Raw genomic sequence first — 56,068 nt, forward strand, 5'->3', positions numbered from 1 at the left:
CAACATCAACGACGGCGTCGGCTCCACGCACCTCGACCACCTCCGCCGGGCGGTCCTCGACAACGGCGCCGATCTCGGCATCGCGCACGACGGCGACGCCGACCGCTGCCTGGCGGTCGACGCGACCGGCGAGATCGTCGACGGCGATCGGATGATGGCGATCCTGGCGGTCTCGCTCAAGGAGCGCGGGATGCTGGCCGGCGACGCGCTCGTGGCCACCGTGATGTCGAATCTCGGCCTCCGGGTGGCCATGGAGCACCACGGCATCCGCCTCGTGCAGACCAAGGTCGGCGACCGCTACGTCCTCGAGGAGCTCGACGCGCAGAAGCTCAGTCTCGGCGGCGAGCAGTCGGGGCACATCATCTTCCGCGATCACGCGACGACCGGCGACGGCATCCTCACCGGACTGCAACTGGCCGCCGAGGTCGTGCGCAGCGGCACGCCGCTCGCCGAACTGGCGAAGGTGATGACCGTGTTCCCGCAGGTGCTGGTCAACGTGCGCGGCGTCGACCGCGAGCGCCTCGACGCCGACGAGGAGATCGCGACCGCTGTGGCCGCTGCCGAGGAGCGCCTCGGCGCGACCGGCCGGGTCCTGCTGCGCCCGTCGGGCACGGAGCCGCTGGTGCGGGTCATGGTCGAGGCCGAGCATCAGGACGAGGCCGCGGCGATCGCCGACGAGCTCGCGGGGCTCGTGCGCGACCGACTCGCGACGACGACCGAGACGACGGAGGAGGGCTGATCATGCCGCTCGAGGGGGAGTACGCGCCGAGCGCGTCGGAGTGGGCGCGCGTCCAGGCCGAGGCCTACGAGGCGAGCGGCGGGGCCGAGTCGGCGGAGCTCCGCGGACGGCCGATCATCGTCCTGACGAGCGTCGGCGCGAAGTCCGGGAAGCTGCGCAAGACGGCGCTCATGCGCGTCGAGCACGAGGGCGTCTACGCGGTCGTCGCCTCGAAGGGCGGCGCCCCGGAGCACCCCGCCTGGTACGCGAACCTCGTCAAGAACCCGCACGTCGAGCTGCAGGACGGCGCCGAGAAGCACGACTACCTCGCGCACGAGGCCGACGGCGACGAGTACGCGGTCTGGTGGGAGCGCGCGGTCGAGGCCTGGCCGGACTACGCCGCGTACCAGCGGAAGACCGCGCGCCGCATCCCCGTCTTCGTCCTCGAGCGCCCGCCGACCGCCTGAGAGCGCTCGGAGCGGGCGCTGAGGACCCTCCAAGGCGTCGTCCCTAGCTTCTCGCCGTGCCCTCCCCGTTCCGACGCATTCCGATCGTCGCCGTCGCCGTGGCGCTCGGCCTCGTCCTGACCGCCGGCGCCGGCATCGTCGCCCTCGGAGCGGGGGCCGGAACGCAGCGGGTCGTGGCGATCGGCGACTCGATCATGGACGGCCATGGGCTGACCGAGCGGCAGTCGTGGCCGGAGGTGCTGGGCCGCGATCGCTCGTGGGACCTGACCGACCTCGCGGCCGACGGCGACGGTTTCGTGCAGAAGGGGAACGACGGCGCGACCGTCGCCGACCAGGTGCGCGACGCCATCCGGCTCCGGCCGTCGATCGTGCTCCTCGCCGGCAGCAGCAACGACGTCGGGCAGCCCGAGGCGAAGGTGGCGGCGGCGATCGCGGAGGCGATGCAGACGCTCCGCGCGGCGCTGCCGTCGGTCGAGATCGTCGCGGTCAGCCCGGTCTGGAACGAGACGACGTGGCCGCCGCAGCTGCGGCAGATCGCGAAGGCCGTCCGCGAGCAGGTGGAGGAGGTCGGCGGGACGGTGCTGTCGTTCCCGGACCCGCTCCGGGGGCATCCCGAGTACATGCAGTCGGACGACGTCCACCCCACCGCCGCCGGACAGCTCGCGATCGCGACCGCCGTCGAGCAGCGCTGGGACGCGGAGGGCCTCGACTAGACCTTGCGCAGGAGCACCGACGACACCGAGTGGTCGGCGTCCTTCCGCAGCACGAGCGACGCACGGCCCCGGGTCGGCAGGATGTTCTGCTCGAGGTTCGGCCCGTTGATGGCCGCCCAGATGGCGCGGGCCCGGGCGACGGCCTCGTCCTCGGTCAGATCGGCATACCGGTGGAAATAGCTGTCGGGATCGGCGAACGCACCGCGCTGGAGACGCAGGAAGCGCTCCACGTACCACCGCTCGATGTCGGCGGTGCGTGCGTCCACGTAGACGGTGAAGTCGAAGAGGTCGGAGACCGCGAGCCGCCCGCCGCTCGCCGGCTGCAGCACGTTGAGGCCCTCGACGATCAGCACGTCCGGCCGGCGGACGACGACGTGCTCGCCCGCGACGATGTCGTAGACCAGGTGCGAGTACACCGGCGCCGCGACCTCGGCGGCGCCGCTCTTCACCTCGCTGACGAACCGGACGAGCGCGCGCCGGTCGTAGCTCTCCGGGAACCCCTTCCGCTGCATGAGCCCCCGCCGCTCGAGCTCGGCGTTCGGGAGGAGGAAGCCGTCGGTCGTCACGAGCTCGACGTTCGGCGTGTCGGGGAATCGGGCGAGGAGCTCGCGCAGCAGCCGCGCCGTCGTCGACTTGCCGACCGCCACCGAGCCGGCGATGCCGATCACGAAGGGCGTGCCGCCGACGTCCTGCCGGAGGAATTCGCTCGATGCGCGACGGAGCCCGCGGGTCGCGCCGACGTAGATGTTGAGGAGCCGGCTGAGCGGCACATACACCTCGCCGACCGTGCGCAGGTCGAGCTGGTCGCCGAGCCCGCGGAGCCGTGCGAGATCGGCTTCGTCGAGGGGCGGTGCGGCGCTCGACGCGAGCTCCGCCCAGTCGCGTCGCGCGATCTCGACGAAGGGCGTCGTGCCGGAGGCGCCGGGATCGGACATCCGCACCAGGCTAGTGCCGACGGGCGCACCCGGTCGTCCGGGCGACCGACGGCGGCGGCCTCCTAGGATCGAGCGCATGTGCGGAATCGTGGGGTACGTGGGCCCGGGCAGCAGCGCCGAGGTGCTGCTGGGCGGTCTGAAGCGGCTCGAGTACCGCGGCTACGACTCCGCCGGGGTGTCGATCCTCGGCGACGACGGGGAGCTGCGCACCCGCAAGAAGGCCGGCAAGCTCGGCGTGCTGGTCGACGACCTCGCCACCGGCTCCCTGGTCGACGGCCACACCGGCATCGGTCACACCCGCTGGGCGACGCACGGCGGCCCGACCGACGCGAACGCGCACCCGCACCTCGGCGACGAGGGGCGGCTCGCGCTCATCCACAACGGCATCATCGAGAACTTCGCCGAACTGAAGGCCGAGCTGGCGGGCGAGACCTTCACGAGCGAGACCGACACCGAGGTCGCGGCGCTGCTCGTCGGGCGCGCCTATCGCGAGACCGGCGACCTGACCGCCGCCATGCGCCGGACCGTCGCCCGCCTCGAGGGGGCGTTCACGCTCCTCGCCATGCACCGCGACGCCCCCGGCGTCGTCGTCGGCGCCCGCCGCAACTCGCCCCTCGTGATCGGCCTGGGCGAGGGGGAGAACTTCCTCGGCTCGGACGTCGCCGCGTTCGTCGAGCACACCCGGCGCGCCATGGAGATCGGGCAGGACCAGATCGTCACGATCCGCCCGGACGCGGTCGAGGTCACCGACTTCGCCGGCAATGCGGTCGAGGCGCGGGAGTTCGAGGTCCAGTGGGACGCGACCGCCGCCGAGAAGGGCGGCTGGTCGAGTTTCATGCGCAAGGAGATCTCGGAGGAGCCTGCGGCCGTCGCCAGCACCCTGCTCGGCCGGGTGCACGACGGGCGCGTGACGCTGCCGGAGCTCGACGGGGCCGACGAGCTGCTCCGCGGGATCGATCGCATCATCGTGCTCGCCTGCGGGACCGCGGCCTACGCGGGCGAGGTCGGCCGGTACGCGATCGAGGCCTGGGCGCGGATCCCGGTCGACGTCGAGCTCTCGCACGAGTTCGGCTACCGGGACCCGGTCGTCGACGAGCGCACGCTCGTGGTGTCGGTGAGCCAGTCCGGCGAGACGATGGACACCCTGCTCGCCGTCCGCTCGGCCCAGGAGCGCGGCGCCCGCACGCTGGCCATCTGCAATACGCAGGGCTCGACGATCCCGCGCGAGTCGGACGCGATCCTCTACACCCACGCCGGCCCGGAGGTCGCCGTCGCCTCGACGAAGGCGTTCGTCGCGCAGATCACCGCCCTGTACCTGCTCGGGCTGCACCTCGCGCAGCTGCGCGGCACGCTCGAGCCGGGCGCCATCGCGGCGCTCCTCGACGAGCTGCAGGACGTGCCCGACAAGCTCGACCAGGTGGTGGAGTCGACCCCGGCCCGGATCGCCGAGTTCGCGCACTGGATGGCCGACACCCAGTCGGTGCTCTTCCTCGGCCGGCACGTCGGATACCCGATCGCCCTCGAGGGGGCGCTGAAGCTCAAGGAGCTCGCGTACATCCACGCCGAGGGCTTCGCGGCCGGCGAGCTGAAGCACGGGCCGATCGCGCTCATCGAGCCCGGCCAGATCGTGTTCGTGCTCGTGCCGAGCCCGCGCAACGAGGGATCGCTGCACAAGAAAGTGGTCTCCAACATCCAGGAGATCCGTGCGCGCGGCGCCCGGGTCATCGCGGTGGCCGAGATCGGCGACGTCGCCGTCGCGCCGTTCGCGGACGAGGTCATCCGGATCCCGTTCGCGGCCCCGATGTTCGAGCCGATCCTCGCGGTCGTGCCGCTGCACGTCTTCGCGATGGAGCTGGCCACGGCGAAGGGTCTCGACGTCGACCAGCCGCGCAACCTGGCCAAGTCGGTCACGGTCGAGTAGCCGTGGCCGTCATGGGGATCGGCGTCGACGTCGTCGACCTCGCCCGCTTCGAGCGCGCCCTCAGCCGCACCCCCGTGCTGCGCGAACGCTTGTTCGCCGAGAGCGAACGCGACAAACCGCTGCGCTCGCTCGCGGGCCGGTTCGCCGCCAAGGAGGCCGTCATCAAGGCGCTCGGCGAGTCCACCGGGGTGGGCTGGCACGACATGGTGGTCGCGAGCGACGAGCACGGGAACCCGGGTGTGGCCCTCTCCGGCGCGGCGGCGGCGCTCGCCGAGCAGCGCGGGATCGTCCGCTGGCACCTGTCGATGTCGCACGACGCCGGCGTCGCGGTGGCGATGGTCGTCGCGGAGTCGGCGCCGTGATGCGCGAGGCCCGGATCCACCTCGACGCGATCCGCGGGAACGTGGCGCGCATCCGCGACCTCGTCGCGCCGGCCCGCGTGCTCGCCGTGGTGAAGGCCGACGGCTACGGCCACGGCGCGGAGCTCGCGGCGCGCGCGGCGCTCGAGGGCGGCGCCGATCAGCTGGGCGTCGCGGACCTCGACGAGGCGCTCGCCCTGCGCTCGGTCGGGATCGATGCGCCGATCCTCGCGTGGCTGCACGGCGTCGACGTCGACTTCGCCGCGGCGATCGACGCCGGCATCGAGCTGGGGATCTCGTCGGCCGCGCAGCGCGAGCGCGCGGCCGGCGGCGTCGTGCATCTCAAGATCGACACCGGTCTGAGCCGCAACGGCGTCCCGCCGGCGGAGTGGGCCGATGTCTGCGCGCGGGCGGCGGAACTCGAGCGCACGGGCATCGTCCGGGTCCGCGGCGTCTGGTCCCACCTCGCGAACGCCGGGCCCGTTGAGACCGATCGTCAGCGCGCCAGGTTCGAGGACGCCGTCGCCGCGGCGCGGGACGCCGGACTCCGCCCCGAGGTGCGCCACCTCGCGTCGAGCGAGGCCGCGCTCGCGTCGCCGGAGCTCCGCTACGACCTCGTGCGCATCGGGATCGCGATGTACGGGCTCCCGCCCGCGGAGGGCGTCGACGTCGCGGAGCTCGGACTCCGCCCCGCGATGGAGCTCGCCGCGACGGTCGCCGCCGTGCGGCGTGTGCCGGCGGGCGAGGGCGTCTCCTACGGCTTCGCCCACCGGACCGAGCGGCCCACCACCCTCGCGCTCGTCCCGCTCGGCTACGCCGACGGGCTCCCGCGGGCGGCCACCGGCCGGGCGGAGGTCGCGATCGGCGGCCGCCGGCATCCGGTGGTCGGCCGGATCGCGATGGATCAGTGCGTCGTCGACGTCGGCGACGCCCCGGTCGCGGTCGGCGACCGCGTCGTGGCGTTCGGCGACCCGGCCACGGGCGCCCCCTCCGCGGAGGACTGGGCGCGCGCCGCCGGCACGATCGGCTACGAGATCGTCACCCGCATCGGCCCGCGCGTGCCGAGGGCGCCGGCATGAGCGTCGAGCTGACGATCGCCGACCCCGAGGCGATGGAGGCGCTCGGCGAGCGCATCGCGCGCGAGCTCCGCGCCGGCGATCTCGTGCTGCTCGAGGGCGGCCTCGGCGCAGGCAAGACGACCTTCACCCGCGGCATCGGCCGCGGGCTCGGCGCGCGCGGGGCCGTTACGAGCCCGACGTTCATCCTCGCGCGGGAGCATCCGACGACCGCCGGCCCGCCGCTGGTGCACGTCGACGCCTATCGACTGGGCAGCGCCGCCGAGCTCGACGACCTCGACCTCGACTACGAGAACGCGGTGGTGGTCGTCGAGTGGCCCGCGGAGCGCGTCGAGGCCGACACGTGGCTCCGGCTGCGCATCGTGCGGCCCCCCGCGGGCGACCCGGACACGGAGTCCGAACCGCGTCACGTCGCGATCGACGCCGCGGGCGAGCGCTGGGCCCCCGTGCTCGCGGCGCTCGCGGCCGAGGCGTAGCCCGCTCGGGGCGGCCTGCGGAGCCGATCGCGCGGCCTCTACCATCGGAGGGTGCTGCTCGCGATCGACACCTCCGCCGGCAGCAGCGTCGCCGTCGTCGATCTCGAGGGCGGGATCCTCGCCCAGGAGGACGAGGAGTCCACGCGACGCCACGCCGAGGTCGTCGGCACCCTCATCCTCCGCGCCCTGGAGCGCGCGGGGGTCGCGCCGCGCGACCTGAGCGGCGTCGCCGCCGGCATGGGCCCGGGGCCGTTCACCGGTCTCCGGGTCGGCATTGCCGCCGCGCGCGCCTTCGCGCTCGGCATCGGCCGGCCGGTCGTGCCGATCGCCTCGCACGACGCGCTCGCGCTCGACGCCGCCGAGCCGATCGCGGTGGTGACCGACGCCCGACGGCGCGAGCTCGCCTGGTCGGCCTACGCCGCCTCCGACGAGCTGGGGCTGCCGGTGCGCGTCGCCGGTCCGGCCCTTGCCGCGGCGGACGCGATCGACGCCGCGATCGTCGGATTCCGCCGCGTCGACGCCGCGACGATCCCCGCCGGCCCGCTCGGCATGCTCGCCGAGCGGCGGTACGCGGCGGGGCGTCCGTTCGGCCCGAGCGAGCCGCTCTACCTCCGCGCCCCGGATGTCACCGTGCCGAAGGGGGTCGTCGTCCCGTGACCGCGCTCCGGCGCGCCGAGGCGGACGACCTCGACGCGATCATGGCGATCGAGCGCGCGACGTTCCCCGAGGACGCGTGGTCGACGTCGTCGATGCGCGCCGAGCTCGCCGGGCCGCACGGGCACTACCTCGTCGCGGTCGACGACGAGGGAGCGATCGTCGGGTACGCGGGGCTGCTCGCCCCGTCCGGATCGCGGCAGGGCGACATCCAGACGATCACGGTCGCCGAGGCGGCGCGCGGGCGCGGCATCGGGCGGGCGCTCATGGAGGCGCTGCTCGCCGAGGCCGACCACCGCGGCGTCGATGAGGTCTTCCTCGAGGTCCGCGCCGGCAACGCCATCGCGCAGCACCTCTACGCCTCCCTCGGATTCGAGCGCATCGCCGTGCGCCCGCACTACTACCAGCCCGACAACGAGGACGCGTGGGTCATGAGGAGGACGGCATGAGCGACGGACCGCTGATCCTCGGGATCGAGACCAGCTGCGACGAGACCGGTGTCGGCATCGTGCGAGGCACGACGCTCCTCGCCAACGCGATCGCGTCGTCGATGGACGAGCAAGCCCGGTACGGCGGCGTGGTCCCGGAGATCGCCGCGCGGGCGCATCTCGAGGCGATGCAGCCCACGCTCGACGCGGCGCTGGCGGAGGCCGGGGTCGCCCTCGGCGACGTCGACGCGATCGCCGTGACGAGCGGGCCCGGGCTCGCAGGGGCGCTCATGGTCGGAGTCGGCGCCGCGAAGGCGCTCGCGATCGCGCTCGGCAAGCCGCTCTACGCGGTCAACCATCTCGTGGGACACGTGGGCGTCGACCTGCTCCGGCCCGCCGAGGAGGGCGGCGGGGAGCTGGAGCTCCCGACCGTCGCGCTCCTCGTCTCCGGCGGGCACACCTCGCTCCTGCTCGTCCGCGACCTGCTCGACGACGTGGAGCTCCTGGGCGAGACGGTCGACGACGCCGCGGGCGAGGCGTTCGACAAGGTCGCCCGGCTGCTCGGGCTCCCGTACCCCGGCGGACCGCAGATCGACCGCGCGGCGGCGAGCGGCGATCCGACGGCCATCGCGTTCCCGCGCGGGCTCACCGCCGCGAAGGATCAGGCCGCGCACCGTTTCGACTTCTCCTTCTCGGGGCTGAAGACGGCGGTCGCGCGCCACGTCGAGCAGTGCCGCGCCCGCGGCGAGGAGGTGCCGGTGGCCGACGTCGCGGCCTCGTTCCGCGAGGCGGTCGTCGACGTCCTGACGGCGAAGGCGATCGCGGCGTGCCGGGAGCTCGGCGTCCCGCGGCTCATGCTCGGCGGCGGCGTCGTCGCCAACGCGCGGCTGCGGGAGGTCGCGGCCGAGCGCGCCGCGGCGGCGGGGATCGCGCTCCGGATCCCGCCGTTCGCCCTCTGCACCGACAACGGCGCGATGATCGCGGCCGTCGGCGCGCAGCTCGTCGCGGCCGGCCGCGCCCCGTCGTCGTGGGACGTCGGGGCGGACTCGACGCTGCCGGCCACCGTCGTCCAAGCCTGAGCAGGGCTCGACGCCGTCGGCCCCGTGGTGCAGGCTGGGGGCATGAGCGACCCGACGACGCCCGTTCCGCCGCCCTCCGACGACGCCCCGGCGTCGGTGCCGCCGGCCTCCCCGCCGACACCGCCGCCGGCTCCCGCCGCGCCGGCCCAGCCGGCCCCGGGCCAGTCCGCACCCGGCCAGCCGGTCTACGGTCAGCCGGTCTACGGCCAACCCGCCGCGGGTCAGCCCGCCTATGGTCAGCCGGCCTACGGTCAGCCCGCGTACGGGCAGCCCTACGGCTATGCCGCCGGCCCCCGCACCAACGTCCTCGCGATCGTGTCGCTCGTGCTGTCGCTGGCGGGTCTCGTCACCGGCATCACCGCGGTCGGCGGCATCATCTGCGGGCACATCGCGATGGCCCAGATCAAGCGCACCGGGGAGAACGGCCGCGGCCTCGCCCTCGGCGGCGTGATCGCGGGGTACATCATCGCGGGGCTCGGGATCCTGTTGATCATCGCGTACGTCATCTTCCTGGTCGCGATCATCGGGGCGGGCGTCGCGTCGTCGAGCTACGGAACGAGCTCCTAGCACACCTCGGCTCCGCCCGCCAGAGTCGTTGACCCTGGCCCGCGACGCTGCCAGTATGGGGGCGCCCTCGGGCTCAACAAATTCTCAACGAAGGAGCACATCGCACCCATGAGCGACGCACCCCCTCCGGCCCCGGCCCCGTCCTACAGCCCGGCCGCCGCCTCCGACAAGTGGAACGTCCTCGCGATCGTCGGGTTCGTCGGGACCTTCATCATCCCGCTGGCGGGCCTGATCATCAGCGCGATCGCGCTCAACCAGATCAAGACGACCGGGGAGCGCGGCCGCGGCCTCGCCCTTGCCGGACTGATCCTCAGCATCATCTACTTCGTCATCCTGATCATCGTGATCATCGCGGCCGTGGTGGTGGGCGCCAGCTCGCCCAGCTACAGCGGCTGACCGACGAACATCGCCCGAGGGGCGCCGCGGCTCCGGCGGCGGCGCCCCTCTGCGCGTCCCGTTGACCTGTATTCAGCCCGCTGCCAGGATGGGGGCGCTATCCAGCACTCTTCGACGTTAGGAGCACACTCATCATGAGTGACGCCACGCCCACCCCGCCGACGCCCGAGCAGCCCGCCCAGCCGGCGACGCCGCCGGCCGCCGGAGCGGTCCCGCCGCCGGCCGCCGGCCAGGTCCCGCCGGCCGCTCCCACCTACTCGGCCCCGGCCTACACGCCCGGCGCGCCGGTCAAGCAGACCCTCAGCCTCGTCGGCTTCATCGTCGGCCTCGTCGCGTTCGTGTTCTCGTGGGCCTTCATCTTCGGCCTGCTGGTCGCCGTCGCGGGCCTCATCATCTCGATCCTCGCCCGCAGCCGCGAGCCGCAGGCGCCGAACTGGATGAAGCTGGTCGGTCTGATCGCCAGCATCGTCGCACTGGTCATCGGCGTGATCGTGCTGATCTTCTGGATCGCGGTGTTCGTCGCGGCCGCCAATTCGGCGTCCACGTACTGAACCGCCTCGCGAAGGGGTCGGGCGGGAGCCCGGCCCCTTCCGTCGTCTCTACAGCCGGTCGGCGAGGATCGCGACCCGCGCCCCGGCGACGCGCGTCAGCACCAGCACGGCGCTCTCGCCGCCCGACAGCGCCAGCCTCGACCGGAACACCGCGGGGTCGACGTCGACCCCGCGCTTCTTGATCTCGAGAGCGCCGATCCCGCGGGCGGCCAACTCCCGGCGCAGGGTCTTCACATCGAGCGGGAAGCGTTCGCGTACCCGGAACGCGGCGCCGAACGGCGTCGACGGCTCCCGATCCGTCGTGATCCAGGCGATCGTCCGGTCGAGCATCCGCCCGTCGAGCCGCCGGGCCAGATCGCCGATGAGCCGGGCGCGGATGACGGCTCCATCCGGCTCGACGAGGTACGCGCCGAGCTCCCCGACCTCCGCGTCGTCCGCATCGGTCGCGGCCGTGAGCTCCGCGGCCCCCTGCGCCCCGAGCACGAGCGCTGCCCGTCCGATCCCCGGGCGCTGCAGCCCGCCCGCCCAGACCGCGGCCTCCACGACCTCCCGGTCGACCGACACCCACTGCCATTCCGCATCGGGGGGCAGGAGGGCGTGGTCGATCGCCGGCCCGAGCTTCACCCCGAGCGGCACCCGGTCGGCCAGGGCGAACGCCCAGTCGAGCGGGGGCGACCACGCGGAGGGGTCGAGCCGCCGCACGCCCTGCGACCGGCGGGCCGGATCGAGCCACACCGCGCCGACGCCGGCCAGATCCGTCCCCCGGGCGTCACCCTGCTCCACCCGGACCGCGGGGAACGGAGCGAGGTTGTAGGCGGCGACCGCGGCGGTCACCTCGTCGCGCTCGACCGCGAGCACGCCGAGGTCGATGCCGGCGAAGCCGAGCGCGTCGGCGCCGATGCCGCAGCCGAGGTCGGCGATCACGTCGATCCCCGCCTCGCGCATGCGGCCCGCGTGGATCGCGGCGACGCGCAGTCGGGTCGCCTGCTCGAGGCCGTCCGGGGTGAAGAGCATCCGCTCGGCGAAGTCGCCGAACTTGGCGCGCGCCCGGGACCGGAGGCGCGCCTGCTCGAGCACGGCGGCGACGAGCGCCGGCGGATGCCCCGCCGCCCGCAACCGGGACACGATCCGGACGACGTCGCCGGAGGCGTCGATCGGGCCGACCTCATCGAGCAGACGCAGACCGTCCGGGGTGAGCAGCGCGCGCAGCTCCCCAGCGTCCATGGGGGCGACGATACCGGCTGGCACTCGCGTTGTCGGAGTGCCAGCGACGCGCTAAGGTTGTCCTGGCACTCCCGGTGGGAGTGTGCCAATTCCCTAGAACTTCAGAAAGAGGTCTCACGTGTCGGTCTCCATCAAGCCGCTCGAGGATCGCATCGTCATCAAGCAGGTCGAGGCGGAGCAGGTCACGGCGTCGGGTCTCGTGATCCCGGACACCGCCAAGGAGAAGCCGCAGGAGGGCGAGGTCATCGCCGTCGGCCCGGGTCGCATCGACGACAACGGCAACCGCGTCCCGCTCGACGTCCAGGTCGGCGACAAGGTCCTGTACTCGAAGTACGGCGGCACCGAGGTCAAGTTCGGCGGCGACGACCTGCTCGTCCTCTCGGCGCGCGACGTGCTCGCGATCGTCGGCTGACGAACACCGTTCCGCCCGAAGGCCCTGCCGCGCCCGCGGCGGGGCCTTCGGCGTCCCCGGGCGCGGGCGTCGCGCTCGCCCTCGCCGCGTACGGGCTCTGGGGCGTCTTCCCCCTCTACTTCCTGCTGCTGCAGCCGGCGAACGCATTCGAGGTCGTCGCATTCCGGGTGCTGCTCACGCTCGTCTTCTGCGCGATCGTGCTCACGATCGTCGCGGGCTGGCGTCGCGTCCTGGCCGTCGTCCGCGCACCGCGCACCCTGCTCCTGATCGGGCTCGGCGGCGCGTTCATCTTCGTCAACTGGCTGGTCTACGTCATCGCGGTCGACGTGGGAGCGGTCGTCGACGCCGCGCTCGGCTACTTCATCAATCCGGTCGTCACGGTGCTGCTCGGCGTGCTGGTGCTGCGCGAGCGGCTCCGCCCCGCGCAGTGGGCGGCGGTCGGGGTGGCCGCTGTCGCCATCCTCGTCATCGCGATCGGCGGGGCGACCGTGCCGTGGATCGCGCTCGTCCTGGCCGGTTCCTTCGGGCTCTACGGCCTCGTCAAGAAACGGGTGGGGGCGCGGGTCGACGCCCTGACCGGACTGGCGGTCGAGACCGCGTGGGTCGCGCCGGTCGCGGTCGTCGTGCTCCTCGTGGTCGGCGCGACCGGGGGCATCGCGCTCGGCCATCACGGGCCGGTGCAGGCCGTGGCGGAGCTGCTCGCCGGCGTCGTCACCGCGATCCCGCTCCTCCTCTTCGCGAGCGCCGCGCGCCGGCTGCCGCTCGTCGCCATCGGGCTCACCCAGTTCGTCACGCCGATCCTGCAATTCGCGATCGGCGTCCTCGTGCTCCACGAGGTCATGCCCCCGAGCCGGTGGATCGGGTTCGGCCTGGTCTGGCTGGCTCTCCTCGTGCTGACGGTCGACCTGGTCGTCGCGAACCGGCGGCGCGGCCCGCGCGGTCTCCCGGCCTCCGCCGAGTCGACCTGAGCCCGGGGTAGGGTCGCGGCAGACCCGTCAGTCCGACCCGGAAGGATGACGATGCCGCGCGTCCCCCGCGCTCGCGGCGCCGTGGTCGGTGCGCTCGTGCTCGCCGGCCTCCTCGCCGCCTGCACCGCCGCCCCCGCGCCGTCCGCGACCCCGACCGCGACGCCCTCCGCGTCCCTGACGCCGACCGGCGACCCGGCCTTCACGGTCGGCACCCTCCTCCCCACGAGCGGAGCGGCCGCGTACCTCGCGCCGCCGATGGCAGCCGGTGCGGCGCTCGCCGTCGCCGACATCAACGCGGCCGGCGGCGTCAACGGCGCCCCGGTCGTGCTCGCCGCGGCCGACTCCGGCGACGCGTCCACCGGCACGGCGGAGGCCTCCTACGCGGCGCTCGTCGCCAAGAAGGCGGACGTGGTCATCGGTCCCGCCTCGTCGGCGCTCGCGCAGCGGCTCCTCGCACCGGCGCAGAAGGCGGGCGTGCCGCTCGTCTCGCCGGCGGCGGGCTATCCGCAGCTCGACGGGCAGCAGGACTTCTTCCGCACGATCCCCGCCTTCGGGCACGAGGGGGCGGCGCTCGGCGCGTACCTGCCGACGAAGGGCGCGAAGAAGGTGGTCCTCGTGGCCACCGAGGAGGCACTCGGCGCGTCGATCGCCGGGCCGCTCGGCACCGCGCTCGCGGCGCACGGGGGCTCCCTCGCCGCGACCGTCCGCGTCCCGCTGTCGGGCGCCGACGTCACCGCGACGGTCGCCGCAGCCAAGGCGGCCGCGCCCGACGCGGTCGTGCTCGTGACCCCCGACAACGGCGACCTGACCAAGGCGCTCATCTCGGGGCTGTCGGGCGCCGGGCTCGGCGGCGGGAGGCTGTGGCTCACCGGCCAGAACCTGGCCGACTACTCGCAGGCGCTGCCCGCCGGCCTCCTCACCGGCGTCAACGGGATCCTCGAGGGCGCTGACGCCGACGCCGCCCTGCAGGCCCGGCTCAAGGGCGTCACGGCCGATCTCGGCTCCTTCCAGTACGCGCCCGAGGCGTACGACGCCGTGATCCTCGCGGCGCTCGCCGCCCAGAGCGCCCGCGCGAACAGCGGGTCGGCGGTCGACCGCGGACTCGTGGCGGCCTCCGCCGGTGGCATCAAATGCGGCAGCTGGGCCGAGTGCGTCGAGGCGCTCCGGACGACGTCCGACGTCGACTACGACGGCCTGAGCGGGACCCTCAACCTCGACGCCACGGGCGGCCCGACCTCCGGCAGCTACGGGATCTACGCCTACTCCGGCGATAACACGTTCGCGCGCACCGCCACGATCCGCGCCTGATCGGGAATCGGCGCGGTACCCGCGCGGTTTAGAGTGAGACACCGGTCTCCACCGTCGCAGCCGGCCCCTTTCGCTCCCTCGACCCGGAGGATCCGGCATGGACCAGCACGACCCCTTCGCCTTCGTCGGCCTCACCTACGACGACGTCATGCTGCTGCCGGGCCACACCGACGTGATCCCGAGCGAGGCGGACACCTCGTCCCGACTCACGCGGCGCGTCGCGCTGCACTCGCCGCTCGTCTCGAGCGCGATGGATACCGTGACCGAGTCGCGCATGGCCGTCGCGATGGCCCGCCAGGGCGGCATCGGCGTCCTCCACCGGAACCTGTCGATCGAGGACCAGGCCGCGCACGTCGACAAGGTCAAGCGCTCCGAGTCCGGCATGATCACGAATCCGGTCACCACGACCCCGGACGCCACCGTCGCCGAGGTCGACGAGCTCTGCGGCCGCTTCCGCGTCTCCGGGCTGCCGGTCGTCGAGGGCGACGGCACGCTGGTCGGCATCATCACCAACCGCGACATGCGCTTCGTCTCGCAGTTCGAGGCCGGATCGACGCGCGTCAGGGACGTCATGACGAAGGCCCCGCTCATCACCGCCCCGGTCGGCATCGACCCGGACGACGCGATCGCGATCTTCGCGCAGCACAAGATCGAGAAGCTCCCGCTCGTCACCCCGGACGGCAAGCTCGGCGGCCTCATCACGGTCAAGGACTTCGACAAGAGCGAGAAGTACCCGAACGCGACGAAGGACGACGCCGGCCGCCTCCGGGTCGGCGCCGCGATCGGCTTCTTCGGCGACGCCTGGGACCGCGCGGGCGCGCTCCGCGACGCAGGGGTCGACGTCATCGTCGTCGACACGGCGAACGGCGATTCGAAGGGCGTGCTCGACATCATCGCCCGGCTGAAGGCCGACCCGGCCTTCGCGCACATCGACGTCATCGGCGGCAACGTCGCGACCCGCTCGGGCGCGCAGGCGCTCGTCGACGCCGGCGCCGACGCGATCAAGGTCGGCGTCGGACCGGGATCGATCTGCACCACCCGCGTCGTCGCGGGCGTCGGCGTGCCGCAGGTCACCGCCGTATACGAGGCGTCCCTCGCGGCGCGGCCGGCGGGCGTCCCCGTGATCGCCGACGGCGGCCTCCAGTACTCGGGCGACATCGCGAAGGCCCTCGTCGCGGGTGCCGACACCGTCATGCTCGGGTCGCTCCTCGCCGGCACCGACGAGGCTCCGGGGGACCTCGTCTACGTCAACGGCAAGCAGTTCAAGAACTACCGCGGCATGGGGTCGCTCGGCGCGCTGAGCGACCGCGGCAAGAAGACCTCCTACTCGCGCGATCGCTACTTCCAGGCCGACGTGCCCTCCGACGCGCAGCTGATCCCCGAGGGCATCGAGGGTCGCGTGCCCTATCGCGGCGCGCTCGGCGCGACGGTGTACCAGCTGGTCGGCGGCCTCCGGCAGTCGATGTTCTACGTGGGTGCCCGCACCATCCCCGAGCTGCAGGCGAACGGCCGCTTCGTGCGGATCACACCCGCCGGGCTCAAGGAGTCGCACCCGCACGACATCCAGATGACCGTCGAGGCACCGAACTACTCGCGCTGACCGCTCCTGCGATAGCCTGGTCGGCTTCGCTCCCGCGGGGCGGGAGGAACCGGTCCGGCCATGGGCTTCATCGACGTCAGCGGCGTCTCGCTCACGCTGCCCGACGGGCGGCCGCTGCTCGACGACGTGTCGTTCCGCGTCGGCGAGGGCACGACGAGCGCGCTCATCGGCGCGAACGGGGCGGGCAAGTCGACGCTGCTGCGGATCATCCGCGGCGAGACCGCGCCGGACTCCGGGGTCGTCGCGATCGGCGGCGGCCTCGGCGTCATGGACCAGTTCGTCGGGCACCTGCGCGACGCCTCGACCGTGCGCGATCTGCTGATCTCGGTGGCGCGCCCCGCCGTCCGCGACGCCGCCCGGGGGCTCGACGCCGCCGAGGTCGCGCTCATCGAGCACGACGCGATCGAGACCCAGATGGCGTACGCCACGGCGCTCGCCGACTACGCGGATGCGGGCGGCTACGAGCAGGAGACCCTCTGGGACCTCTGCACGACCGCCGCGCTCGGCATCCCGTTCGAGCGGGCGCAGTACCGCGAGGTCACCACGCTCTCGGGCGGCGAGCAGAAGCGGCTGGCGCTGGAGGCTCTCCTCCGCGGACCGGACGAGGTCCTGCTGCTCGACGAGCCGGACAACTACCTCGACGTGCCGGGCAAGCGCTGGCTGGAGGAGTCGCTGCGCGCGACGCCGAAGACCGTCCTGCTCGTGAGTCACGACCGCGAGCTGCTCGCGCGCGCCGCGGACCGGATCCTCACCCTCGAGGTCGGCCTGGGCGGCAACGCCGTGTGGACCCACGGCGGCTTCGACGGCTACCACGACGCCCGCCGGGATCGGATGGACCGGCTCGACGAGCTGCGCCGCCGGTGGGACGAGGAGCACGCCAAGCTCAAGGCGCTCGTCCTCATGTACAAGACGAAGGCGGCCTACAACGACGGCCTCGCCTCGCGGTATCAGGCCGCGCAGACGCGGCTCCGCAAGTTCGAGGAGGCGGGGCCGCCCGAGAAGCGCCCCGTCGAGCAGCCCGTCGCGATGCGGCTGACCGGCGCGCGCACCGGCCGGCGGGCGCTCGTCGCCGAGGGTCTCGGCCTGACCGGACTCATGGAGCCCTTCGACCTCGAGGTCTGGTTCGGCGAGCGCGTGGCGGTGCTCGGCTCCAACGGATCGGGCAAGTCGCACTTCCTGCGGCTGCTGGCCGCCGGCGGCACGGATCCCGACCGACTCGCGGGGCACGTCACGACCATCGGGCGCACCCTCGATCCGGTGCCGCACACCGGCACCGCGAAGCTCGGCGCGCGCGTCGTGCCGGGTTGGTTCGCACAGGCGCACGAGCATCCCGAGCTGCTCGGCCGGACGCTGCTCGAGATCCTCGCGCGCGGCGACGACGAGCGCGACGGACGCGGCCGCGAGGACGCCAGCCGGGCCCTGCATCGCTACGGGCTCGTCGACCAGGCGGAGCAGGTGTTCGAATCGCTCTCGGGCGGGCAGCAGGCGCGGCTCCAGATCCTGCTGCTCGAGCTGAGCGGCTGCACCATGCTGCTGCTCGACGAGCCGACCGACAACCTCGACCTGATGTCGGCGGAGGCGCTGCAGGAGGCGCTCGACCGCTTCGAGGGGACCGTGCTCGCCGTCACGCACGACCGGTGGTTCGCGCGCTCGTTCGACCGGTTCCTCGTCTTCGGCGCGGACGGGAACGTGTACGAGGCCGACGAGCCGGTATGGGACGAGGGGCGCGTGGTCCGCGCCCGCTGAGCCGTCGGCTGCGCCGGATAGGCTCGATCCCGTGAGCGACATCGAGATCGGTCGGGCCAAGCGGGCGAAGCGCGCGTACACGTTCGACGACATCGCGATCGTCCCGAGCCGCCGCACCCGCGACCCGCAGGACGTCAGCGTCAGCTGGACGATCGACGCGTTCACCTTCGAGACGCCCGTGATCGCCGCGCCCATGGACTCGGTGGTGAGCCCCGCGACCGCGATCGCGATCGGCCGGCTCGGCGGCCTCGGCGTCCTCGACCTCGAGGGCGTGTGGACCCGCTACGAGGACCCGGAGCCGGTCCTCGCCGAGATCCGCGGGCTCTCGGACGCCGAGGCGACCGCGAGCCTCCAGCAGATCTACGCCGAGCCGATCAAGCCGGAGCTCATCACCCAGCGTCTCGCCGAGATCCGCGCCGCGGGCGTGCCGGTCGCGGGGGCGCTCAGCCCGCAGCGGACCGCGGAGTTCAGCGACATCGTCGTCGGCGCCGGCGTCGACCTGTTCGTCATCCGCGGCACGACGGTCAGCGCGGAGCACGTCAGCCGGACCACCGAGCCGCTCAACCTCAAGAAGTTCATCTACGAGCTCGACGTCCCGGTCATCGTCGGCGGCGCGGCCACCTACACCGCGGCCCTGCACCTCATGCGCACCGGCGCCGCGGGCGTGCTCGTCGGCTTCGGCGGGGGAGCGGCGTCCACCACCCGAACGGCGCTCGGCATCCACGCCCCCATGGCGACGGCCGTCGCGGAGGTCGCCGGCGCGCGCCGCGACTACCTCGACGAGTCGGGCGGCCGCTACGTGCATGTCATCGCCGACGGCGGACTCGGCACAAGCGGCGACCTCGTCAAGGCGATCTCGATGGGCGCCGACGCGGTCATGCTCGGCTCGATCCTCGCGCGCGCCGAGGAGGCGCCCGGCGGCGGCTGGCACTGGGGCGCCGAGGCCCACCACGAGGAGCTCCCGCGCGGGCACCGCGTCGAGGTCGGCACGGTGGCGCCGCTCGCGAAAGTGCTGTTCGGCCCGTCCAGCTCGGCCGACGGACGCACCAACGTCATCGGAGCGCTCCGCCGCTCGATGGCGACGACCGGCTACTCCGACCTCAAGGAGTTCCAGCGAGTCGACGTCGTCGTCGCTCCGTACACGCGGGGCTGAGCAGACGCCGCGGTTCCCGGGCACCTCGATGCAGGATCGTGACCGAGACGCGCCTCCAGTGCTCGTGCACTCCAACTAGCGTTGCGTCGTGCGACCGAATCGAGCGAAGCTCCTGATCGTGCCCGCGGCGATCACCATCGCGGCCCTGTCTGCGTGCGCTGCGCAATCGGACCCAAGTGAAGCGCGGCATTCGTCCATCCGGACCGTTCCCTCCACCCCGGCGGAACCGTCGCTGCCCAAGCCCCCGGCCTCTCAGACGCCGGGACCATGCGAGGAGCTCGTTCCCGCCAGCTCGGTCCAGAGGTTGATCGGTGACGTCGCTCTCGACGCGGATGCCGGAATCGACCGTCCACTCGGCCTCCTGGCCGAAGAGGCCCAGAGCGGCTTCTCGAGCTGCGGGTGGGGGGATGCGCTCACGCTTCACCCGCATGAGGCGGGGTTCGAGCTCACTTTTCAGAGGCATGCCGCGGTCGTCGTTGCGCAACTCCCCGGCGGCGGGATCGACTACGACGGAGGTGTTCCAGCGGGGATCGGCGCCGACGCATCGTCGTCGGTCTGCACGACCGGCAGCGGAACCGACACCTGCAACATCCGATTCCAGGTCGGCGACTATCTCGTGGGTGTGTGGGCTCAGCGTCCAGACTCAGCTGGCGGGCTCACTGCGTTCACGATGGGCGTGCAGGAGGTGCTCCGGGCTCTGGTCAGCAGACTCCGATCGACAACCACTCCGCCTGCCTGGCAGCGTCCGGCGCCGTCGTGGCCCGCCGAGACGGACTGCGCGCGGATCGGTGATCGCGGCGCGGTTGCAGCCGCTGCGGGCTGGACTGACCTGAAGGCGGGCGACCAGTACAACAGCCCGCAGGACCTCAGCCTCGGTGGCGCGTTGGAGTGCCTGTGGCTGCCAAGCGAATCGCATGAGGACGGCACTCGGCCGGAGCTGGCGGTCGCCGATTACGTACAGGGCGGCGCATGGATCTGGAGTACCTTCGCCGGTCAGAAGGGATTCACGCCGGAGACGGTCCCGGGCGCAGATCACGCCGGGATGATCTGCGACGGTTCGCCGGGAGGTTGTCAGGTCGCGGCCGTCATCGGCGGGAACGTCGTCTCCGTCGTGCAGTCCTCCGACATGGGCATCGGCAACGGTTCGGGCCTGGGGCAGCAGCTCCTGCTGATCCTCGCGGCGGCTCTCCGCGGTGTCGTGTGAGGCACGGGCCTAGCCGCTCTCGCCTGCGGCGAACCCCGAACCTCTCAGGGACGGGCTCGGTAGACTCGATCCCATGGTCGATGTCCGCCGTGTGAAGCTCCCCGGGGTGGGGATCCTCCACACCTTCGTGACCGACGACGGCGGCAAGGTCGGCGTGATCACCCACCGTTCCGGCTCGAGCGACCTCATCTCGTTCGCCGACGCCGACGACAAGGACCACGCTCGCAAGGTGTCGCTCCGGCTGGACGAGGACGAGGCGCACACCCTCGCGGAACTGCTCGGCGGCACCCGGATCACCGAGTCGCTGAGCGGGCTCGACCAGATCCCGGGTCTCTCCATCGACTGGTTCCACGTCGACTACGACGACCACATCGCCGGGCAGCCGCTCGGCGACATGACCGCGCGCGGACTCGCCGGTGTCACGGTCGTCGCGGTCGTGCGGGGCGAGGTCGCGAACCCGGCCCCCGACTCCCAGTTCAAGGTCTTCCCGGGCGACACGCTCGTGCTGGCCGGCGCTCCCGAGAAGGTCGCGAAGGCGTTCCACTTCTACCGCGCCGGCGAGTTCGCCAAGTCCGAGGCCGTCGCTCCGCCGGGTCGCTGATGCTGCTCGCCGCCCAGGCCGACGCGTCCGACCACATCGGCCAGGAGCTCCTGGTCCTGGGCGCGCTGTTCGTCATCGCCTACGTGCTCGGGCGGTTGGGCAAGCTCATCGGGCTGCCCGCGATCCCGATCTACATGCTCGTCGGGCTCATCGCGAGCCCGAACTTCCACTTCTTCCCGCTCGAGGTGCCGTCCGCGAACGTGCACCTCATCGCGGTGTTCGGGCTCATCTTCCTGCTGTTCAACCTCGGTCTCGAGTTCGACCAGGACGCGTTCTTCGGTAACTTCAGGAGCCTGATCATCTCCGGCGGCAGCCGCATCGTGATCAACTTCGGGATCGGGTTCCTGTTCGGCCTCTGGGTCGGCTGGGGCACGCGCGAGGCCCTCATCATCGCGGGGATGACGGCCACTAGCTCGAGCGCCATCATCACCAAGCTGCTCATCGAACTGCGCCGTCTCGCCAACAACGAGACGCCCACGATCCTCGGCATCGCCGTCGTCGAGGACGTCTTCATCGCGATCTACCTCGCGATCGTGACGGTGATCCTGAACGGCAAGACGGACGTCTGGGGCATCGTGGGCGAGCTCGCGATCTCGTTCGGGTTCCTCATCGCGATGTTCGCCCTCGCCCGCTGGGGCGGCAAGGTCGTCTCGCGGCTCGTCGGCACGCGCGACGACGAGCTCTTCACCATCCTGTTCTTCGGGCTCGCCGTCGCGTTCGGCGGCATCGGCGAGCTCCTCGGCGTCTCGGACGCGATCGGGGCGTTCCTCATCGGCCTCGTCCTCGGGGCGACGCGCTTCCGCGCCCGGATCGAGCAGCTGGCGCTGCCGCTGCGAGACGTGTTCGCGGCGTTCTTCTTCCTCGAGTTCGGGCTCGCGCTCGACCCGACGCTGTTCGGCGGGGTCCTCGTCCCGGTGATCCTCGCCGTCGTGCTGACGCTCGTGCTCAACACGGCCGGGGGCCAGCTCATCGCCTGGCTCAACAAGCTCACGCCCGCCGAGGGGCTCAATGTGAGCGCGATGCTGCAGAACCGCGGCGAGTTCGCGCTCATCCTCGCGACGCTCGCGGCGGGGGCCGGGCTCGATCCGCGGCTCACCCCGTTCGCCGGCCTCTACGTGCTCATCATGGCGGTCGTCGGACCGGTGCTGGCCGTCAACTCGGAGCGCATCGGCGGACTGTTCGGACGGCGCCGTCGGCGGATCGCGACCGCCGGTCCGGTCGACGTGGAGCGGGAGGCGGAGCTGGCGCTCGCCGAGGCCGCGATGTCGAACGACGACGCGGCTCCGGCCTTCGAGGTCTCGGCCGGGGAGCTGCGCCCGCGGGATCCGCGGTCGGTCGACCCCGACGAGCTGGACCCGAACGACCCCGAGCACCGGCTCGCGGAGCAGGCCCGCGCGCAGGCCGACGACGGATCCCGTCCGCGCGATCCGGAGTACTGATGACGACCGCCCGACCCCGTCTCGATGAGCCGATGACCTTCGGCCGCGTCGCGCGCCGCCCGCGGTGGATCGCCGCCCTGATCCTCGCCCTCGCGCTCGCGGCGGGATTCGCCTGGCTCGGCCAGTGGCAGCTCGGCCGCAGCATCGCGTCCGCACCGACCACCGGGCCGGACACCGAGAAGGTGGTGCCCCTCACCTCCTTCGCGAAGCCCGGCGTCTCGTTCCGCGACGACCAGATCGGCCGGATGGCGTCCGTCGATGCGACGCTCGTGCCGGGCGACACGGTGCTCCTGAGCGACCGGCTGAACGGCGGCGTCACCGGCTGGTGGGTCGTCGGGCACGCGGTGACCGCCAACGGGACCGACCTCGCGGTCGCGCTCGGCTGGGCGCCCACCCGCTCGGCGGCCCGCGCTGCGGAGCCCACGGCGACGATCCCCACCCCGCTCATCGGGCGCTACCTGCCGAGCGAGTCGCCCGACCAGCCGACCGTCGAGAAGGGCGTCCAGTCGGCCTCCTCCGTCCCCGCCTTCATCAACCAGTGGCAGCACTACAGCGGTGAGGTGTATCCGGGATACCTCGTGGCCCGCACCCCGTCCGCCGGGCTCGATCGGATCGACTCGCCGAAGCCGATCCCGCCGGATGCGCTCAACTGGCTGAACCTGTTCTACGCGATCGAGTGGGCCGTCTTCGCCGGCTTCGCGATCTACCTCTGGTACCGGCTCGTGCAGGACGTGGTCGAGAAGGAGAACGGCGACGACGACCCGACCGAGCCCTCAGACTCCGACCAATAGAATCGGGGCATGGCCGCCGGACCCCGCCCCGAGGACATCCCGCGCATCCGCATCGTCCTCCGCATCTTCCGGGTCTCGGCCATCGTCACCGGTGTGTTCCTGCTCGGGCTGTGCGTGATGATGGTGCTCCGCTACGGATTCCACGTCGACATCGAGCTGGGCGGGTCGCAGGGCTTCATCGCCTTGCAGCAGCCCAAGCTCATCGAGGCGGTGAATCTGTCGACCTTCGAGCTCATCGCGCACGGCTGGTTGTACGTGCTCTACCTCGGCCTCGACTTCCTGCTCTGGCGGATGCTGCGCTTTTCGTTCGGGCGATTCCTCTTCTTCGCGCTCGGCGGCGTCATCCCCTTCCTCTCCTTCTACTTCGAGTTCAAGATCCCGGCCTACGTCAATGCGCGCCTGGCCGAGACCGAGGCGCGGGCGACGCCCGCGGAGGTGGCCGCGTGAGCGATCCGACCGTCCCGCCGGAGGAGGCCGCCGAGCGCGTGCACCGCCCGGTGCTCGTCGTCGACTTCGGCGCGCAGTACGCGCAGCTCATCGCCCGGCGCGTGCGCGAGGCCGGGGTCTACAGCGAGATCGTGCCGCACACCATCTCCGCCGAGGAGGTCGCGGCGAAGGACCCGGCCGGCATCGTGCTGAGCGGCGGGCCGTCGAGCGTCTACGAGGAGGGCTCGCCCGACCTCGACCCCGGCATCCTGCAGCTCGGCGTGCCGACGCTCGGCATCTGCTACGGCTTCCAGGTCATGGCGCAGCAGCTCGGCGGCGAGGTCGCGAAGACGGGCCGCCGCGAGTACGGCTCCACGCGGGTGCACGTCGCGCACCCGGAGGGCTTCCTCGCCGAGCAGCCCGTCGAGCAGACGGCGTGGATGTCGCACGGCGACTCCGTGGTGAAGGCGCCGGACGGCTTCGAGGTGCTCGCCTCGACGACCGACACCCCCGTCGCCGCGTTCGGCAGCGACGAGCGCCGGCTCTACGGCGTCCAGTGGCATCCGGAGGTGCGGCACTCCGCGCACGGGCAGGCCGTCATCGAGCGGTTCCTGCACGACTCCGCGGGCATCGCGCCGGACTGGAACAGCGGCAGCGTCATCGCCGAGCAGGTGGCGCGGATCCGCACCCAGGTCGGCACCGGCAAGGTCATCTGCGGCCTGTCCGGCGGCGTGGACTCCGCGGTCGCGGCGGCGCTCGTGCACGAGGCGGTCGGCGACCAGCTGGTCTGCGTGTTCGTCGACCACGGACTCCTCCGGGCGGGGGAGCGCGAGCAGGTCGAGCGCGACTACGTGGCCGCGACCGGCGTGCGACTCGTGACCGTGGACGCGGCGGACCGGTTCCTCGACGCGCTCGACGGGGTCAGCGATCCCGAGACCAAGCGCAAGATCATCGGCCGCGAGTTCATCCGCGTGTTCGAGCAGGCGCAGGCCGACCTCGTCGCAGAGGCGGCGAGCGAGGGCGACCCGATCCGCTTCCTCGTGCAGGGCACCCTCTACCCCGACGTCGTCGAGTCGGGCGGCGGCTCCGGCACTGCGAACATCAAGTCGCATCACAACGTGGGCGGCCTGCCGGAGGACCTGCAGTTCGAGCTCGTCGAGCCGCTGCGCACGCTCTTCAAGGACGAGGTCCGCGCGATCGGCCGCGAGCTCGGGCTGCCCGAGGTGATCGTCGGGCGTCAGCCGTTCCCGCGGCCGGGTCTCGGCATCCGGATCGTCGGCGAGGTGACCCGCGAGCGGCTCGACCTCCTGCGCGAGGCCGACCTCATCGTCCGCGACGAACTCAGCGCCGCGGGCCTCGACGGCGAGATCTGGCAGTGCCCGGTCGTGCTGCTCGCCGACGTCCGCTCGGTCGGCGTCATGGGCGACGGCCGCACCTACGGCCACCCGATCGTGCTGCGGCCGGTGTCGTCGGAGGATGCGATGACCGCCGACTGGACCCGCCTGCCCTACGATCTGCTGGCCCGCATCTCGAATCGGATCACCAACGAGGTCGCCGGGGTGAACCGGGTCGTGCTCGACGTCACGTCGAAGCCGCCGGGCACCATCGAGTGGGAATAGCGGTCAGCTGCTCCCGCGCACCGTGACCTCGTACGGGATCGCGATGCTGCGCGACGGCCCGTCGTCGCCGTCGATCCGACGAACGAGCGCGTCGAGGGCGGCCTCGGCGATCGCTCTCTTGTCGGGCGTCACCGTCGACATCGCGGGTCGGGTGTAGCGCGCCTCGTCGGAGCCGTTGAATCCCATGACGGCGATCTGCTCCGGTATGGCGACGCCGGCGTCGCCGAGGACGCTCATGGCGCCGACAGCGAGCAGGTCCGAGAAGCAGAAGAGCGCGTCCGGCAGCTCGTCACGGGCGAGGATGCGTCGGGCGGCGGCGGCGCCCGCCGCGCGGGAGAAGGCGTCGACGTACTCGACCGCGGTCTCGACGCCGGCGGAGGCGTCGGCGATCGCTGCCTCGAACCCGGCGAGTCGCAGCGCGCTCGAGGAGTGCTGTTCGCGCTGCGCGCCGACGGCGACGAGGCGCCGTCGACCTCGCGCGAGCAGGTGCTCGGTCGCCGCGCGCGCCGCCGCGAGATTGTCGATCGCGACGTGGTCGAAGCCGGGGTGCCGCTCCTCGCCGAGCAGGACGACGGGGCGCTCGGTGCGCGTGGTGCGGAGAAGATCCTCGTCCCGCAGTGCGAGCGGGCTGATGACGAGGCCGTCGAAGAACGCCTTGCGATCGGCCCGCGCGAGGAGCTCGAGCTCCCGGTCGCGCTCGCCGTCGCTCTGCTCGATCAGCAGGCTGTAGCCGCGCACGCGGGCCGCGTCGGTGAGGCAGCGCGCGAGTTCCGCGAAGTAGGGGGCGTCGACGCCCGGGAGGACGGCCACCAGGATGCCGGTGCGTCCCGATCGCAGCATCCGCCCGATCTCGCTCGGCCGGTATCCGACCCGGGCGACGGCCTCCAGCACCCGCTGTCGCGTCGCCTCGGAGACCGCAGCGGCACCGTTCATCACGTTCGTGACCGTGCGCGGCGAGACCCCCGCCAGCTGGGCCACGTCGTCGCGGGTCGCCATCGTGTCTCCCTTGCCTCGTGGCAACCCTATCCGCTATGGTCGCGGTGTTCCCGTACTTTGCCACGTGGTAAATATCCGCGCATCGAAGGAGCTGCGATGACCGACACCCCCACCTCCGCCCCGACTCGGGCCCCGGGACGCGACCGCCTGACGCCGCAGGCCCGACGCTCCGTGCTCGCGAGCTTCGTCGGATCGACCTTCGAGTGGTACGACTTCGGGCTCTACGGCACGACCGCGGCGCTCGTCTTCAACCGGGTGTTCTTCCCGACGACGGATCCCGCGGTGGGAACCCTGCTCGCCCTGGTCACCACGGCGGTCGGGTACTTCACCCGCCCGATCGGCGGCATCATCTTCGGGCACTTCGGCGATCGCGTCGGCCGCAAGAGGCTGCTCGTCATCACCATGCTCGGGATGGGCATCCCGACGCTCGTCATCGGCATGATCCCGTCGTACGCGACGATCGGCGTCGCCGCGCCGATCCTGCTGCTGCTCATGCGCCTCCTGCAGGGCATCGGCCTCGGCGGCGAGTACGCCGGCGCCGCGCTCGCCACCATCGAGTCGGTCCCGGGCGCCCGGCGCGGCTTCTTCGGATCGATCCCGCAACTCGGCAACCCGGTCGGCGGCGTCCTGGGCTCGCTCCTGGTGCTCGCCTGCACCTTCTTCGCGGGCGACGAGGTCTTCGCCGCCTGGCTCTGGCGGGTCCCGTTCCTGCTGAGCGCGATCCTTCTGGCGTACGCCCTCGTGGTGCGGCTGCGCCTCGTCGAGACCGGCGACTTCCGCAAGCTCGCGGAGGAGAAGAAGGTCGTCAAGGCGCCGCTGGTCGCGGTCGTGCGTCACCACTGGGCGCCGCTCCTGCTCGGGATGGGTGCTCGCGCCGCCGACGCGATCACCGGCAACGTGGCGGGCGGTGTCACGATCGCCTACATCGTGACCTACCTCAAGCAGACCGACAGCGTGAGCCTCGTCGTCAACATCGTCCCCTCGATCATCGCGATCCCCCTCATGCTCGGGGTGGGGGCGCTGAGCGACCGGTCGGGCCGCCGCCGCACGTACGTCATCGCGCTGCTGATCCTCGCCGTCACGGTGTTCCCGATGTTCGCGCTGCTCGACACCAGGATCGTGTTCCTCATGATCGTCGGCATCACGATCTTCCGGCTCGCCAACAGCGCGCAGTTCGCGGTGCAGAGCGCGTTCCTCGCCGACATCTTCCCGACGGAGGTGCGCTACACCGCGATCTCTCTCGTGTACCAGGTGACGTCGATCATCGGCGGCCTCACGCCGCCCCTCGCGCTCGCGATCCTCATCGCGACCGGCGGGAGCCCGTGGCTGCTGTGCATCGTCGTCGCGGTGGTCGTGGCGCTCAGCGCCCTCTGCGCCGGCCTCATGCGCTCCCGGGTCCGGCCCGAGACGCAGCAGATCGCCGGGCCGATCGAGGGGCTCGCATGACGGCTCCCGACATCGTCCTCATCGTCACCGACCAGCACCGGGCCGACGCGAGCCGGCGGGCGGGCTTCCCGCTCGACACCACGCCGTTCCTCGACGCGCTCGCCGCCGACGGGGTGTGGTTCGACCGGGCGTACACGACCGCGCCGCTCTGCTCGCCGGCGCGCACCAGTCTCCTCACGGGACGTTGGCCGAGCGCGCACCGGGTCACCCAGAACCCGGCGCGCGAGCTCGCGGTGTTCGGCACCGACCTCGTCGAGGTCGCCCACGACGCCGGGTACGCGACCGCTCTCATCGGCAAGAACCACACCTACCTCACCCCCGACCGCGTCGACGCCTTCGTCGAGTACTCGCACGACGGTCGCGAGCCGGCTGCGACCGAGGGCGAGGAGGCCGCGTTCGACGCGTGGCTCGGCGGACTGCGGCACCGCACCCCGTCGGAGGCGGCGCCGTTCCCGGTCGAGCTGCAAAACCCGCATCGGATCGTGGACGACGCGCTCGCGTGGGTCGGGCGGCAGCCGGGAGACCGTCCGATGCTGCTGATCGTCTCGTTCCCGGAGCCGCACAACCCCTATCAGGTGCCGGAACCGTACTTCTCGATGTTCCCGCCGGAGACCCTGCCCCCCACGCTCGCCGGCCCGGAGGTGCTCGGCGAGCTGCCCTTCGCCTACCGGTACCTGCACGAGATCGGCGAGGACGCGTACCCCGACTACGACGCCGAGGTCGCGCGGGCGCGATCGAGCTACTACGGGATGCTGCGGCTCATCGACGACGAGGTGCGCCGCCTGGTCGACGGGCTCGCGCCGCGCCACGCGGAGCGGCCGCGGATCGTCGTCGCCACGGCCGATCACGGCGACTACGCCGGCGACTACGGTCTCGTCCGGAAGGGAGCCGAGATCGGCGACGTGCTCGCCCGGATCCCCCTGATCGTCCAGGGCGACGACGTCCGGCAGATGCCGGAGGGCGCGCACCCCGCGCACGTCTCCCTCGCCGACCTCATGCCCACGCTCTGCGAGGCGATCGGCACGCCGATCCCCGCGGGCGTGCAGGGTCGGAGCATCTGGCCGCTGCTCACGGGAGCCCCGTACCCGCGGTCCGAGTTCGACAGCGCCTACGTGGAGCAGGGGATGGGCGGGCTCCCCTACGGTCCCGACGACGTGCCGTCGCCGCAGCCGGGTCTGCTCGATGACGCTCCCGACGGATCGCTCCGCTTCGACGAGCTGAACGCCGTGACCCAGAGCGGACGTCGGCGGAAGATACGGATGGGGGATTGGACTCTCGACGTCGACCTCACGGGCGGCCCCCGGCTCCACCACCTGCCCTCGGATCCGCTCGAACTCGTCGACCGCTGGGACGACCCCGACGCCGCCGAGGCGCGGGTCGCGCTGCTCGCCCGCCTCGCGGTCTGGCAGATGCGCGCCGAGGATCCGCTGCCTCCCGTCCCCACCGGGTATCCGCAGAAGACCGACCCCCGCAACTACGTCGCGCCCGCCCCGGCGCCGAAGGAGGATCCGCATGACGGATGACGTCGTCCCCCGCTCCGAGTACCCGCGCCCGCAGTTGCGACGCGATCGCTGGCTGTGCCTCAACGGCGAGTGGGACTTCGCCGTCGACCGCGCTGACACGGGTCTCGAGCGCGGCCTGCTCGCCACCCCGTTCGACCGACGGATCACCGTGCCGTTCGCGCCGGAGTCGATCGCGAGCGGGATCGGTGACGTCGACTTCATGGCGGCCGTCTGGTACCGGCGCATGGTCCGCATCCCCGACGACTGGGCCGGCGACGACGTGCTGTTGCACTTCGGCGCGGTCGACCACGACGCAACGGTGTGGGTCGACGGAGTCGAGGTCGCCCGGCACCGCGGCGGCTTCACCGGCTTCACCGCCGAGCTCGGCGGCCTCACCGCGGGTGCGGAGCACGAGATCGTCGTCCGTGCCCGCGACACCCGCGACGAGCCGCAGGCCCGCGGCAAGCAGGCCACCTGGTACGAGAACACGGCGTGCTTCTACACGCGCACCACCGGCATCTGGCAGACCGTCTGGATGGAGCCCGTGCCGCGGACCCGGATCCGCCGCATCCGCACGACGCCGCAGCTCGCCACCCGATCGTTCGCGGTCGGCACGACGATCGATCACCCCGTGCGCGGGCTCCGGATCCGGGCGGAGCTGCGCGATGCGGGCGGCGTGGTGACCACCGCGGAGTGCGATGCCGGTCTCGACCTCGCCCCGACCCTCACCCTGGTGGTGCCCGACGCCCGGGTCCGCCCCTGGTCGCCCCAGGATCCCCATCTCTACGACCTCCAGGTCGACCTGCTGCGCGACGGGGACCTCGTCGATCGCGTCGTGTCGTACGCCGGGCTCCGTTCGATCGCCATCGACGGCGAGCGGATCCTGCTGAACGGCCGCCCCGTCTTCCAGCGCCTCGTGCTCGACCAGGGGCTCTGGCCCGACACGCTCATGACCGCTCCGAGCGACGAGGCCCTCGCGCGCGACATCGAGCTCGGGATCGCGGCCGGCTTCAACGGCGCCCGCCTGCATCAGAAGGTGTTCGAGGAGCGCTACCTGTACCACGCCGACCGGCTCGGCTACCTGGTCTGGGGCGAGTTCGGCGACTGGGGTGCGACCCGTCCGGGCGCGGCGCCGGAGGACCGGCAGTTCCCGACCGCGAGCTTCGTGACCGAGTGGCTCGAGGCGCTCGAACGCGACCACTCGCATCCGTCGATCGTCGGCTGGTGCCCCCTCAACGAGACCTACCAGGCGCTCGGCGACCGCATCACCCAGCTCGACGACGTGACGCACGCGATGTACCTGGCGACGAAGCTCGCCGATCCGTCGAGGCCGGTGCTCGACGCCTCCGGCTACGCGCACCGGGTCCGGGGAGCGGACGTGTACGACGCGCACGACTACGAGCAGGACCCGACCGCGTTCGCGCGGACGCACGGGGTCGGCTCCGCACCGTACGTCAACCGGCTCGGCGACCGCGACATGTCGATCCCGTACGCCGGCCAGCCCTACTTCGTCTCGGAGTACGGGGGCATCTGGTGGAACCCCGCCATCGCGGGCGCGGACCCCGCCGGCTCCGACGACGAGCGCGGGGAGTCGTGGGGCTACGGGCAGCGCGTGACCGACGTCGAGAGCTGGCATCGCCGCTTCGACGGGCTGACGGAGGTCCTGCTCGGCAACCCCGCCATGTTCGGCTACTGCTACACCCAGCTGACCGACACGTTCCAGGAGCAGAACGGCCTCTACACCGACGCCCGCGAGCCCAAGTTCGACATCGCGCGGATCGCCGCGACCCAGCGGCGCGTCGCCGCGTTCGAGGAGGAGCTCCGCTAGTTCCGGGGCATGAAGTACGAGAGCAGACGCAGGATCTCGAGGTAGAGCCACACGACCGTGACCATGATCCCGAATGCGGCCGTCCAGCCGTAGATGCGGGGCTGGCCGGTCTCGACGCCGCGCTTCACCTGGTCGAAGTCGATGACGAGCGAGTAGGCCGCCATCAGCACGACGAGGATCCCGAGCGGGATGCCGAGCGGGATCCCGAAGATCTCGACGCCGCGGAGCCCGCCGTAGTTGTCGACGACGCCCGTGAGCATGAGGACCACGTTGACGAGCGAGAAGACGAGGTATCCGACCATGAGGACGAGGAACACCTTGGTCGCCCGGCTCGAGGCGCGCACCTTGCCGCTCGCGAACAGGGCGAGCGTGACCCCGACCACGCCGAGCGTGCCGAGGACGGCGATCGGGATGATGCCCTGCCACATCTGGGAGAACCACGACGAGATGCCGCCGACGAACACGCCCTCGACGCCCGCGTAGAGCAGGACGAGCGCCGGCGACGGCTTGCGCTTGAACGTGTTGACGAGCGCGAGCACGAAGCCGATGAGCGCGGCGGGGATCGCGAGGATCGGCACGAACCAGCCGATGGCGGCGCCCGCGAGGAGGATGCCGAACGACACGAGCGTCTTGACAATCGTGTCCTCGTAGGTCATCCGACCGGCCTGGTCGGCGGTGACCGTGGGAAGGTCGTACTGGGCCTGGAGCTGCTCCGCGGTCGGGACGGGGACCGGCGGGACGCCGGCGGCCGCGTCCTTCGCGGCGGCGCGCTTCGCGGCGCGCTCGTCGAAGGCGGGGGAGTTCGAGAAGGCGAAGTTGGCCATGCTCGATTCTAAGAATTTCCCGAGGTCCCTCGCCTGCGGATCCGCCCTGAGGGTGCCCCGAAACGGCCCGACGAAACCGCTGCGGCGATCCAGGCCGCGGCGACGAGCGCGGCGAGCATGATGCCGAGCGCCGGCAGCAGCCCGCCGCTCGCGGGCGCGGTCGCACCGATGGCCACGGCGGCGGCGGCCGGGAGCAGGGCGGTGACCCAGGCCACGGCGGGGCGGTGACGCGCGAGCAGCCACGCGAGGCAGCCGACCACGAGCCCCCCGATCCAGTGCGGTCCGGCGAGCAGCAGCAGAGTCGCCGGGGTCGCGACGGCGGCGGCCGTCACGCGACGCCAGCCGGCCGCCGGCAGGATCGCCCAGCCGGCGACGTGGGCGACGACCCCGAGCACGGGCAGCCAGGGCCAGAGCGCGCTCGAGCCGGCGACCGCGACGCCGCCCGCCACGATCAGCGCCACGCCGCAGGCGACCCGGTCGCCGTGCCGACCCCAGCGCAGCGGCAGTGCTGCGGCCGGGGTGCGGACGGGATCAGGCATGGCCGGCCAGGTAGATGATGCCGAGCCCGACGATGAAGGCGAGCGAGCCGTATCCGAGCACGATCGCGATGATCGCCGGGATGCGGCCGCGCTCGCCCGCGGCGGTGAGCTGGCTGAGCGCGAGGTGGCCGAACAGCGCCGCGAGCGGGCTCGCGAAGCAGCCGAGCACGAGGGCGACGATCGCGAGCGCGTTGACGCGGCGTCGCCCGGCGGCACGGGAGCGGCTCTCGGTCCGGGTGCGGATCGAGACGGGGGCGGGGGCCGGGGGCTCCTCCGGCGGGGCGAGCACGAGGGTCGGCACGGCGGCGGGCGCGGCGTCGGCGACGAGCGCGGCGACCGGCTCGGGGATCGGCTCCGGTGCCGACACGACGACCGGGATCGCCTTCGTCTCGGGGCGCGCGGCCGTCACGCCGGTGGGCATTCCGCAGCTCACGCAGAACTTCCATTCCGGGCGCAACTCGCGGGCACAGTTGGCGCAGACGGGCATGACCTCGCCACGTTACCCTGGCGCCATGGCGGCCTCGACCTCCCTCGCGACCCCCGTTCTGGTGATCGGTCACCGGGGGGCGAGCGGCTACCGCCCGGAGCACACGCGCGCCGCCTACGAGCTCGCGATCGCCCTCGGCGCCGACGCGATCGAGCCCGACATCGTCGCCACGAAGGACGGCGAGCTGGTCCTCCGGCACGAGAACGAGATCTCCGGCACGACCGACGTCGCCGCGCATCCCGAGTTCGCCCACCTCCGCACCACCAAGACCATCGACGGCGAGCGCCTGACCGGGTGGTTCACCGAGGACTTCGCCTGGGCCGAGCTGGCGACGCTGCGGGCGCGGGAGCGGATCCCGGAGCTCCGTCAGCACTCGGCGACCTTCGACGGTGTCGAGCCGATGCTGCGCCTGCGCGACCTGATCGACATCCTCGAGGCGGCGGGGCGGCCGATGACCCTCGTCGCCGAGGTGAAGCACGCGACCCATTTCGCCTCGGTCGGGCTCCCGCTCGACGAGCTCGTGGCGGCGGAGCTCGCGCGCTGGAGGGACCCGGCCCGGCTGGTCGTCGAGTCGTTCGAGCGCGGCGTGCTGCATCGGCTCCGGGATCGCGGGCTCGACGCGCGGTACGTCTATCTGATCGAGGGCCGGGGCCGCGCGGCCGACGGCGCGGTGCCGTACGACGAGGAGGTCGCGGGCGACCTGCGCACCCTCGACGTCGACGGGATCAGCGTCGACGGCCGTCGTCTCCTCCGCTTCCCGGATCTGCCGCGCCGGGCCCACGACGCCGGGATGCTCGCCTACGTCTGGACCCTCCGCCCCGAGAACCGCTTCCTCCCGAAGCGATTCCGCGGCCCGGGCTCGCCCGCCGACTGGGGCGGCTGGCGCGCGGCCTTCGGCGCCGCAGTCGCCACCGGCGTCGACGGCGTCTTCGTCGACCACCCGGACCTCGGCCGCGCGGTGGTCGACGACCCGGCGGCCGCACGCACCCTGTGACGAATGACGGAGATCCGGGGCCCGCGGCGACACCGTGACCGTGAATCCGGTCGCGCGCGTGCCGAAGGAGCCGTGGGTTCCGTCATTCGTTCCACCGGACCGGATGCGGGGTTCACTCGTCGGCGTCGCCGCGTGCCACCGCAGCGAGGATCGCACCGATCACCTCCGGCATCCGCTCGACGACCTGCCGGTAGCTGAAGCGCAGGACGCGGAAGCCCCGCCGGCTCAGCTCGGCGTCCCTTCGACGATCGGCCTCGAACGCGATGGGATCGACGTGGTACTCCTGCCCGTCCACCTCGACGACCAGGTGGCGGCCCAGCACGAAGTCGACCCGGCCGACGCCGGCGATCCGGACCTGGCGCCGTGTGGAGATCCGTGCGGCCCGCAGCCGGCGCCACACAAGCGTCTCGATCCCCGACTCGCAGACCCCGTCGGCATCGACGAGCGCCTCGCGGAACGACCGCGGCACCGATGCGGCGAGCTCCCGCACCAGCGGCCTGCTCGCCGGATGCAGCCGGGTCAGGGAGTCGGCGGACGCGGCGACCTCCTCCGCGTGTCCGCACGTGATCAGGTGCCGCAGCGCGGTCACGGGGTCGACGATCAGACGGCTGAGGGCCTCGACGTCCTGCCAGTGGACGACGGTCGACGGGTCCTTCCGGTCCCGACGCCGATGCAGCGGGCTCGCCGCGGTCCGCAACCGCACGGCGTGAGCCGGAACCGCGACGTGCAGCCGCGGATCGGGACCGGTCCAGATGCCGGCGAGGCGGAGCGCCGTCCGGCAGGTGGCTCGGCCGCCGACCCGGGCGGACCGCTGGAGCGCCCGGTCCGTACCCGGCTGGCAGAACCACCCCTGACGTACCCGGACCAGCTCGCGGCGGCGGACTCCCGCCGCGAGCGAGCGCCGATCCCAGCCGGCCGCGTAGAGCTCGTGCGTCGCCGCGAGTCCGCCCAGCTCCCGGATGACCTCGATCGCATCCTGCATCGGAGGATCGTGCCGAGCTCGAGCGGGCCCCGCGGCGCTTCCGGGCGTTCCCGTGGACTCCTCCCGCTTCCCGCGGTCGGGGGAGGGACGAATGACGGAGATCGTCCGCTCGTCGGTCGACGATCTCCCGGGGATGCGGCGGACGTGCACGCGACGGCGCCACGATCTCCGTCATTCGTCCCACGAGGGGCAGCGGAGGGGACCCGGACCCGGCCCGTGTCGGCCCGCGCTCGTAGAATCGGGGATCATGACCTGGCTCCTCGACGACCTCGGCGGAGACCAGGCGCAACCCGACGCGGTCGCCCTCGACGAGGAGCTGCTGGCCGGCCTCAATCCGCAGCAGCGGGAGGCGGTGCTCTACCGCGGGCCCGCGCTCCTCATCGTCGCGGGGGCGGGATCCGGGAAGACGAGCGTCCTCACCCGCCGCATCGCCGGCCTCATCGCGAGCCGCGAGGCGTGGCCGAGCCAGATCCTCGCGATCACGTTCACCAACAAGGCCGCCGCCGAGATGCGGGAGCGGATCCGCGGGCTGGTCGGCGACGACGCGAACGGCATGTGGATCTCGACCTTCCACTCGGCCTGCGTGCGCATCCTGCGCCGGCAGGCCGAGGTGATGGGGCTCAAGCAGGGCTTCACGATCTACGACACCGCCGACTCCCGCGCGCTGCTGAAGCGCATCCTCAAGGAGCTGGATGCCGACACCCTCGGGTTCAGCGTCGCGGGCGTCGCGAACCGCATCTCGAAGCTCAAGAACGAACTGACCGACATCGACCAGTTCGCGCGCCAGGTCAACACCGAGGACCCGAAGGAGTCGGCGTTCCTCGAGCTGTTCCGGCGCTACACGCAGGGCCTCCGTCGCGCCAACGCGCTCGACTTCGACGACCTCATCGCCGAGACGGTGTATCTGTTCCGGGCGTTCCCCGACGTGGCGGCCCTCTATCAGCGCCGGTTCCGGCACGTGCTGGTCGACGAGTACCAGGACACGAACGCCGCCCAGTACGCGCTCATCCGCGAGCTGGTGCGCCCCGTCGCGCCCGAGCACGTGCCGCTGGACACCCGCCTCCGCGTCGGAGCCGACGGCGGGATCCCGGCCGCGACGCTCACGGTCGTCGGCGACTCCGATCAGTCGATCTACGCGTTCCGCGGCGCCGACATGCGCAACATCGTCGACTTCGAGGACGACTTCCCGAACGCGAAGACGGTCCTCCTCGAGCAGAACTACCGCTCCACGCAGAACATCCTCGACGCGGCGAACGCGGTCATCGGCAACAACTTCGACCGGGTCGCCAAGAACCTCTTCACGACGGGCGGCGCGGGCGAGAGGATCGTCGGTTACACCGGCTACTCGGCGCACGACGAGGCGCAGTTCGTCGCCGACGAGATCGAGGCGCTGAAGCGCGCGGGGGAGACCTACGACGACGTCGCCGTGTTCGTGCGCACCAACGCGCAGACCAGGCCGCTCGAGGAGATCTTCATCCGCTCGGCGATCCCGTACCAGATCCCGGGCGGCACCAAGTTCTACGAGCGCGCCGAGATCAAGGACGCGATGGCGTACCTGATCCAGATCGCCAATCCCGACGACGACCTCGCCCTCCGTCGGGTCATGAACGTGCCGCGACGCGGCATCGGCCCCGCGACGGAGGCGGCGCTCCAGGCGCATGCCGAGCGCACCGGGCAGACGCTCCGCGACGCGATGCGGGATGCCGCGTCGCTCGGCCTCGGCGCCAAGGTGACGGGGGCGATCCTCGACCTGGCGAAGCTGCTGGACGACGTGGGCGCAACGGCGGCGACGGCCGCGCCCGCCGACATCCTCACCACCCTCATGGACAGGACCGGGCTCCTGACCGGGCTGCGCACCTCGCCCGACGCGCAGGACAACGCGCGCGCCGAGAACATCGACGAGCTCATCCTGCAGACCCGCGAGTTCCGCCGGCAGACCCCGGAGGGCAACCTCGTCGACTTCCTCACCGGCGTCGCGCTCTTCGCGGCCGCGGACGAGATCGAGGACGAGGACGGTTCCGTGTCGATCATGACGCTGCACACGGCGAAGGGGCTCGAGTACGACGCGGTCTTCCTCACCGGCATCGAGGAGGACCTCCTCCCGCACCGCATCTCGTCGAACGAGCCCGGCGGCATCGCCGAGGAGCGACGCCTCTTCTATGTCGGCATCACGCGCGCCCGCAAGCGCCTGTACGTCTCCCTCTCGATGACGCGGTCGCTGTTCGGGGAGCCGAGCGTCGCGATGCCGTCGCGGTTCCTGCAGGAGATCCCGTCGGATCTCATCGACTGGCGGCAGTCGCCCGGTGACGCGACCTCGCGCGGGCAGATGCGCCCCCGGGCCGTGACCTCCCGGGAGGGATCGCGCCCGAGGTTCTCGTACTCCACCTCGCTGCCCGCCGGTCCGGAGCGCAAGAAGACGGAGTGGACCTCGGCCGTCACCGCGACCGTGCGCGACAACGGCGACCTGACCCTCGCCCCGGGCGACCGGATCCGGCACACCGACTTCGGCGAGGGGCGCGTCACCGATGTCACCGGCGCCGGGCCGAAGTCGATCGCCGAGGTGCAGTTCGACACCGCGGGGCGCAAGCGGCTGCTCATCAAGATCGCGCCGATCGAGAAGCTCTAGCCGCGACGTCCCGGCACGCGCCGTCGGCGCTATTCGACCAGCGGGTCCGCGGCGTCGTCGACGACGATCACCGGCGCCGTCACCGGTCGCGGGATCGCGCGCCGCCGCACGATGACGACGGCGAACAGGGCCGCCGCGACCAGCAGGATCCCGACCGCGCCGGTCGCGACCGCGGCGCTCACGCCGATCGCGCCGGCGAGCACGCCCATGAGGATGCCGCTGCCGGCCTGGAAGCCGTTGGAGGTCATCCCGGCCGCCCCGACGAACCGGCCGCGCCGGTCGGCGGGTGCGGTGAGCTGCACGATCGTCTGCGAGGTGGACGCGGTGATGAGGTTGCCCGCGCCCGCGACGACGAGGGCGACGACCGAGAGGGCGTAGCTGCGCGAGAGCGCGAAGACGAGGATCGCGACCGCGAACACGACCGCGGTGCCGATCGCGACGCGGGCGCTCGCCCGGATCCGTCCGACCGCCTCGAGGGTGATGCCGGAGACGACCGCCCCGGCCGCCATCGAGGAGATGAGGACCGCGTACCCGGCGCCGTCCGGCACGCCGAGCAGACCGCCGAATTCGGGCAGGAGCGGCATGAGCGCCGCCCCGATGAACAGGGCGACCCCGCCCTGCAGGATCATCACGACCAGGATCGACGGGTACCTCGGCACGTCGCGCAGCACCTGCACGATGTCGCTCCAATGCGCCGCGACCCGGCGCCCGGCGTCGCGCACGTGGCCGGTCATCGGCGTGATGAAGAGGTAGATCATGAACGGCAGGTACATGATCACGTTGAGGAAGATGCCGACCGTCGGCCCGACGGTCGTCAGCAGGAGAGCCCCGATCGCCGGCCCGACGAGCTGGCCGAGCGTCAGCCCCGTCGCCATCAGCCGCACGGCGCTCGGCACCCCCTCCGGCCCCACCATGTCATAGAGCATGAGCTGGTCGGGCGCCTTCCAGATGGCGCTCGCGAAGCCGTGCACGAGCAGCAGGATCACGCAATGCCACGGCTGCAGGGTGTGCGTCGCGAACAGCACGCCCCATCCGACCGACGCGGAGATGAAAAGAAGGCCCGACAGCTGCACGAGGCGCCGGCAGTCGAACCGGTCCGCGAGGGCGCCGAGCGGGATCGAGAAGAAGAGGTGCGGCAGCCAGTGTGTCAGCACCGCCAGCCCGGCGAGCAGGGGCGAGTGGAAGGTCTGCCACATCACCCAGTAGGTGATGGCGTGCTCGAGGTTGTCGCCGCCCATCATGAGCGAGCCGCCGATCCAATAGCCCTTGTACCAGGGGGCCCGCAGGGCGGCGAATCTCACCGGCCCAGCCTAGGACCGCGATCGATTGACACTTCAACGATATATCGCTTACTATCGACAACAGGTTTTGACAGACGAAGGAGACACCATGAAGAACCGACACTTCCCCCACGGATTCGACGCCCGCGCCCACCAGGGCCGCGGCTTCCCGGACCGGGAGGGCTTCGGCCCGTTCGGCCCCGGCATGTTCGGTCCCGGCATGCGCAACGAGTTCATGCGCGCCTGGGGCGGGCCACGTGCCCGCAAGGGCGACGTCCGGATCGCGATCCTCGCGCTCCTGAACGAGGCGCCCGCCAGCGGCTACGGCCTCATCAAGGCGATCGCCGAGAAGACCGAGCACGCCTGGCGCCCCAGCCCCGGGTCCGTCTACCCGACGCTGCAGCAGCTCGTCGACGAGGGCCTCGTGACCCAGCCGGCGGGCCCGGGCAAGGGCGACTACGAGCTGACCGACGACGGCCGCGCCTACGTGACCGAGCACCAGCCCGAGATCGACGGGGTCTTCGCCCAGCAGCCCGCCGGGTTCGGCGGGGTCGACCGCGAGTTCATGCACTCGATCGGCCGTCTCTTCGACGCGGTCCGGCAGTTCCCCCGCTCGGCGACGCCCGAGCAGCGGAAGGCCGCCGCCGAGAAGATGGACGAGCTCCGGCGCGAGCTCTACCGGATCCTCGCCGACTGAGGCGGGTGGGATCCCGGCCGGGGAGCGGAGGACGCTCCCCGGCCTCCATCGTCCGCGGCGCTACCCGGGGACCGGTCCGCGTGCCGCTCGCGCGTTGGCTACTGTGGGGAAGTTCTCTCACGTCCACCCCTGAGGAGTTGTCCCCGTGGCATCGATGATCGAGTTCGTGCTGTCCGGTGACCAGGAGGCGGCCAAGAAGGTCGTGCTCGACGCGGCGACGTCGCAGGGGTTCACCCCCACCGCCCGCGACGCCTGGAATTTCGACATCGCGCGCGGCTCCAACGGCCTGTCGATCGCCTTCGGCGCGCTCGCCGGCAAGTCGTTCTACATGAAGTTCCAGATCGGCTTCTCGGTCGACGCCGAGGGCCGCGTCGTCGCCCGTCTCGCACGGGACGCGGCCGGCAGCGCGCTGCGCGGCGGAGCGATCGGCGCGGCGAAGGCGTCGAGCACGTTCCAGGAGGTCGCCGACGCGATCGGTGCCGCGGCGACCAGCGCGGGCATCTTCCTGGCGAACCGCACCGTCGGTTGACCGCACCGTCGGCTGACCGCGCTCCGGCGGGCGGCGCTCCGAGCTATCCGAGCGCCGCGAGGAGGTGCCGGGCCGGGAGGCTCCGCAGTCGCCAGGGCGTGATCCGCGTCAGCGCGCGGAGGATGGCCCACGCCACCCGCGCGTCCCGCAGCGCGAAGCCGTAAGCCTCCGCGATGGGAGCCGGCAGCAGCGTCGGCGTGACCGCCCGCACGAGCGGCATCCCGGCGCGCATCCACCAGGGCGCGCGGCGGGGGTGTAGGAGGTCGCGGGCGATCGCGCGCGCGTCGTCGCCGACCTCGAGGGCCGCGACGGCATCCCGCCAGTACGCGTCGAATGCGGCACGGTCCGCCGGCCAGCGCTCGGCCGGCACCTGCAGGACGGTGCCCAGCATGGCGCTCGCCGCGAGGATCTCGCCGTCGAGCCCGGGAGGGAGCGGCCCCCGCAGCCGTTCCTGCACCGCTCGCCCGGTGGCGTACAGCGTCGCCGCGACCCAGAGCTGGTGCTCCGCGTCGCGGGCCCCGGGGACGCCGTCGTGCGCCCGGTCGGTGAGCGCGGCGACCCGGTCGCGCTGTCGCGCGTCGCCCGCGAGCGCGCCGTAGACGAACGTCAGGGTGTGCCGCAGCCGTCGCATCGGATCGGTCGCGAACGCGCTGTGCCCGGCGACGCCGCGCGCGACCACCGGGTCGGCGACCTGCAGCAGGATCGCGGCCGCCCCGCCCGCGACGATCGCGCCGTCGCGCACGTACCGGTCGAGTGGGCGGTCCACCTCTCCAGGGTGTCACCGGCGCGAAGAACCCGGGAACTTTCCTGCGTGCCCGCCGTCGCCCCGCGAGCGGCCCCGCCGTGCCGGAGTACCATCGACTCCGGCCCGATTTATCTCGACATCGAACTATCTCGGTGTCGAGAGACCGGGGCCGGACGACAACCCCTCACCCAGCCCAGGGAAGACACGCGTGGATCTCTTCGAATACCAGGCCCGTGATCTGTTCGAGAAGTACGGGGTCCCCGTGCTCGCCGGCATCACGGCTGACACTCCCGCCGAGGCGCGCGCCGCGGCCGAGAAGCTCGGCGGCGTGACCGTCGTGAAGGCGCAGGTGAAGGTCGGCGGCCGCGGCAAGGCCGGCGGCGTCAAGGTCGCGAAGACCCCGGAGGAGGCCGAGGCCCACGCCGCGGCGATCCTGGGCATGGACATCAAGGGCCACACCGTGCACCGCGTGATGATCGCGGCGGGCGCGGACATCGCGCAGGAGTACTACTTCTCGGTGCTGCTCGACCGGGCCAACCGCTCCTACCTCTCGCTGTCGAGCTACGAGGGCGGCATGGAGATCGAGCAGCTCGCCGAGGAGCGCCCGGACGCGCTCGCGCGGGTCGAGGTCGACCCGGAGCGGGGCCTCGACCTCGACAAGGCGAAGGAGATCGCGGTCGCCGCGAAGTTCCCGGCCGAGCTCGTCGACAAGGTCGCCCCGGTCTTCGTGAAGCTCTACGAGGTCTACACGGGCGAGGACGCGACGCTCGTCGAGGTCAACCCGCTCGTGCTGACCGGCGCCGGCGACGTCGTCGCCCTCGACGGCAAGGTGTCGCTCGACGACAACGCCGAGTTCCGGCACCCGGAGCACGAGGAGCTCGTCGACAAGAGCGCGGCCGACCCGCTCGAGGCGAAGGCCAAGGCGCTCGACCTCAACTACGTGAAGCTCGACGGCGAGATCGGCATCATCGGCAACGGCGCGGGGCTCGTCATGTCGACGCTCGACGTCGTCGCCTACGCGGGCGAGGAGCACGGCGGCGTGAAGCCGGCGAACTTCCTCGACATCGGGGGCGGCGCCTCCGCCACCGTCATGGCGAACGGCCTCGACGTCATCCTCGGCGACCCGCAGGTGAAGAGCGTGTTCGTCAACGTCTTCGGCGGCATCACCTCCTGCGTGGCGGTCGCGGAGGGCATCGTCAAGGCGCTCGAGATCCTCGGCGACACGGCGACCAAGCCGCTCGTGGTGCGTCTCGACGGCAACCAGGTCGAGGAGGGGCGCGCGATCCTCGCGGCCGCGGCCAACCCGCTCGTCACGCTCGCCACCACCATGGACGACGGCGCCGCCAAGGCCGCCGAGCTCGCTGCGAAGTAAGGACCGAAGAACCCATGTCGATCTACCTGACCAAGGACTCCAAGGTCATCGTCCAGGGCATCACCGGCGGCGAGGGCACCAAGCACACCGCCCTCATGCTCAAGGCCGGCACCCAGGTCGTCGGCGGCGTCAACGCGCGCAAGGCCGGCACGACCGTCGAGCACACCGACAAGGACGGCAACCCCGTCAGCCTCCCGGTCTTCGCGACCGTCGAGGAGGCCATGGAGAAGACGGGTGCCGACGTCTCGATCGCGTTCGTGCCGCCGGCCTTCGCGAAGGACGCGATGATCGAGGCGATCGACGCCGAGATCCCGCTCCTCGTCGTCATCACCGAGGGCATCCCCGTGCAGGACACGGCGGAGGCATGGGCCCACGCCAAGGCCAAGCGCGGCGTGACCCGCATCATCGGCCCGAACTGCCCCGGCATCATCACGCCCGGTGAGGCGCTCGTCGGCATCACCCCCGCGAACATCACCGGCACCGGGCCGATCGGCCTCGTGTCGAAGTCGGGCACGCTGACGTACCAGATGATGTACGAGCTCCGCGATCTCGGCTTCTCGACCGCCATCGGCATCGGTGGCGACCCGGTCATCGGCACGACACACATCGACGCGCTCCGGGCGTTCCAGGACGACCCCGAGACCAAGGCGATCGTCATGATCGGCGAGATCGGCGGCGACGCCGAGGAGCGCGCGGCCGCGTTCATCCAGGAGTACGTGACGAAGCCCGTCGTCGGCTACGTCGCCGGGTTCACGGCGCCGGAGGGCAAGACGATGGGCCACGCGGGCGCGATCGTCTCGTCGGGCGCCGGCACCGCGCAGGGCAAGAAGGAGGCCCTCGAGGCCGCCGGGGTCAAGGTCGGCAAGACGCCGTCGGAGACCGCCGCCCTGATGCGCGAGATCATCGCCGCGCTCTAAGCGTCGGCAGCACCGGCCTCGGGCCGCGGGGGACCGTCCGTCCGCCGCGGCCCGATCCGCCATTAGCGTGGACCGCATGCGCCGCTCGTCCGCCCGCCGCCTGGTCTCGCTCGCCGCCGCGGCGGCTGCGGTCTCGACCCTCCTCGCCGGCTGCTTCCTCGTTCCGCACCCGCAGCCGAGGCCCGGTTCCACCTCGCAGGTGACGACTCACACCGACGAGAAGGTGCCGGCCGACCTGACGCGCTTCTACACGCAGAGCCTCACCTGGCGCGCGATCGGCGAACGACTCGACGCCGCCACGGTCCGGGTTCCCCTCGACTGGTCGAAGCCGACCGGGACGACCATCGAGCTCGCCATGTCGCGGCACCGCGCGAGCGGCCAGCGCCTGGGATCGCTCCTCATCAACCCCGGCGGGCCCGGCGGCTCCGGCTACGACTTCGTCGCCCAGTCGGCCGACTACGTGGTGACGCCGACCGTGCTCGCCCGGTACGACGTCATCGGATTCGACCCCCGCGGCGTCGGCCGCTCCACACCGGTCGTCTGCTACACCGACCCGAAGAAGCAGGACCAGCTGCTCTACGGCACCTACGACGCGCCCTACGGGTCCGCCGGCTGGGCCGCGGAGCTGAACGCCCGCGAGAAGGAGTGGGTGGCGGCCTGCGAGAAGAACACCGGACCGCTGCTCGGCCACCTCGACGCCGCGAGCGTCGCCCGCGACATGGACGTCATCCGCGCCGTCCTCGGCGACCGCAAGATGCACTACCTCGGCTACTCGTACGGCACCTACCTCGGCACGATGTACGCACAGCTGTTCCCGACCAAGGTCGGGCGGATGGTGCTCGACGGCGCGATCGACCCGCTCGTCCCGCAGCTCGACGCGCTGGCGACCCAGATGGCGGGGTTCGACAGCGCCCTGAAGGCGTATCTGACGAACTGCCTCGCGTCGAGCGGCTGCCCGTTCTCGGGCACCCCCGACCAGGCCATGGCGCAGGTGCGCCACGTGCTCGACACGGTCGACGCGCAGCACCTGACCGGCTCCGACGGGCGCACGCTCGACTCCGCGACGCTCGGCACGGCGATCAGCGAGACCCTGTACTCGGAGAGCAGCTGGCCGAGCCTCACCAAGATGTTCAGCTCGCTGCGGACAGGCGACGCCGATCGCGTGTTCGCCGAGGCCGACCAGTACAACAACCGCAATGCCGACGGCACGTACACGGGTAACAGCACCGAGATCTACACGGCGGTGACGTGCGACGAGTCCGACATCGCGACCGACGGGGTCGACGTGTTCGGCGACCTGGCGAAGCTCGACGCGGCCGCGCCGACGCTCGGCAGGTACTTCGCCTACGACGACACCGCGGTGCTCGAGGCGGCGTGCGACAACTGGCCGGTGAAGCCGGCGAAGCTGCCGACCGTTTTCGACGCGCCGGGGGCTCCGCCGATCGTCGTCATCGGCACGACGAACGACCCCGCGACGCCGTACCAGCAGTCGGTGTCGCTCGCGAAGCAGCTCTCGAGCGGGTTCCTGCTCACCCATCACGGCGAGGGTCACACGGTGTACGCCCAGGGCGACGGGTGCGTCGACAACACGGTCGACGACTACCTGATCCAGGGGACGCTGCCGGCGTCGGATCCCGACTGCCACTGAGCCGGTCGGGGGGTCTCGATACGCCGCTGCGCGGCTACTCGACCCGCGTGCGGGGAGGTTTCGATACGCCGCTGCGCGGCTACTCAACCCGCTCGCGGGGGCGGGTTAGGGTCGCGGGGTGACCCGACGCCTCACCGTGCTGTTCTCGGCACTGGAGGCGATCGTCGCGATCGCGATCGGGGTCGCGATCCCGCTCGTCCCGCTCACCCTGCTGTGGGCGATCCAGTTCGGGTTTGCGCCGGCGTACGCCGGATTCTGGCGCGCGGCCGTCGACGTGTGGCTGCTGGGGCACGGAGTCGACGTCCGCTTCCAGTTGGACGCGACCACCGCGGCGTCGCTCGGTCTCGCCGGCGCCGACCAGCCGGTGGTGGTGACGATCGCGCTGCTCGGGTTCGCGCTGCTGACCGCGCTGCTCGGCGCGCGCGCGGGCGGCCGGATCGCGGAGACCGGGCACGTGCTGCTCGGTTCGGTCGCGCTCGTGGTGACCGCGTTCGTCGTCTCGACCGGCGTCACGCTCAGCGCGCTGCACGTCGACGCGCGCCCGTCGATCTGGCAGGGGGCTCTCCTGCCGACCCTGACGCTCGCCGTCGGCGCGGGCATCGGGCTCCTCGCCGCCCTGCGCCCTGCGCTCCTGCCCGCGGCCGGTGCGCTCGTCCGTGCCGCGATCGGCGGGGCGCTCCGCACCGGGGCCGCGGCCGTCGCGCTCCTGCTCGGCGTCTCCGCGATCACGGTCGCGCTCCTCGTGATCGGCCACTACGGCCAGCTCATCCGCCTGTACGAGGCGCTCCACACGGGCGTCGTCGGTGGCCTGGCGCTGACCCTCGGGCAGCTCGCGCTGCTCCCGGACGTCGTCATCTGGGCGGCGAGCTGGTTCACCGGCTCCGGCTTCGCGCTCGGCGCCGGCTCGCACGTCTCGCCGCTCGGGACCGCCGTCGGCCCCGTCCCCGCCATCCCGCTCCTCGGCGCCATCCCGACCGGCGACCTGGCGTTCGGCTTCGCGGGGCTCATCGTGCCCGTCGTCGCCGGATTTCTCGCCGGCGCGGCCGCCCGCCCCGCCCTCGACCGGGCGCTCGCCGACCGGGAGGGTTCGCGCTGGCCCGCGCTCCTCGCCACCGGCCTGGGCGGCGGCGTGGTCGGCGGGCTGCTGATGGGGCTGCTCGCGTGGGCCGCCGCCGGGTCCGCGGGCCCGGGGCGGCTCGTGCAGGTCGGCCCCGATCCCCTCGCTGTCGGCCTCACGAGCGCCGCCGAGATCGGGGTCGCCGCGCTCATCGGCGTGGCGACGTCGATCCGACTGCCCGGGCGTCTCGCGCGCGGGATGCGCGGCGATCAGTAATCTGATCGGATGCTGCGGCTCGTCGTCCTGATCTCCGGCGGCGGATCGAACCTCCGGGCGCTCCTCGAGGCGTCGGAGGATGCGGAGTTCCCGGCCCGGGTGGTCGCGATCGGCGCCGACCGCGACGCGGACGGGCTTGCGCACGCGGAGGAGTTCGGCATCCCGTCGTTCGTCGTCCCGTTCGGGGCGTACCCGACCCGCGAGGCGTGGGGGGAGGCGCTGGTCGAGCAGATCCGGCAGTGGGAGGCCGACCTCGTCATCCTCTCCGGCTTCATGCGCCTCCTGCCGCCGACCGCCGTGCACGCCCTCGCGCCGAACCTGCTGAACACGCATCCCGCGTACCTGCCCGAGTTCCCGGGGGCCCACGCCGTGCGCGACGCCCTCGCCGAGGGGGCGACGCAGACGGGAGCGAGCGTGATCGTCGTCGACGACGGCGTCGACAGCGGACCGATCGTCGTGCAGGAGCGCGTGCCGATCCACCCGGGCGACTCGGAGGCCGCGGTCCACGACCGCATCAAGCTCGTCGAGCGCCGCCTCCTCGTCGAGACCGTCCTCGGCATCGCGAACGGCGACATCGACCTCCGCGACCTCGCCTGACCCGGCCGACCGCCTCCGCATCTCCTCGCCCCCGTCCGGCGCCGCTGGAACACATGACGGAGATCTCGGCTCGGATACGGGCGGCCACCCGGAATCGCGGGGCACGACGCCCGACCGACCGTCTGATCTCCGTCATGTGTTCCACGCGCGGGCCGAGTAGCGGAAGAGCGGCGCCGCTGGGCGACCTCGCGGCCGACAGGTAGGCTGGCGGTGTCGCGACTGGCGTCGGGTGGGTCACCACCGGGAAGCGACCTCGGATCGTTCCGGTCGCCCGCCTGGGCCGGTACGGATGTCTCGATATCCGAAGGGGATCCCGTGTCCGGACCGTCCATCGACCCCGCTCTCTACCGCGAGCGCGATCTCGTCCCCATCCGGCGGGCGCTCGTGTCGGTGAGCGACAAGAGCGGCCTCGTGGAGCTCGCGGCGGCGCTCGTCGCGGCCGACGTCGAGATCGTCTCCACCGGCTCCACCGCGACGACGATCGCGAACGCGGGATTCCCGGTCACCCAGGTCGGCGACCTCACCGGCTACCCGGAGTCGCTCGACGGACGCGTGCGCACCCTGCACCCGACCGTGCACTCCGGCCTGCTGGCCGACCTGCGCCTCGAGGCGCACGAGGACGAGCTCGAGCAGCAGGGCATCGCGCCGTTCGAGCTCCTCGTGTCGAACCTCTACCCCTTCGCCGCGACGGTCGCGTCCGGCGCCGAGCCCGATGCCGTCGTCGAGCAGATCGACATCGGCGGCCCCGCCATGGTGCGCGCGGCCGCGAAGAACCACGCGAACGTCGCCGTCGTGACGGACCCCGAGCAGTACGGCGTCGTCGTCGACGCGCTCCTGCACGGCGGCACCACGCTCGCGGAGCGTCGCTCGCTCGCGGTCGCCGCCTTCCGGCACACCGCCTCCTACGACATCGCGGTGGCGAGCTGGATCGGCACCGTGCTCTCGCCCGACGACGAGGGCAGCGGATTCCCGGGCTGGATGGCCGCGTCGTGGCGTCGCAGCGAGATCCTCCGCTACGGCGAGAACTCCCACCAGCGCGCCGCGCTCTACACGAGCCCGGGCGCCCTCGGGATCGCGCAGGCGACCCAGCTGCACGGCAAGGAGATGTCGTACAACAACTTCGTCGACGCCGACGCGGCGCTCCGCGCGGCGTACGACCACCGCGAGCCGACGATCGCGATCATCAAGCACGCGAACCCCTGCGGCATCGCCAGCGCCGACGACCTCGCGGCCGCGCACGCCGCCGCGCACGCCTGCGACCCGGTCTCGGCGTTCGGCGGCGTGATCGCCGCGAACCGCGTCGTCGACCTCGCGACCGCCGAGTCGATCGCCCCGATCTTCACGGAGGCCGTCGCGGCGCCGGGCTACACGCCCGAGGCGCTCGAGCGGCTGCGGCGCAAGAAGGACCTCCGCATCCTCCAGCTGCCGGAGGGCTACGGACGCGGTGACGACGAGATCAAGCAGATCTCCGGAGGCCTCCTCGTGCAGACCGCGGACGCCCACTTCGCGCCGGCGCTGCAGTGGCAGCTGGCGACGGGGGAGCCCGCCGACGCCGCGACGCTCGCCGACCTGGAGTTCGCCTGGCGCGCGGTCCGCGCCGTGAAGTCGAACGCGATCCTGCTCGCCTCGGGCACCGCCTCCGTCGGCGTCGGGATGGGGCAGGTCAACCGGGTCGACTCGTGCCGCCTCGCGGTCGAGCGCGCGGGGGAGCGGGCGCGGGGGAGCGTCGCCGCGTCCGACGCGTTCTTCCCGTTCGACGACGGGCCGCGCGTGCTGCTCGAGGCCGGGGTCCGCGCGATCGTGCAGCCGGGCGGATCCATCCGCGACGCCGACACGATCGCCGCGGCGCAGGAGTACGGCGTGACGATGTACCTGACGGGGGAGCGGCACTTCTTCCACTGAACGCGGCCGGGAGAAATCCTTGCGTCGCGGAATCAAGCGGGCCTAGTCTGGAGGGCTGCCCGCCGCCGGGGCGGCTGGACGACACGGGAGGCAGTCATGAACAACGGAACGCCCACGCGCACCGAGGTCATCGCCGCCCCGCGCACGTACGGGGTCTGACCTCCCGCACCGCCGTCCCTCGCGCGACCGTCGCGGTCGCACCACCGCCACCAGAACCATCTCCGGGAGCCTGCGTCGTCGCGCGCTCCCGACGACCCGGAAACGGTCATGTCCTCCACGCGTCCCCTCCGCACCGACGGCTCCCGCGACCTCGGTACGGTGCGCACGATCCTGCGCATCCTGCCCTTCGTCCGTCCCGCGCTGCGCAACATCGTCCTCGGCATGGTCGCGGCCCTGCTCGCCGGCCTCGTGTCGCTCGCGATCCCGCTCGTGCTCCAGACCCTCGTCGACGGTCCGCTGTCGTCGGGCGACGGCCGCGCCGTGATCCCGGCCGCCATCGCCGTGCTCGCCCTCGGCGGGCTCGAGGCGGGCTTCATCGCCCTTCGCCGCTACTTCGTGCTGACGCCCGGCACCCACGTCGAGGCCGCGATGCGCAACACGCTCTACAGCAAGCTGCAGGATCTGCCGGTCGCCTTCCACGACCGCTGGCAGAGCGGGCAGCTGCTCTCGCGTGCGATGAGCGACCTCAGCCTCATCCGGCGCTGGCTCGCCTTCGGCATCGTGCTGCTCATCGTCAACATCATCACGATCGTCGTCGGCTTCGTGGTCCTGTTCTTCTGGAGCTGGCAGCTCGGTCTTCTCTTCGCCGTCTGCTCGATCCCGATCTTCTTCTACAGCTACGCGTTCGAGAAGCGGTACTCGATCGTCGCGCGGCGCTCCCAGGACCAGCAGGGCGACCTCGCGACGGCCGTCGAGGAGTCGGTGCACGGCATCCGCGTGCTCAAGGCGTTCGGGCGCGGCCGCTACTCGCTCGAGAAGTTCGTGCGGCAGGCGGAGGAGCTCCGCGGGACGGAGCTCGACAAGGCGCGCGCCGTCGCCGGGCTCTGGCTGTGGCTGCTGCTGATCCCCGACGTCGCGTTCGCGCTCTGCCTCGGCGCCGGGGTGTGGCTGGCGTCGCAGCAGCTCATGTCGGTCGGCGACCTGTTCGCGTTCTTCGCGACGGCCACCGTGATCCGGTTCCCCATCGAGTCGATCGGCTTCCTGCTCTCGATGACCTTCGACACCCGGACGGCGATCGACCGCCTCTTCGAGGTGCTCGACGAGACGAACCCGGTGACCGATCCCGCCGAGCCGCGGACGATCGCGCGCCCCGAGGGCCGCCTCGCGTTCGAGGATGCGCACTTCCGCTACCAGGACTCGCCGTCGACCGTGCCCGACCTGCTCGACGGCGTGCGGCTCGAGCTCGAGCCGGGCGAGACGATGGCGCTCGTCGGGCTCACCGGCTCCGGGAAGACGACGCTCACCGCGCTCACCACCCGCCTCTACGACGTGACCGGCGGGCGCGTGACGCTCGACGGGGTCGACATCCGCGATCTCACGCGCGAGGAGCTCCGCCGGCACGTCGCCATGGCCTTCGAGGACGCGACGCTCTTCTCGGCGACCGTCCGCGACAACGTGCTGCTCGGCCGACCCGACCTCGCCGATCGGCCCGACGAGGCCCGACGCGTGATGGAGGAGGCGCTCGAGATCGCGCAGGCCGACTTCGTCGCGAACCTGCCCGAGGGCGTCGACACCAAGGTCGGGGAGGAGGGGCTCAGCCTCTCCGGCGGTCAGCGGCAGCGGCTCGCGCTCGCCCGCGCGGTCGCCGCGGCCCCCGCCGTGCTCGTGCTCGACGACCCGCTGTCGGCCCTCGACGTCGACACCGAGGCGCGGGTCGAGGCGGGGCTCCGCCGCGTGCTCGCCAAGACGACCGCGCTCGTCGTCGCGCACCGCCCGTCGACGGTGCAGCTCGCCGACCGGGTGGCGCTGCTCGAGGACGGCCGCGTCACGGCGGTCGGCACCCACTCCGAGCTGCTCGCGACCAACGACCACTACCGGTTCGTCATCTCCTCGCTCGAGGAGGACGAACAGCGGGACGACGAGGAGGTGAGCGCATGAGCACCGTCTCCGGTGTCGAGGGCGAGGAGCGCGACGACTACACGCGCGCGGAGAGCCGCGAGATCCGGCAGCGCTCGATCCGGCTGCTCGGATCGCTGCTGCGTCCCGAGCGCGGGCACCTGATCGTCGCGGCGCTGCAGATCGTGGTCTCGACGGGGGCGCAGGTGGCGGGCCCGGCACTCATCGCGTACGGCATCAACTCCAACACGGACGCGTTCCGGGGTGCGCCGCTCCAGGTGGCGCCGCTCCTCGCGGCCTTCCTGGGGTACCTGGCGTGCGCGATCGTGGGCGCGATCCTCGCGTCGCGGTTCACCGTGCTCGCGGCGCGGATCAGCCAGGCGATCCTGCTGGACCTGCGCACCCGGGTCTACCGGCACGCGCAGCTGCTGAGCCTCGAATTCCATGAGACGTATACGTCGGGCCGGATCATCGCGCGGCAAACGAGCGACCTCGAGGCGATCCGCGAGCTGCTCGACTCCGGCATCACGGGGCTCGTCCGTGGCGCGCTCTACATGGTGTTCACGGCGATCGCGCTCGTCTGGCTCGACGCCTGGAGCGGGCTCGTGCTCGCGGCGGCGCTCGTGCCGCTCGTGCTGCTCACCCGCTGGTTCCAGCGGCGCTCGCAGCTCGCGTTCCGCGCGACCCGGGTCTACTCGGCGCGCCTCATCGTGCACTTCGTCGAGACGATGACCGGCATGCGCGCCGTGCAGGCGTTCCGCAAGGAGCGCCGCAACGACCGCGAGTTCGCCGGGATCGTCGAGGACTACCGCGACGCGAACGCGCGCGCGATCCGGCTGTTCGGCATCTTCGACCCGGGCCTCATCCTCATCGGCAACGTGACCGTCGCGGTCGTGCTGCTGGTCGGCGGATTCCGGGTCATCGGCGGCGGGCTCGCCATCGGATCCCTGCTCGCGGTCGTGCTCTACACCCGCCGGTTCTTCGACCCGATGGAGGAGATGGCGACCTTCTACAACTCGTACCAGTCCGCCGCCGCCGCCGCGGAGAAGATCTCGGGCGTGCTCGAGGAACGGCCGACCGTGCCCGACCCGGCGCGTCCCGTCGACCTCTGGCGGGCCTCCGGCACGGTGGACTTCGACGCCGTGCGGTTCGCCTACCGCGACGACCGCGTGATCCTGCCCGACTTCGAGCTGCACATCCCGGCGGGGCAGACCGTGGCGCTCGTGGGATCCACGGGGGCCGGCAAGTCGACTCTCGCGAAGCTCATGGCGCGGTTCTACGACCCGACGACGGGCGCGGTCCGGCTCGACGGCGTGGACCTGCGCGAGCTGCACCCGAAGGACCTGCGGCGCGCGATCGTCATGGTCACGCAGGAGGCCTACCTGTTCAGCGGGACCGTCGCCGACAACATCGCGCTCGGCAAGCCGGGGGCGTCGCACGAGGAGATCGTCGCGGCGGCCACCGCGGTCGGCGCGGACGAGTTCATCCGTGCGCTGCCGGACGGCTACGACACCGACGTGAACAAGCGCGGCGGACGGGTCTCGGCGGGGCAGCGGCAGCTGCTCTCGTTCGCGCGCGCGTTCCTGGCCGACCCGGCGGTGCTGATCCTCGACGAGGCCACCGCCTCGCTCGACATCCCGAGCGAGCGGCTCGTGCAGGAGGGGCTGACGACCCTCCTCGCCGACCGGACCGCGGTCATCATCGCGCACCGTCTGTCGACGGTCGCGATCGCCGACCGGGTGCTCGTCATGGAGCACGGCCGCATCGTCGAGGACGGGACCCCGGAGGACCTGATTGCCGGCACCGGGCGCTTCGCGGCGCTGCACGCGGCCTGGCGCGATTCCCTCGTCTGAACGGCGGGTCGAGTAGGCGCGCAGCGGCGTATCGAGACCTGGTATCCCGCGGGGGAGGTCTCGATACGCCGGCCTGCGGTCGGCTACTCGACCCGCGGGCGTGTCCACGGCAGCATGGGGGCATGGCCGTCACCGACGTCACCCCGTTCATCTGGTACGACGACGATCTCGCCGAAGCGCTCGACTCGTACGAGCGCATCTTCGGCGACCTCCACCGCCGCCCCGACCTGCTCGACCCCGCGACCGGGCGCCTGCTCGGAGCGTGGTTCGAGGTCGGCGGTCGGCGCGTGATCGGTCTGCAGGGCGGTCCCGGGCACCCGCACACCGACGCGCTCTCCCTCTACGTCACGCTCGACGGCGGGCAGGAGGAGGTCGACCGCATCTGGGACGGATTCCTCGCCGAGGGCGGGAACGAGGTCGCCTGCGGGTGGCTCACCGACCGCTTCGGCGTCTCGTGGCAGATCGTGCCGGTCGAGCTCGAGGAGGCGATCCTCAGCACGGACGAGGAGCGGCGCGCGTACGCGTACGCCGCGATGATGGACATGACGAAGATCGTCATCGCCGACCTGGTGCCGTCCGCGTGAGCGGAATCGAGGGTCGGATCGCGGTCGTGACCGGTGCCGCGAGCGGCATCGGGGTCGCGGTCGCGGAGCTGTTCGCCGAGCGCGGTGCCCGCGTCGTCGGCGTCGACCGCTCCGAGGCCGTGCGCGACGCTGTCGCGGCGCTGCCGGGTACGGGGCACCACGCGATCGTCGCCGACCTGACGGCGGCGGGCGCGGCCGACGCTGTCGCGGCCGAGACCGCGGAGACGGCGGGCGGGATCGACATCCTCGTCAACTCCGCCGGCATCGTCCGGCTCGCCCCGGCCCTCGAACTCTCGGACGCCGATTGGGATGCCACCCTCGCCGTCAACCTGACCGCCGCGTTCCGCATGGCGCGGGCCGCCGGCCGCGTCATGACCGCGGCCGGCCGGGGGCGGGTCGTCACGATCGCATCGCAGGCCGCGCTCATCGCCCTCGACGAGCACGTGGCGTACGGCGCGAGCAAGGCCGCGATCCTCGGGATGACGAAGGTGCTGGCGCGCGAGTGGGCGCCCTCCGGCGTCACGGTCAACGCGATCTCGCCGACCGTCGTCGCGACGCCGCTCGGCGAGCAGGCGTGGGCGGGCGAGAAGGGCGAGGCGATGAAGGCCCTGATCCCCGTCGGCCGCTTCGCGCAACCGCGCGAGATCGCTGCGCTCATCGCCTACCTCGCCGACGACGACGCCGCGATGATCACGGGTGAGAACGTGGTGATCGACGGTGGGTACTCGATCGTCTGAGCCGACACGGCGGGGATCCGGACGCCGGCGGCTTAGGGCATCCAGCGCGCCGCGTCGAGGTCGACGCGGAACACGGTCCCGTCGCGCGACCAGCGCAGCGGCGTGCCCTCCGCCCGGTAGTGCTCGAGCGCGCGGCTCTCGTGATCGATCGCGGGGTGACCGCTCGCGCGCACGACCCGCCACCACGGCACCTCGCCGCCCGCGTGGGCCATCACCTTGCCGACGCCGCGCGCCGACCGCGACCCGATCGCCGCCGCGACGTCGCCGTAGGCCATCGCCCGGCCCGCGGGGATCGCGGCGACCACGTCGAGGACGCGCGAGACGAAGTCGTCGGCGGCCGACATCCGGGAACCCGCGGAGGTCAGAGCTCGAGGGCGCCGAGGTTCTCGCCGTAGGGCGTTTCGCCGACGACCTGGAACCCGACGGCCTGGAAGAAGGCCTCCGGCCCGGCCTCGCCGCTCGCCCACACCACGGTCGCGCGGTGGAATCCGCGGGAGCGCGCCTCGTCGGCGAAGGCCTGTACGGCGAAGCGCCCGACGCCCGCGCCCTGCACGTCGGCGTCGACGTTGATGCGCCAGAGGGCCGCGCGCAGGAACTCCTCGCTCGCCTCCGGATCGAAGTTGGCCATGATGTAGCCGACGACCTGATCGTCCTCGTCGACGACGACCCGCGGCCAGGAGTTGGTGTTGTCGAGCTGGGGCTCCGCGTGCGCGTAGGTCTCCGGCTCGATGAAGGCCTCCTGGCCGGGCTTCAGCATGAGGCTGTTCGCGGCGACCGCGGTTCGTGCGTCCAGCTCCCGGAGTCTGAGATCCGCCATGGACACCACCCTACGGTCTGCCCCCGCGAGTGGATGAGGTATCTTGATATCAAGATATTTCCTGCGGGCGGTAGGCTGCCGTGGGCACTGAGGAGGAGCACCTACATGGTCGAGAAGATCAAGGTCGAGGGCACGGTCGTCGAGCTCGACGGCGACGAGATGACCCGCATCATCTGGCAGTTCATCAAGGAGCGGCTGATCCACCCGTACCTCGACGTGAACCTCGAGTACTACGACCTCGGGATCGAGCACCGCGACGCGACCGACGACCAGGTCACCATCGACGCGGCCAACGCGATCCTCAAGCACGGCGTCGGCGTCAAGTGCGCGACCATCACCCCCGACGAGGCGCGCGTCGCCGAGTTCGGCCTCAAGAAGATGTGGAAGTCGCCGAACGGCACCATCCGCAACATCCTCGGCGGCGTCATCTTCCGCGAGCCCATCGTCATCTCCAACATCCCGCGGCTCGTGCCGGGCTGGAACAAGCCGATCATCATCGGCCGCCACGCCTTCGGCGACCAGTACCGCGCGACGGACTTCGTCTTCGAGGGTGCGGGGACGCTGACCATGAGCTTCCAGCCGGCGGGCGGCGGCGAGGCGCAGAGCTTCGAGGTCTACCAGGCGCCGGCCGGCGGCGTCGCCATGGCGATGTACAACCAGGATGCCTCGATCCGCGACTTCGCCCGCGCCAGCTTCAACTACGGCCTCGACCGCGGCTACCCGGTGTACCTCTCGACCAAGAACACGATCCTCAAGGCGTACGACGGGCGTTTCAAGGACCTCTTCCAGGAGGTCTTCGACACCGAGTACAAGGACAAGTTCGAGGCCGCCGGCATCACCTACGAGCACCGGCTCATCGACGACATGGTCGCGAGCTCGCTCAAGTGGGAGGGCGGCTACGTCTGGGCGTGCAAGAACTACGACGGCGACGTGCAGTCGGACACCGTGGCCCAGGGCTTCGGATCGCTCGGCCTCATGACCTCCGTGCTCACCACCCCCGACGGCAAGGTCGTCGAGGCGGAGGCCGCGCATGGCACCGTCACCCGGCACTACCGCCTGCACCAGCAGGGCAAGCCGACCTCGACGAACCCGATCGCCTCGATCTACGCCTGGACGCGCGGTCTCGCGCACCGCGGCAAGCTCGACGACAACCAGGCGCTCGTCGACTTCTCGGAGACGCTCGAGCGTGTCGTCATCGAGACCGTCGAGGGCGGCGCCATGACGAAGGACCTCGCGCTGCTGATCTCGAAGGACCAGCCGTTCCAGTCGACCGAGGAGTTCCTCGCGACGATCGACGAGAACCTGCAGAAGGCGCTCGCCTGACATCACGCATCGCCTGAAGGGCCCGGACGCGACGCGACCGGGCCCTTCCGGCGTCAGGGGTAGATGCGCTCGCCGCGGGCGAGCATCGCGATGAACTCCGCGATCTTGCGCGCCCGCGTCTCGGCCCGCGTGACGGCCCCGATGCGGAAGAGGATCGCGAAGCGGTTCTGCGCGTCGAGCGTCGCCCAGGCGGCGGCCGCGGCCGGCTCCGCGTCGAGCGCCGCCCGCAGGTCGTCGGGGGCGACAGCGCCCTTCTGGCGGTAGGCGGCATCCCAGCGCCCGTCGGCCTTCGCCCGCTCGATCTCGGCGAACCCGCCCGGCCGCATCCGGCCCTCCCCGATGAGGCGCTCGGCGTGCGCGACGTTGATCTGCGACCACGGGCTGCGAGCGCGCCGCGGGGTGAACGCCTGGGCCATGAAGTCGTCATCGTGGCGCCCGGTCTGGCCGTCGATCCAGCCGTGGCAGAGCGCGACGTCGAGCGCCTCGGCGTAGCGGATGCCGGGCACCGTCGCGGCCTTCTTGAGCAGTAGGAGCCGCACCCCGCCGTCCGGCGGGTCGGCGCGCAGGAAGCGGTCCCACTCCGCCGGATCGGTGAAGTGCAACAGCGGCTTGTCGGCGTACGCG

The 56,068-nt window shown here is 72.2% G+C and carries 55 protein-coding genes and 1 riboswitch (2 of these 56 only partly in view); of the genes, 43 read left to right on the plus strand and 12 right to left on the minus strand.

Going from position 1 to position 56,068, the window contains the following annotated elements; all coding sequences use genetic code 11:
• The 3 genes in view from glmM to ACTHM3_RS00325 are tightly spaced (at most 56 nt apart) and all read left to right on the plus strand, a layout consistent with a single transcriptional unit that may run on beyond the window.
• Positions 1-739: the 3' portion of a phosphoglucosamine mutase gene (glmM, locus tag ACTHM3_RS00315; RefSeq protein ID WP_440404080.1), read on the plus strand. 650 nt of this gene lie to the left of the window's left edge; the window shows 739 of its 1,389 coding nt (coding positions 651-1,389); its start codon lies beyond the left edge, outside the window; the stop codon is at positions 737-739.
• Between the two features lie 2 nt (positions 740-741).
• Positions 742-1,185, plus strand: a complete 444-nt coding sequence (locus tag ACTHM3_RS00320) for a nitroreductase family deazaflavin-dependent oxidoreductase (RefSeq protein WP_440404081.1) — start codon at positions 742-744, stop codon at positions 1,183-1,185.
• Positions 1,186-1,241: 56 nt separating this feature from the next.
• Positions 1,242-1,898 carry an SGNH/GDSL hydrolase family protein gene (locus ACTHM3_RS00325; RefSeq protein ID WP_440404082.1) on the plus strand — a complete coding sequence of 219 codons (657 nt, stop codon included), beginning with the start codon at positions 1,242-1,244 and terminating at the stop codon, positions 1,896-1,898.
• Here ACTHM3_RS00325 and coaA read toward each other — a convergent pair.
• Positions 1,895-2,833 carry a type I pantothenate kinase gene (gene coaA / locus ACTHM3_RS00330; protein WP_440404083.1) on the minus strand — a complete coding sequence of 313 codons (939 nt, stop codon included), beginning with the start codon at positions 2,831-2,833 and terminating at the stop codon, positions 1,895-1,897. The two genes, ACTHM3_RS00325 and coaA, sit on opposite strands and share 4 nt — an antisense overlap.
• A 76-nt stretch (positions 2,834-2,909) precedes the next feature.
• Here coaA and glmS point away from each other — a divergent pair, with 76 nt between their 5' ends.
• The 10 genes from glmS (at position 2,910) to ACTHM3_RS00380 (ending at position 10,340) form a co-directional block, all read left to right on the plus strand.
• On the plus strand, positions 2,910-4,754 hold the full coding sequence (gene glmS, locus ACTHM3_RS00335) for a glutamine--fructose-6-phosphate transaminase (isomerizing) (RefSeq protein WP_440404084.1): 1,845 nt from the start codon (positions 2,910-2,912) through the stop codon (positions 4,752-4,754).
• A gap of 11 nt (positions 4,755-4,765) precedes the next feature.
• Complete coding sequence (locus ACTHM3_RS00340; protein WP_440404141.1) at positions 4,766-5,116, plus strand: holo-ACP synthase; 351 nt, start codon at positions 4,766-4,768, stop codon at positions 5,114-5,116.
• Complete coding sequence (alr, locus tag ACTHM3_RS00345) at positions 5,116-6,192, plus strand: alanine racemase (protein WP_440404142.1); 1,077 nt, start codon at positions 5,116-5,118, stop codon at positions 6,190-6,192. Before ACTHM3_RS00340 ends, alr begins: the two co-directional genes overlap by 1 nt.
• Positions 6,189-6,665 (plus strand): tRNA (adenosine(37)-N6)-threonylcarbamoyltransferase complex ATPase subunit type 1 TsaE, encoded by a 477-nt coding sequence (tsaE, locus tag ACTHM3_RS00350; protein ID WP_440404085.1) that lies wholly within the window; start codon positions 6,189-6,191, stop codon positions 6,663-6,665. The genes alr and tsaE overlap by 4 nt, the downstream gene beginning before the upstream one ends.
• Before the next feature lie 51 nt (positions 6,666-6,716).
• Entirely contained in the window at positions 6,717-7,322 is a 606-nt protein-coding gene (gene tsaB / locus ACTHM3_RS00355; protein WP_440404086.1) for a tRNA (adenosine(37)-N6)-threonylcarbamoyltransferase complex dimerization subunit type 1 TsaB, read from the plus strand.
• The gene (gene rimI / locus ACTHM3_RS00360) at positions 7,319-7,768 is read left to right on the plus strand and encodes a ribosomal protein S18-alanine N-acetyltransferase (protein ID WP_440404087.1); all 450 of its coding nucleotides are present in this window, start codon (positions 7,319-7,321) and stop codon (positions 7,766-7,768) included. Before tsaB ends, rimI begins: the two co-directional genes overlap by 4 nt.
• Positions 7,765-8,826, plus strand: a complete 1,062-nt coding sequence (tsaD, locus tag ACTHM3_RS00365; protein WP_440404088.1) for a tRNA (adenosine(37)-N6)-threonylcarbamoyltransferase complex transferase subunit TsaD — start codon at positions 7,765-7,767, stop codon at positions 8,824-8,826. The genes rimI and tsaD overlap by 4 nt, the downstream gene beginning before the upstream one ends.
• A gap of 42 nt (positions 8,827-8,868) precedes the next feature.
• The gene (locus tag ACTHM3_RS00370) at positions 8,869-9,393 is read left to right on the plus strand and encodes a DUF4190 domain-containing protein (protein WP_440404089.1); all 525 of its coding nucleotides are present in this window, start codon (positions 8,869-8,871) and stop codon (positions 9,391-9,393) included.
• A 108-nt stretch (positions 9,394-9,501) separates the two neighbouring features.
• Entirely contained in the window at positions 9,502-9,789 is a 288-nt protein-coding gene (locus tag ACTHM3_RS00375) for a DUF4190 domain-containing protein (RefSeq protein WP_440404090.1), read from the plus strand.
• Positions 9,790-9,923: 134 nt separating this feature from the next.
• Positions 9,924-10,340, plus strand: a complete 417-nt coding sequence (locus tag ACTHM3_RS00380; protein ID WP_440404091.1) for a hypothetical protein — start codon at positions 9,924-9,926, stop codon at positions 10,338-10,340.
• 48 nt (positions 10,341-10,388) lie between these two features.
• On the opposite strand, the gene ACTHM3_RS00385 is transcribed toward ACTHM3_RS00380, so the two are convergent.
• A complete protein-coding gene (locus tag ACTHM3_RS00385; protein WP_440404092.1) occupies positions 10,389-11,564 on the minus strand; it encodes a THUMP-like domain-containing protein in 1,176 nt (391 codons plus the stop codon).
• Positions 11,565-11,682: 118 nt separating this feature from the next.
• Here ACTHM3_RS00385 and groES point away from each other — a divergent pair, with 118 nt between their 5' ends.
• The 12 genes from groES (at position 11,683) to guaA (ending at position 24,831) form a co-directional block, all read left to right on the plus strand.
• Positions 11,683-11,976 (plus strand): co-chaperone GroES, encoded by a 294-nt coding sequence (groES, locus tag ACTHM3_RS00390; RefSeq protein ID WP_440404093.1) that lies wholly within the window; start codon positions 11,683-11,685, stop codon positions 11,974-11,976.
• Entirely contained in the window at positions 11,973-12,944 is a 972-nt protein-coding gene (gene rarD / locus ACTHM3_RS00395) for an EamA family transporter RarD (RefSeq protein WP_440404143.1), read from the plus strand. Before groES ends, rarD begins: the two co-directional genes overlap by 4 nt.
• A 51-nt stretch (positions 12,945-12,995) precedes the next feature.
• The gene (locus ACTHM3_RS00400; RefSeq protein ID WP_440404094.1) at positions 12,996-14,252 is read left to right on the plus strand and encodes an ABC transporter substrate-binding protein; all 1,257 of its coding nucleotides are present in this window, start codon (positions 12,996-12,998) and stop codon (positions 14,250-14,252) included.
• Positions 14,253-14,349: 97 nt separating this feature from the next.
• Positions 14,350-15,852 (plus strand): IMP dehydrogenase, encoded by a 1,503-nt coding sequence (gene guaB / locus ACTHM3_RS00405; protein ID WP_440404095.1) that lies wholly within the window; start codon positions 14,350-14,352, stop codon positions 15,850-15,852.
• A 60-nt stretch (positions 15,853-15,912) separates the two neighbouring features.
• On the plus strand, positions 15,913-17,598 hold the full coding sequence (locus tag ACTHM3_RS00410; protein WP_440404096.1) for an ABC-F family ATP-binding cassette domain-containing protein: 1,686 nt from the start codon (positions 15,913-15,915) through the stop codon (positions 17,596-17,598).
• A gap of 31 nt (positions 17,599-17,629) precedes the next feature.
• Positions 17,630-18,751 carry a GuaB3 family IMP dehydrogenase-related protein gene (locus tag ACTHM3_RS00415; RefSeq protein WP_440404097.1) on the plus strand — a complete coding sequence of 374 codons (1,122 nt, stop codon included), beginning with the start codon at positions 17,630-17,632 and terminating at the stop codon, positions 18,749-18,751.
• 118 nt (positions 18,752-18,869) lie between these two features.
• Positions 18,870-19,955 (plus strand): hypothetical protein, encoded by a 1,086-nt coding sequence (locus tag ACTHM3_RS00420; RefSeq protein ID WP_440404098.1) that lies wholly within the window; start codon positions 18,870-18,872, stop codon positions 19,953-19,955.
• Positions 19,956-20,028: 73 nt separating this feature from the next.
• A complete protein-coding gene (locus ACTHM3_RS00425; protein WP_440404099.1) occupies positions 20,029-20,556 on the plus strand; it encodes a cation:proton antiporter regulatory subunit in 528 nt (175 codons plus the stop codon).
• Positions 20,556-21,995 (plus strand): cation:proton antiporter, encoded by a 1,440-nt coding sequence (locus ACTHM3_RS00430; RefSeq protein WP_440404100.1) that lies wholly within the window; start codon positions 20,556-20,558, stop codon positions 21,993-21,995. The genes ACTHM3_RS00425 and ACTHM3_RS00430 overlap by 1 nt, the downstream gene beginning before the upstream one ends.
• Entirely contained in the window at positions 21,995-22,786 is a 792-nt protein-coding gene (locus ACTHM3_RS00435) for an SURF1 family cytochrome oxidase biogenesis protein (protein WP_440404101.1), read from the plus strand. The genes ACTHM3_RS00430 and ACTHM3_RS00435 overlap by 1 nt, the downstream gene beginning before the upstream one ends.
• A 9-nt stretch (positions 22,787-22,795) precedes the next feature.
• The gene (locus ACTHM3_RS00440) at positions 22,796-23,233 is read left to right on the plus strand and encodes a DUF3817 domain-containing protein (RefSeq protein ID WP_440404102.1); all 438 of its coding nucleotides are present in this window, start codon (positions 22,796-22,798) and stop codon (positions 23,231-23,233) included.
• Complete coding sequence (gene guaA / locus ACTHM3_RS00445) at positions 23,230-24,831, plus strand: glutamine-hydrolyzing GMP synthase (RefSeq protein ID WP_440404103.1); 1,602 nt, start codon at positions 23,230-23,232, stop codon at positions 24,829-24,831. Before ACTHM3_RS00440 ends, guaA begins: the two co-directional genes overlap by 4 nt.
• A gap of 3 nt (positions 24,832-24,834) precedes the next feature.
• On the opposite strand, the gene ACTHM3_RS00450 is transcribed toward guaA, so the two are convergent.
• Positions 24,835-25,827: a LacI family DNA-binding transcriptional regulator gene (locus ACTHM3_RS00450; RefSeq protein ID WP_440404104.1), complete on the minus strand. Its 993-nt coding sequence runs from the start codon at positions 25,825-25,827 to the stop codon at positions 24,835-24,837.
• 96 nt (positions 25,828-25,923) lie between these two features.
• On the opposite strand from ACTHM3_RS00450, the gene ACTHM3_RS00455 reads away from it, so the two are divergent.
• The 3 genes from ACTHM3_RS00455 to ACTHM3_RS00465 are packed head-to-tail and all read left to right on the plus strand — an operon-like array spanning position 25,924 to position 30,603.
• Entirely contained in the window at positions 25,924-27,273 is a 1,350-nt protein-coding gene (locus ACTHM3_RS00455) for an MFS transporter (protein WP_440404105.1), read from the plus strand.
• On the plus strand, positions 27,270-28,796 hold the full coding sequence (locus ACTHM3_RS00460) for a sulfatase family protein (protein ID WP_440404106.1): 1,527 nt from the start codon (positions 27,270-27,272) through the stop codon (positions 28,794-28,796). The genes ACTHM3_RS00455 and ACTHM3_RS00460 overlap by 4 nt, the downstream gene beginning before the upstream one ends.
• Positions 28,786-30,603 carry a glycoside hydrolase family 2 protein gene (locus ACTHM3_RS00465; protein ID WP_440404107.1) on the plus strand — a complete coding sequence of 606 codons (1,818 nt, stop codon included), beginning with the start codon at positions 28,786-28,788 and terminating at the stop codon, positions 30,601-30,603. The genes ACTHM3_RS00460 and ACTHM3_RS00465 overlap by 11 nt, the downstream gene beginning before the upstream one ends.
• On the opposite strand, the gene ACTHM3_RS00470 is transcribed toward ACTHM3_RS00465, so the two are convergent.
• Genes ACTHM3_RS00470 through ACTHM3_RS00480 form a run of 3 tightly spaced genes read right to left on the minus strand, consistent with a single transcriptional unit; the run spans position 30,600 to position 32,399 of the window.
• On the minus strand, positions 30,600-31,427 hold the full coding sequence (locus ACTHM3_RS00470; RefSeq protein ID WP_440404108.1) for a Bax inhibitor-1/YccA family protein: 828 nt from the start codon (positions 31,425-31,427) through the stop codon (positions 30,600-30,602). The two genes, ACTHM3_RS00465 and ACTHM3_RS00470, sit on opposite strands and share 4 nt — an antisense overlap.
• A gap of 8 nt (positions 31,428-31,435) precedes the next feature.
• Entirely contained in the window at positions 31,436-31,966 is a 531-nt protein-coding gene (locus tag ACTHM3_RS00475) for a hypothetical protein (RefSeq protein WP_440404109.1), read from the minus strand.
• Positions 31,959-32,399: a DUF4190 domain-containing protein gene (locus tag ACTHM3_RS00480; protein WP_440404110.1), complete on the minus strand. Its 441-nt coding sequence runs from the start codon at positions 32,397-32,399 to the stop codon at positions 31,959-31,961. The genes ACTHM3_RS00475 and ACTHM3_RS00480 overlap by 8 nt, the downstream gene beginning before the upstream one ends.
• A gap of 79 nt (positions 32,400-32,478) precedes the next feature.
• On the opposite strand from ACTHM3_RS00480, the gene ACTHM3_RS00485 reads away from it, so the two are divergent.
• Positions 32,479-33,447, plus strand: coding sequence for a glycerophosphodiester phosphodiesterase family protein (locus ACTHM3_RS00485; RefSeq protein ID WP_440404111.1), 969 nt, complete (start codon positions 32,479-32,481; stop codon positions 33,445-33,447).
• Between the two features lie 112 nt (positions 33,448-33,559).
• Here the strand turns inward: ACTHM3_RS00485 and ACTHM3_RS00490 are convergent, their stop codons facing one another.
• A complete protein-coding gene (locus tag ACTHM3_RS00490; protein WP_440404112.1) occupies positions 33,560-34,429 on the minus strand; it encodes an endonuclease domain-containing protein in 870 nt (289 codons plus the stop codon).
• Positions 34,430-34,676: 247 nt separating this feature from the next.
• On the opposite strand from ACTHM3_RS00490, the gene ACTHM3_RS00495 reads away from it, so the two are divergent.
• Entirely contained in the window at positions 34,677-37,055 is a 2,379-nt protein-coding gene (locus ACTHM3_RS00495) for an ATP-dependent helicase (RefSeq protein ID WP_440404113.1), read from the plus strand.
• 29 nt (positions 37,056-37,084) lie between these two features.
• Here the strand turns inward: ACTHM3_RS00495 and ACTHM3_RS00500 are convergent, their stop codons facing one another.
• A complete protein-coding gene (locus ACTHM3_RS00500; RefSeq protein ID WP_440404114.1) occupies positions 37,085-38,356 on the minus strand; it encodes an MFS transporter in 1,272 nt (423 codons plus the stop codon).
• 88 nt (positions 38,357-38,444) lie between these two features.
• Here ACTHM3_RS00500 and ACTHM3_RS00505 point away from each other — a divergent pair, with 88 nt between their 5' ends.
• Together ACTHM3_RS00505 and ACTHM3_RS00510 are read left to right on the plus strand one after the other, a co-directional pair.
• Positions 38,445-39,032 carry a PadR family transcriptional regulator gene (locus ACTHM3_RS00505; RefSeq protein WP_440404115.1) on the plus strand — a complete coding sequence of 196 codons (588 nt, stop codon included), beginning with the start codon at positions 38,445-38,447 and terminating at the stop codon, positions 39,030-39,032.
• Between the two features lie 145 nt (positions 39,033-39,177).
• The gene (locus ACTHM3_RS00510; protein WP_440404116.1) at positions 39,178-39,561 is read left to right on the plus strand and encodes a hypothetical protein; all 384 of its coding nucleotides are present in this window, start codon (positions 39,178-39,180) and stop codon (positions 39,559-39,561) included.
• Between the two features lie 43 nt (positions 39,562-39,604).
• Here ACTHM3_RS00510 and ACTHM3_RS00515 read toward each other — a convergent pair whose 3' ends face one another.
• Positions 39,605-40,327, minus strand: coding sequence for an oxygenase MpaB family protein (locus ACTHM3_RS00515; protein ID WP_440404117.1), 723 nt, complete (start codon positions 40,325-40,327; stop codon positions 39,605-39,607).
• 187 nt (positions 40,328-40,514) lie between these two features.
• Here ACTHM3_RS00515 and sucC point away from each other — a divergent pair, with 187 nt between their 5' ends.
• From sucC to ACTHM3_RS00565, 10 genes are all read left to right on the plus strand, one after another.
• Positions 40,515-41,678: an ADP-forming succinate--CoA ligase subunit beta gene (gene sucC, locus ACTHM3_RS00520; RefSeq protein ID WP_440404118.1), complete on the plus strand. Its 1,164-nt coding sequence runs from the start codon at positions 40,515-40,517 to the stop codon at positions 41,676-41,678.
• 14 nt (positions 41,679-41,692) lie between these two features.
• Entirely contained in the window at positions 41,693-42,595 is a 903-nt protein-coding gene (gene sucD / locus ACTHM3_RS00525; protein ID WP_440404119.1) for a succinate--CoA ligase subunit alpha, read from the plus strand.
• A 76-nt stretch (positions 42,596-42,671) separates the two neighbouring features.
• On the plus strand, positions 42,672-44,243 hold the full coding sequence (locus ACTHM3_RS00530) for an alpha/beta hydrolase (protein ID WP_440404120.1): 1,572 nt from the start codon (positions 42,672-42,674) through the stop codon (positions 44,241-44,243).
• Between the two features lie 118 nt (positions 44,244-44,361).
• The gene (locus ACTHM3_RS00535; protein WP_440404121.1) at positions 44,362-45,576 is read left to right on the plus strand and encodes a cell division protein PerM; all 1,215 of its coding nucleotides are present in this window, start codon (positions 44,362-44,364) and stop codon (positions 45,574-45,576) included.
• Between the two features lie 9 nt (positions 45,577-45,585).
• Positions 45,586-46,173, plus strand: a complete 588-nt coding sequence (gene purN, locus ACTHM3_RS00540) for a phosphoribosylglycinamide formyltransferase (protein WP_440404122.1) — start codon at positions 45,586-45,588, stop codon at positions 46,171-46,173.
• Between the two features lie 205 nt (positions 46,174-46,378).
• Positions 46,379-46,461, plus strand: a riboswitch (ZMP/ZTP riboswitch).
• 27 nt (positions 46,462-46,488) lie between these two features.
• Positions 46,489-48,075 carry a bifunctional phosphoribosylaminoimidazolecarboxamide formyltransferase/IMP cyclohydrolase gene (gene purH / locus ACTHM3_RS00545; protein WP_440404123.1) on the plus strand — a complete coding sequence of 529 codons (1,587 nt, stop codon included), beginning with the start codon at positions 46,489-46,491 and terminating at the stop codon, positions 48,073-48,075.
• A gap of 267 nt (positions 48,076-48,342) precedes the next feature.
• Entirely contained in the window at positions 48,343-50,172 is a 1,830-nt protein-coding gene (locus ACTHM3_RS00550; RefSeq protein WP_440404124.1) for an ABC transporter ATP-binding protein, read from the plus strand.
• The gene (locus tag ACTHM3_RS00555; RefSeq protein ID WP_440404125.1) at positions 50,169-51,983 is read left to right on the plus strand and encodes an ABC transporter ATP-binding protein; all 1,815 of its coding nucleotides are present in this window, start codon (positions 50,169-50,171) and stop codon (positions 51,981-51,983) included. Before ACTHM3_RS00550 ends, ACTHM3_RS00555 begins: the two co-directional genes overlap by 4 nt.
• 122 nt (positions 51,984-52,105) lie before the next feature.
• On the plus strand, positions 52,106-52,567 hold the full coding sequence (locus ACTHM3_RS00560; protein ID WP_440404126.1) for a VOC family protein: 462 nt from the start codon (positions 52,106-52,108) through the stop codon (positions 52,565-52,567).
• Positions 52,564-53,304, plus strand: a complete 741-nt coding sequence (locus ACTHM3_RS00565) for a GolD/DthD family dehydrogenase (RefSeq protein ID WP_440404127.1) — start codon at positions 52,564-52,566, stop codon at positions 53,302-53,304. The genes ACTHM3_RS00560 and ACTHM3_RS00565 overlap by 4 nt, the downstream gene beginning before the upstream one ends.
• A gap of 32 nt (positions 53,305-53,336) precedes the next feature.
• On the opposite strand, the gene ACTHM3_RS00570 is transcribed toward ACTHM3_RS00565, so the two are convergent.
• Positions 53,337-53,648, minus strand: a complete 312-nt coding sequence (locus ACTHM3_RS00570; protein WP_440404128.1) for an MGMT family protein — start codon at positions 53,646-53,648, stop codon at positions 53,337-53,339.
• 17 nt (positions 53,649-53,665) lie between these two features.
• A complete protein-coding gene (locus tag ACTHM3_RS00575) occupies positions 53,666-54,121 on the minus strand; it encodes an N-acetyltransferase family protein (RefSeq protein WP_440404129.1) in 456 nt (151 codons plus the stop codon).
• Between the two features lie 105 nt (positions 54,122-54,226).
• Here ACTHM3_RS00575 and ACTHM3_RS00580 point away from each other — a divergent pair, with 105 nt between their 5' ends.
• On the plus strand, positions 54,227-55,444 hold the full coding sequence (locus ACTHM3_RS00580; protein WP_440404130.1) for an NADP-dependent isocitrate dehydrogenase: 1,218 nt from the start codon (positions 54,227-54,229) through the stop codon (positions 55,442-55,444).
• A gap of 53 nt (positions 55,445-55,497) precedes the next feature.
• Here the strand turns inward: ACTHM3_RS00580 and ACTHM3_RS00585 are convergent, their stop codons facing one another.
• Positions 55,498-56,068, minus strand: the 3' portion of a protein-coding gene (locus ACTHM3_RS00585; protein ID WP_440404131.1) for a YdeI/OmpD-associated family protein. The gene runs 5 nt beyond the window's last position; 571 of the gene's 576 nt are visible here — the last part of the coding sequence; its start codon lies off the right edge, out of view; the stop codon is at positions 55,498-55,500.

The organism is Pseudolysinimonas sp. (assembly GCF_051954455.1).
GTDB lineage: Bacteria > Actinomycetota > Actinomycetes > Actinomycetales > Microbacteriaceae > Pseudolysinimonas.

Coding starts and splice junctions, on each gene's coding strand:
- ACTHM3_RS00320 (WP_440404081.1), top strand. CDS start 742: ATGCCGCTCGAGGGGGAGTACGCGCCGAGCGCGTCGGAGTGGGCGCGC.
- coaA (WP_440404083.1), bottom strand. CDS start 2,833: ATGTCCGATCCCGGCGCCTCCGGCACGACGCCCTTCGTCGAGATCGCG.
- glmS (WP_440404084.1), top strand. CDS start 2,910: ATGTGCGGAATCGTGGGGTACGTGGGCCCGGGCAGCAGCGCCGAGGTG.
- ACTHM3_RS00340 (WP_440404141.1), top strand. CDS start 4,766: ATGGGGATCGGCGTCGACGTCGTCGACCTCGCCCGCTTCGAGCGCGCC.
- alr (WP_440404142.1), top strand. CDS start 5,116: ATGCGCGAGGCCCGGATCCACCTCGACGCGATCCGCGGGAACGTGGCG.
- tsaE (WP_440404085.1), top strand. CDS start 6,189: ATGAGCGTCGAGCTGACGATCGCCGACCCCGAGGCGATGGAGGCGCTC.
- tsaD (WP_440404088.1), top strand. CDS start 7,765: ATGAGCGACGGACCGCTGATCCTCGGGATCGAGACCAGCTGCGACGAG.
- ACTHM3_RS00370 (WP_440404089.1), top strand. CDS start 8,869: ATGAGCGACCCGACGACGCCCGTTCCGCCGCCCTCCGACGACGCCCCG.
- ACTHM3_RS00375 (WP_440404090.1), top strand. CDS start 9,502: ATGAGCGACGCACCCCCTCCGGCCCCGGCCCCGTCCTACAGCCCGGCC.
- ACTHM3_RS00380 (WP_440404091.1), top strand. CDS start 9,924: ATGAGTGACGCCACGCCCACCCCGCCGACGCCCGAGCAGCCCGCCCAG.
- ACTHM3_RS00385 (WP_440404092.1), bottom strand. CDS start 11,564: ATGGACGCTGGGGAGCTGCGCGCGCTGCTCACCCCGGACGGTCTGCGT.
- ACTHM3_RS00400 (WP_440404094.1), top strand. CDS start 12,996: ATGCCGCGCGTCCCCCGCGCTCGCGGCGCCGTGGTCGGTGCGCTCGTG.
- guaB (WP_440404095.1), top strand. CDS start 14,350: ATGGACCAGCACGACCCCTTCGCCTTCGTCGGCCTCACCTACGACGAC.
- ACTHM3_RS00410 (WP_440404096.1), top strand. CDS start 15,913: ATGGGCTTCATCGACGTCAGCGGCGTCTCGCTCACGCTGCCCGACGGG.
- ACTHM3_RS00425 (WP_440404099.1), top strand. CDS start 20,029: ATGGTCGATGTCCGCCGTGTGAAGCTCCCCGGGGTGGGGATCCTCCAC.
- ACTHM3_RS00430 (WP_440404100.1), top strand. CDS start 20,556: ATGCTGCTCGCCGCCCAGGCCGACGCGTCCGACCACATCGGCCAGGAG.
- ACTHM3_RS00435 (WP_440404101.1), top strand. CDS start 21,995: ATGACGACCGCCCGACCCCGTCTCGATGAGCCGATGACCTTCGGCCGC.
- ACTHM3_RS00440 (WP_440404102.1), top strand. CDS start 22,796: ATGGCCGCCGGACCCCGCCCCGAGGACATCCCGCGCATCCGCATCGTC.
- ACTHM3_RS00450 (WP_440404104.1), bottom strand. CDS start 25,827: ATGGCGACCCGCGACGACGTGGCCCAGCTGGCGGGGGTCTCGCCGCGC.
- ACTHM3_RS00455 (WP_440404105.1), top strand. CDS start 25,924: ATGACCGACACCCCCACCTCCGCCCCGACTCGGGCCCCGGGACGCGAC.
- ACTHM3_RS00460 (WP_440404106.1), top strand. CDS start 27,270: ATGACGGCTCCCGACATCGTCCTCATCGTCACCGACCAGCACCGGGCC.
- ACTHM3_RS00465 (WP_440404107.1), top strand. CDS start 28,786: ATGACGGATGACGTCGTCCCCCGCTCCGAGTACCCGCGCCCGCAGTTG.
- ACTHM3_RS00470 (WP_440404108.1), bottom strand. CDS start 31,427: ATGGCCAACTTCGCCTTCTCGAACTCCCCCGCCTTCGACGAGCGCGCC.
- ACTHM3_RS00475 (WP_440404109.1), bottom strand. CDS start 31,966: ATGCCTGATCCCGTCCGCACCCCGGCCGCAGCACTGCCGCTGCGCTGG.
- ACTHM3_RS00485 (WP_440404111.1), top strand. CDS start 32,479: ATGGCGGCCTCGACCTCCCTCGCGACCCCCGTTCTGGTGATCGGTCAC.
- ACTHM3_RS00490 (WP_440404112.1), bottom strand. CDS start 34,429: ATGCAGGATGCGATCGAGGTCATCCGGGAGCTGGGCGGACTCGCGGCG.
- ACTHM3_RS00495 (WP_440404113.1), top strand. CDS start 34,677: ATGACCTGGCTCCTCGACGACCTCGGCGGAGACCAGGCGCAACCCGAC.
- ACTHM3_RS00505 (WP_440404115.1), top strand. CDS start 38,445: ATGAAGAACCGACACTTCCCCCACGGATTCGACGCCCGCGCCCACCAG.
- sucD (WP_440404119.1), top strand. CDS start 41,693: ATGTCGATCTACCTGACCAAGGACTCCAAGGTCATCGTCCAGGGCATC.
- ACTHM3_RS00530 (WP_440404120.1), top strand. CDS start 42,672: ATGCGCCGCTCGTCCGCCCGCCGCCTGGTCTCGCTCGCCGCCGCGGCG.
- purN (WP_440404122.1), top strand. CDS start 45,586: ATGCTGCGGCTCGTCGTCCTGATCTCCGGCGGCGGATCGAACCTCCGG.
- ACTHM3_RS00550 (WP_440404124.1), top strand. CDS start 48,343: ATGTCCTCCACGCGTCCCCTCCGCACCGACGGCTCCCGCGACCTCGGT.
- ACTHM3_RS00555 (WP_440404125.1), top strand. CDS start 50,169: ATGAGCACCGTCTCCGGTGTCGAGGGCGAGGAGCGCGACGACTACACG.
- ACTHM3_RS00560 (WP_440404126.1), top strand. CDS start 52,106: ATGGCCGTCACCGACGTCACCCCGTTCATCTGGTACGACGACGATCTC.
- ACTHM3_RS00570 (WP_440404128.1), bottom strand. CDS start 53,648: ATGTCGGCCGCCGACGACTTCGTCTCGCGCGTCCTCGACGTGGTCGCC.
- ACTHM3_RS00575 (WP_440404129.1), bottom strand. CDS start 54,121: ATGGCGGATCTCAGACTCCGGGAGCTGGACGCACGAACCGCGGTCGCC.
- ACTHM3_RS00580 (WP_440404130.1), top strand. CDS start 54,227: ATGGTCGAGAAGATCAAGGTCGAGGGCACGGTCGTCGAGCTCGACGGC.